We start from the raw sequence: 57,671 nt of genomic DNA on the forward strand, positions 1-57,671 counted from the left end.
AGGGCTGCGGCGGTGCTGTTGCCGAGATTGTCGGTCTTGGTCGTGACCGTGCTGAGGCCGGTGGACAGCGAGCTGATACCCGTCGACGTGGAGGTCGACAGCGAAGCGACCGAGCTGTTGGTCGAGCTGAGGCCAGTCGACAACGAGTTGATACCCGTCGAGGTCGAAGTGGACAGCGAGCTGATCGAGCTGTTCGCCGACGACAGACCGGTCGACGTGGACGACGACAGCGAAGCCACCGAGCTGTTGGTCGAGCTGAGGCCGGTCGACAGCGAGTTGATGCCCGTCGAGGTCGAGGTGGACAGCGAGCTGATGCCGGTCGAGGTCGACGTCGAGAGCGACGAAATCGAGCTGTTCGCCGACGACAGACCCGTCGACGTGGAAGTCGACAGCGAAGCGACCGAGCTATTGGTCGAGCTGAGGCCGGTCGACAGCGAGTTGATACCGGTCGAAGTCGAGGTGGACAGCGAGCTGATCGAGCTATTCGCCGACGAGAGACCGGTCGACGTGGAAGTCGAGAGCGAGGCGACCGAGCTGTTGGTCGAGCTGAGCCCCGTCGACAGCGAGTTGATGCCCGTCGAAGTCGAGGTCGAGAGCGAGCTGATCGAGCTGTTCGCCGACGACAGACCGGTCGACGTGGAAGTCGAGAGCGAGGCGACCGAGCTATTGGTCGAGCTGAGGCCGGTGGACAGCGAATTGATGCCGGTCGAGGTCGAGGTGGACAGCGAAGCCACCGAACTATTGGTCGAGCTGAGGCCCGTGGACAGCGAGTTGATGCCCGTCGAGGTCGACGTGGACAGCGAGCTGATCGAGCTATTCGCCGACGACAGACCCGTCGACGTGGAGGTCGACAGCGAAGTCACCGAGCTGTTGGTCGAGCTCAGGCCGGTCGACAACGAGTTGATGCCGGTCGAGGTCGAGGTGGACAGCGAAGCCACCGAGCTGTTGGTCGAGCTGAGGCCCGTGGACAGCGAGTTGATACCCGTCGAGGTCGAGGTCGAGAGCGACGAGATCGAGCTATTCGCCGACGACAGACCCGTCGACGTCGAAGTCGACAGCGAAGCCACCGAACTATTGGTCGAGCTGAGGCCGGTCGACAGCGAGCTGATCCCCGTCGAAGCCGACGTGGACAGGCTGACAATGCTCGACGTCGTCGTACTGGCGACCGCATAAAGCTGGCTGCCGTTGATCGCGTCCGTGCTGGTCGCGCTGACCAGGCCTGCGGCGACGTTCTGGATGCGCCGCTCCGCCCCGGCCGCTCCGACGCTGATCACGCCGGCGGCGGAACTCGCACCGGCGTAGGTGCCGAACGTCTGACTGCCGATCGTCGTGCTGGTGACCGAACCCGTACCGCCGGTCGCCGTGTTCGCGGCGCCAATCGTGACGGCGCCCGAACCGAGTGCGACCGAGCCCGCCACGCTCGCGTTCGCGCCGGTGCCGAATGCCTGGGCATTGGCGGCGCTGGAGACCGCGGTATCGCCGAGCGCGGTGCCGCCGGCCGTAGTGGCCGTGCTGCTGTTGCCCAATGCGAGCGAGCCCTGGCCGGTTGCCGAATTGGCATTGCCGATCGCAACCGCGCCTTGTCCATTCGACGAATCATTCGCACCGAGCGCAACCGCGCCCGTGCCGATCGCCGAGTTCGGGTCGCCGATCGCGACCGCGCCGTTGCCCGTCGCCGTCTGGCCACGGCCGATTGCGACAGCGCCACCTGCGGCCGTGCTGCTGTTGGCCGTCGTGCCGCTCGAGCCGATCGCGACGTTCTGGCCCGTCGCACCCGAGATGACGCCATCACCTTGCGCGATGCCGAATGCGCCGCTCGCGGTCGCACCACGGCCAATCGCTATGCCGGAAGTGGCTGCCGCAACGACGGACGACTGGCCTCCGATGGCGATACCGTCGGAGGCAGCCGACACGGCGCCCATCGTCACGTTGCTGCCAATGGCGATAGCACCCGCTCCACTACCGGTGGCGTTACCACCAATCGCATTCGCTAACTCACCCGACGCCGTGGCGCCAGTACCCAGCGTATTGCCATAGTCGCCCGACGCAACCGACTTACTGCCGATTGCAACCGACTGTACACCCGACGCCGTGCTGTATGTACCCAGCGCATTAGCATAGCCACCCGATGCAAGCGCTCGATCACCAAGCGCGACGGCCTGTTGATTGGACGCAGTGGCGCCAGACCCAACCGCAACGGCATAATTGCCGGACGCAGTCGCCAGATTGCCCAGTGCAGTGGCGGACGTGGCAGTCGCGGTACTGTAATCACCGACTGCAACCGAGTCTCCACCGGTCGCGGCTGCATGGCTGCCGATTGCGGTATCGCGAATGATCGACGACGCCGAAATACCCGCGATCGCATTCGTACCGATAGCAATATCCTCGGTGTTGTACGACACCGCCGCGCCGGCTCCCCCGTTTTGGTTGACTCCGCCGATTGCAATCGAAGTAGTTCCAACGGCATTCGCACCGTAGCCGAACGCGCTGGCACCCGTGCCGCTGGCCGTTGCATCCAGCCCGACAGCCGTTCCCCATTTGGCGGAATACGCACTCATACCCAGTGCAACCGCACCGCTTCCAACGGCCGTCGTATACGAGCCGTAGAGGGTTACGCCCAAATAGGCGGTGGCACCTCCCCCGTTTGCATTACAACCTGCAACCGTGGAATACGTACCGTTTCCATCAATCGGTCCGGTGCCGGCAGCCAGCGCACGTGAACCATCCGGACTCGTTCCAGCACCAGTACTGCAATTGAAACCAGTGATTATGTTGGCGTAGCTCCCTTGCCCGGCAGCAAGGAGCAATGCGCTGACCATCAGTTTGACTACCGCCGAGCGTTTGCTTTTGCCGCGTGCGGTGTCCAGTTCAGATGCAGCGACCCACGTCCCCAGGGTCTCGTTCCAGACAGTGCGATATGTATGATTCATGATATGACGATGCTCGCTAGACACTAACAAGAAGGCTTGCCGGCCGTTCTTTCCGGTCAGGTCTTCACAATTTTTAAAGTAGTGCGAAATATTATTTTTTTATTCCGAAATCTTTCTATGTACCCTCGTGCCATGGAACTTCGGTATTCGTGCTCTACGATCTCGCAGTTTCAGCGGCGCGCCACACATTCACGGAACGACACCTCATTCCTGCGTCGAAGCCGATGAAGACCAACTTCTCTAGCAGCGCCCCGTCTTCCAGGCAGCCCAAGCCACGCACGCCCTCAAGCTTGTGTTTCAGACCTCGCGCGATGGCCGATCCAGACCCGTAGAACCCGGCAGCCATACCTGCGTCGCAAGCTGCCTTCACGATCTCCCTATCGCACTCAGGTACACAGCAGTCGGCAATCGCATGCAGACACGATCGCATGTCCATCATCAAACGCTCACGCCGTACTTCGCAGCACCGTGATTCCAGATCGTCGTCTCCATTGCCATCGGATTTCGGATCTCCCGAATCTCCAAGGCACCCGTCAATATCAGCGCCCACTGCCCTGCCCTCGTCCACGTTGCGCATTCCCTTCGCAGGTCAATCGACGTCGGACGCGGCCGCAGCTCAGTATTGGCAACATTCGCCTGTTCAATCGCCCTGCATCCATTTCGCCCCGACGTCACAAACCAGCGCCATATCGACCGCGCCTTGCGCACCAAGCACCACGACGTCACGTGCCATACTTGTGCCGAGCCGCACGAGATGCCGAAGCCTGTCCCGCGCCGACTCGCTCCATCGGGCCGCCGCGATGAATGCCGGCGCAATCTTCACGATGTCCGGCTCGGGGATTACCATACCCACGTCGACGCCATAGGCAAGCCCGTAGTCATCGATCGCGATACGGCAGCCGAATACCCTGAGTCGATCGAGAAAAGCACGCGCGCTTCCACCCGCAACTCGTGCCCCCTCGCTCACTTCCACGACCAGCCGCTCGGCAAGTTCCGGTGCGCAGGAGAGCCGCTCGAGCAGGCTTTCCCACTGCAATCCCGATACGAGGCTTTCTTCCGACAGATTCACGCCGATGCTCAGCTGCGGCGAACTCTCCAGCAAGTCCAGCACACGTGCTACCACATATCGATCGAAGCAACCCGTCAGTCCTGCCCGGACGACGCTCGACAAATACGCATCCGGTGACGACTCACCGTCTTCAAATGCGCAACACCACGGCACGCACTTGAAATAAAGCACCTTGCGATCGTCGTCGGGTGCGTGCACCGCCGACATCACCAGCGAAATCGCGTCGCCCTTCATCGCACGCAAGACGGTGTCGACCATCGCCAAATCCGCTCGCGTCTCCATTCCCGCACTCGATTTGACGCCCCGCGCTTCGACCGCCGGTGCGACATCATCGCCACCCCGCGTCGCGTTCAAGTCGGCGAGCCTGGCTTCTTGCGAGTGCGACGCTGTTCGTCCACTCAATCGAAGCAGCCCGCTTTCCGTCGACAGGCCCGCCGTCGAACGATCCGCGTCGGGGTCCGGCAACGCCATCCCAAAAATCGACCGATACTCGTCGCGAGCCGTTCGCGCCCGTGTAACTCCGCCATGCAGTTTTCGCGCGCGCTCACTGAGCTCAACGTTGATGGCCTCTATAAACGTACGCCCGAATCGACTAACCAACATAGGTCGATTGACGACCCTTTTGAACAGTGCGCCACCCATCTCCATATCTCCCCGGCAATACCGAACCTTTCGTAGGCCCTCGCTTGCTATCCGATTCATGCGCTGCCTCACCGCACTCGCCCTTGACTGAAAGCCATGAAAGACACAAACGGACGTTTGCATCAGAGTTACAAAAAAAACTACCGATTCATGAAAACGCCCGTCAATGCTGGGTTGCTTTCCTGTAAGCCTTGTCGGACAAAAACGTCCCTTTCCGTCCAGTAATATCTACGCGGTGACACGGAAATTCACCATCCTTTGCAATTTGACTATCGGCACGTCATGCCGACGGTGGCTGAATGCGCCTTTCACGGAAGCAAGCCCCGCGGAGGAACACAGGAATCCCAGTTGTGAGCAACCACGTTTGCCGTTTCTTCGCGCCTCAGCGGGAAGCTCGATACGCCGTCCGCACGGCATCTTCGACGAGCGCGTCTTGATGGATACGACACATCAGCCGGACCGTGCGCGCCGGCGCCCAGTAGATAAGGCGATAGGAGTCGGGCTATGAATATCGGGTATGCCCGTGTCTCCACGGACGAGCAGAGTCTCGGACTTCAGATCGACGCGCTCACACGCGCGGGATGTGAAGTCGTTTTTTCCGATCAGGGTATCTCCGGAGCAGACTTCCATCGTCCGGGTCTCGACGCAGCGCTCGAGAAGGTCACGAAAGGCGACACGCTCGTCGTCTGGCGGCTCGACCGGCTTGGTCGCTCGCTGAGCAAGCTGATCGACCTGATCAACTTTCTGGCCCGCCGGGGGGTGGACTTCATTTCGCTAACCGAATCGATCAATACGGCTTCGTCCGGTGGACGACTGGTCTTCCACATGATGGGCGCGCTGGCGGAGTTCGAACGCAGCCTCATCAGCGAGCGCACCCGCGCAGGATTGGCGGCCGCACGTGCGCGTGGCAAGCAGCTGGGGCGGAAGCCACACATGACGTCGGATCAATGCGCCCACGCTCGCCTTCTACTTGAAACACAGTCGGTGGCGGAAGTCGCCGCACATTTCAATGTGCATCCGCGAACGATCAAGCGCGCCCTCGTCGCACAGTCCAGCAATGGTGTCACGTGCGAAACGAGTGATGCTTGATCAGAAGCGTCGCCGATCGAACATTCGGACAATTGTCCGTGTCATCTCGTTCAGTACGGTTCTGCGGCTTGAACCATTTGGCTGCTCATACTGAGTGTTCAAGATGCGTGGAGGCAACGACGCAATTCTTATCGGAATTTCGTCTGACGACCTGACGCAGTTGGCCGGGTGAGCCGAACCTGTCCGAATTCTTGTGGGCGAGGCGATTGAACAACGCGTTATCCACGCGCCCGGGTGAATCGTTCACCGAACGGGATAGCAAACCGGTTCCCTGCTGATTTCCAGTCGAACGCAGCCCGCATTATCTCGGGCAGCACGTCGCGCAGCGGCAGCCAGAGCAGCTTGATGATCGCGTCGTCGTTCGGGAAGCGGCCACGTGTGCGGATGATCTTGCGCAACTGTAATTTCAAACTTTCGTTGGCATTCTGGTGTACACGACCCGTCGGATCTCCGGCGAGAGCACGTAAAGCGACACGAGCGCAATTCCGCCACTTTCAGTTCCGCCGGGAGTACCGGGTACGCAGTTTCATGAGTTCGGATCGTCGATGCGCCCTTGGTGCTTACACTCCCTGGAGTGCTCGCCGATCAGTGTTTCGGAAAATTGGGGGGTCCCGACAGCACCGGTGCGCCGACGTCGGCGCGTACAGTCAGGTGCGCGCCGGCCTGGTGCGACATCGGACGTGTCCGCTCAGAACGCGGTGCGCAGGCCGAGCCCGGCCGAATCGCCATTCCCGTAGCCGCTCACGCGGTCGCGCATGTACGCGACGTAGACGTCGGTCCGTTTCGACAGCCGGTAGTCGTAGCCGAGCGCCCCGGTCGTTCTCGACGGGCTGTCGCGGCCGTGGCTTTTCGCGGCCATGAACGACGCGAGCAGCGTGCCGAAACCGAGCGGAACCGAAGCGCCAATCTGCCCGCTATGCGTGCCGAGCACGCCGCCGTCGATCGCGTCATGCACGTACTGGTAGAACGCGGTGACCTTCACGAACTTCAGTTCGTAGCCGACGCCGGCCAGCACGGCGTCCTGCCGCGTGAAGCCGGCGATGGACGCGTTCAGGTCGCCCGGTGTCCGGTCGTAGCGTGCCTGCTGGAACGCAAGCGTCGCGCTGAATGCGTGTTGCCGGTCGTAGGTGACGCTGCCGCCCCACTGGTTCGCGCCGGTGTGACCGGGTGCGTTGCCCGTCGCGTAGATCAGGCTTGCCTGTAGCGCACGGTCGGTGGGCGTCGAATACAGCACCGAATTGCTCCAGCCGTTGTCGCCGACGAGGCCTTGCCCCGATACGCCCTTGTACATCTGATTCAGCGCTGGCGAAAAACTGAACGACGTCGAGAACGGGTTGAAGCGCACGGCCGCGATGTAATACGGTGTCGTGTTGCGCCCCGCGCGCAGCACGCCGTACGGCGTCGCAACGCCGACATACGCGTTGCGCCCGAAGAACGTGTCGCCGCTGAAGCGGCCGGCCCCGCCGTTCGACGGCCGCATGAATGCTTCGAGCGCGAACTGCAGCGCGTAGCCGCCGCCGAGATCCTCGCGGCCGCCGATCCCCCAGAAGCTCGTCGTGAAGCCGCCCGAATTCATGGTATACGCGCGCGGCTTGCCGAGGCTCTTTTGCGCGCCGACATACACGTCTGCCAGCCCGTACAGCGAGACGGACGACTGGGCCGTGGCGTCGTCGGCGATCGTGCAGGCGATCAGCGATGCGCCGACGGCCGACAGCAGCCGGCGGCGGCGGCCGGCATTCCGGGTCGAATGAATAGGCATCCTGATTGAATTGCGCAAAGGACGAAAGAGGACGGGTGCGCGACGGCACCCGTCGCGCGGAGCGTCAGAACACGTGACGGATCCCTGCGCGCCCGACGGCCTGCTTCTGGTTGCTCGACGGATTGAAGCCCGCGATCTGCGCGACCGGCGCGTCGCCGGCCGCCTTCTGGAACGCACCCATCACGTAGACGCTCGTGCGCTTGGACAGCGCATATTCGACGCTCAGGTTGAACTGGTGATACTTCGGCTCCGCGTTCGTCGCGTGGTCGCGGCCCGTCGTGTACGTGTAGCCGGCGCCGACCGTCACGGCCGGCGTCGGCGTGACGAGCGTCGACAGCTCGTAGTTCTGGAACGTCGCGTCGTGCCCCGCGCTGCCCTGCTGGAAGTTCGTGTTCGTGAAGTCGGCAAGCATCTTGAGCCACTGCACGACCCGGTACGACGCACCCACGCCGAACACCTTCTGCGCACGCGCCGCGTCGAGGTAGTTGCCGTAGATCGCGTTCGTGAAGCCCGGATAGTTCTGGTACCCCTGTGTCGACACGCCCGGGTTGTTGATCCGCAAATAGCCGATGCCGAAGCCGACCGGGCCTGCCGCGTAGCTCGCGCCGACGCTGAAGGTCGCGTTGTCGGAGAAGCGGCCGGGCTGCCCGCCGAACGCATAGAGGCCACCGAACGTGATGCCTCCGATCGTCGGGCTGCGGTACTTGACCGCATTCGAGATCGGGAAGCCGTTGTCGGTGTTGTCCATGTCGTTCGGGTGCGCGAAGTAGTAGCCGCCGATGTTGCCGTTCAGCGTGAACGGCTCGACGTAGTCGACGATCGAATCCCACTGGCGGCCGAGCGTGAGGGTTCCCAGCTTCGTGTCGTTCAGGCCGACGTATGCGTTGCGCGAGAACGCGAGCCCGCTGCCGAGGCGGCCGGAGTTGATGTCGAAGCCGCTTTCGAGCCGGAAGATCGCGCTGAGGCCGCCGCCGAGATCCTCGGTGCCGCGCACGCCCCAGCGGCTGCCGGCCGTCACGCCCGACGCGAGCTGCACGAGATGCTTGCCCTGCACGTTCGACACATAGTCGACGCCGTCTTCGACGATGCCGTACAGCGTGACGCTGCTTTGCGCGTGAGCGGTAGCGGCCGCGGCGAGCGGCAGCGCGAACAGGATTCTTTTCATGATGATGTTCCGGTGCGGGATGGTTGAAAGACGGCGAGCGGTGATGCGATACGAACGGATTTTCGGGTTCCGCGCCGCAATCGAACGTCGATCGCGTCGCGGGCGGGACAACTGGCGGGGGAAACGATGGACGGTCCGCCCCGCTCAATCGCGATACGCGCGCAGCAGCGCATCGGCGGCCCGGAAGTCGGGCGTGAGCGGGCGATCGTGCTGGAGGAACGCGACCTTGGTACGCAGTGCGCGGTACAGCGGCTGCGTGGCCGGCGCGAGCGTGAACGACGGCTGCTTGCGCTGGCGCAGGTCGATTGCCTGCGATGCCTCGATCAGTTCGAGGCCGAGCAGCGTGAAGCTCGCGTCGATCTGCTTCTGCACGCGCTGCACGACATCGGGCGCGTTCGTCGCGACGTCCTCGATGCCGCCGGCAACCGGCAGGTAGTCGAGCGACACCGGCATCGCGAGCGACTTCGCCGACATCGCGAGCGCGGTCGGCGGCTTTTCCATCGCGCCGAACGCATGCACGGTGTCCTCGGTGCCGAGGAAACGCGAGAGGCCGGTGAGGTGCGGGTCGTTCAGCTTGACGATGCGTTGCGCGGACGCAAGCGCGTTGTGGCCGAGCGCGAGTCCGAGCTGTTCGAACGCGAGCACCCACGGCAGCGGCTCGAAGTTCGCGCTCGGCAGCACGGCGCCGCCGCCGTCGACATAGCCTGCCGCATCTTGTGCACGGCTCGACTTCGGCGTGACGCCGACCGCGACGCCCGGGTTGTCGTCGCTCGAATTGAGCTGCACTTGCAGCAGCGCGCGGGCCTCGTCATGGGTGCGGTCCTGTTCGCCGAGCAGGTAGACGCCGGAGCGGAAGCTGAGCGGATCCTGCAGCGGCCGTTCCGGGTCCTTGTTCCACAGACTGCTGCCCGCGAGCAGCGTGCGCAGCGCGGCGCCCGAGCGCAGCGTGGCCGGGAACGGTCGCAGCGCGAGCGTGTCCTCGCGGAACGGCGACACGTTGCCGTTCAGCCCCTGCAGGCTCAGCGCGAACACGACCTTCGACACCTGCGCGAGCCGCGCCATGTCGGTGAGCGCCAGCGCGCCCATGCCGGCCGAATACGCATTGGAGCTGAGGATCGCGAGCGCATCCTTGCCGTACGGGCGGATCGCCGCAATGCCGGCCGACTTCAGCGCGTCGGCAGCCGCAATCTTGCGGCCCTGGTAGTACGCATCGCCTTCGCCGAGCATCGCGAGGCCGACGTGGCTGAGGATCGTGATGTCGGCTTCGCCGATCGAGCCGTCCGCCGGCATCGCGGGCGTGACGCCGCGATTGAGGAACTGCGCGTATGCGTCGACGATCGCCGGCTGCACGCCGGCGCCACCGTCGAGCATCGCGTTCAGGCGGGCGGCCATCGCGGCGCGCGCCACGCGTACGCTCATGTCGGGGCCGACGCTGCCCGAGTGCGCGTGGATCAGCCCGATGTTGAAGCGCGTCGACGCGTCGATGACTTCCTGCGACAGCTTGCCGTGCACGTCGACCATCTCGCGGTCCTTGTTGAGGCCAACGCCGACCGTCAGCCCGTAGATCTGCTGGCCGGCCGCAGCGGCCTTCAGCAGCACGTCGTGTGCGGCGACCACGCGCTGGCGGGCGGCCGGCGCGATCGACACGGCTTCGCCGTCGGCGATGCGGGCGATCGATTCGGGCGTAGCGGACCGTCCGTCGAGGATGACGTCCGCGAAGGCCGGGACGGCGGCGAAAAGCGCGAGCGCGACCGCGCTCCGCATGAGGAAGCGTTGCATGAAGCAGTTCTCCGATTTCAGGCGTGACGTGATGTGGAAGACAGCGCGGCGATCGACGCGAGCGCGATGACGCTCGCGACCATCACATACCAGGCAGGTGCGAACGGGTTGCCCGATCGTTGCGTGAGCCATGCGAGGATCGCCGGTGCGAAGCCGCCGAAGATCGTCGTGGCGATGTTGTAGGACAGCGACATGCCGGTCGCGCGCACGCGGGTCGGGAACAGCTCCGACAGCGCGGCGGGCGCGACACCCGTGAAGATCGCGACCATCACGCAGAACGCGCTTTGCACCGTGATCAGCGCGGCGAGCGTGTGTACGTCGGCGAGCCAGTGCAGCAGCGGATACACCGACACGAGCATCAGCACTGCACCGGCCGTCAGCACCGTGCGCCGCCCGAAGCGATCCGACCAGCTTCCGGCGCACACGCAAGTGACGGCCATCAGGCAGTTGCCGACCAGCGACGCGATGAACGCATCGCGCCCGTCGAAATGCAGCGCGCGCTGCACGTGCGTCGGCATGTAGATCACCAGCGCATACACGCACACGGCCCACAGCACCGAGAACCCGGTGCCGACCACGAGCGCGCGCGGATAGTCGCGCACGACCTGCAGCAGCGGCGTCTTGCGCTCGGCCGGCGCGTGCGCGGCGCGTGCCATTTCCGCGCGGAAATGCGGCGTTTCGTCGAGCGTCTTGCGCAGCCACAGGCCGACCGGTGCGATCGCGAGACCGAGGATGAACGGAATCCGCCAGCCCCAGTCGCCGATCTGTTCGCGCGACAGCGTGAGCGTCACGGCGGTGGCGACCAGCGCGCCGAGGATGTTCGACGCGGCCATGCTCGCCTGCAGCCACGATGCGTAGCGGCCCTTCCTGTCCGCCGGCGCGTGCTCGATCAGGAACGCCGCGGCGCCCCCCACTTCGCCGCCGGCCGAGAAACCCTGCAGCAGACGGCCGCACAGGATCAGCAGCGGCGCGCCGATGCCGATCGCGGTGAACGGCGGCGCGAACGCGATGATGCCGGTGCCGGCCGCCATCACGAGGATGGTCAGCGTCAGCGCGGCCTTGCGGCCCGCGCGATCGCCGTACACGCCGATCGCGAGTGCGCCGAGCGGCCGCGCGATGAAGCCGATCCCGAACGCCATGAACGCCTCGACCAGCTCGGTGCCGGTGTTGCCGCGATGGAAGAAGTTTTGCGCGATGTACACGGCAAAGAACGCGTAAACGGAAAAGTCGTACCACTCCAGCGCGTTGCCGATCGACGCCGCGGCGATCGCGCGCCCGGCACTCGAGGTACGGGGCGACACGGCGTCGGCCGTGTCGAGGGGAACCGCGGTTTGCTTCACTTCGATCTCCTGTCCTGTCGTCGTGCGAGCCGGCCGTTACAGCCGGATATGCGGAATCTGCTTGCGGTGCGCTTCGTCGAGCGCTTCCTCGTAGCCGGCGTCCGCGTAGCGGATCACGCCGAGCGCGGTGTCGTTGTTCATCGACAGTGTCAGCCGCTCTTTCGCGGCCGCGCTGCCGTCGGCGACGACGGTGATGCCCGCGCTCGTCATGTAGCCGCTGTAGCCGCCGCCGCCCGAATGGATCGCGACGAGATCGGCCATCGACGAACAGCTCATCATCGCGTTCAGCAGCGGCCAGTCGGCCACCGCGTCGGAGCCGTCGCGCAGGTTCTCGGTCATGATGTTGGGGTGCGCCATCGCGCCGGCGTCGAGGTGGTCGCGCGTGAACGCGACCGGCCCGGCCAGCACACCGTCGCGCACCATCGCGTTGACCGCGAGCGCGAGCCGCGTGCGCTCGCCGTGGCCGAGCCACGCGATGCGTGCCGGCAGGCCTTCGAACGGCACGCATTCGCGCGCCTTGCGGATCCAGTTCGTGACGATCCGGTTGTCCGGGAAGTGTTCGAGCAGGTAGTCGTCGATCACGCGGATGTCGTTCGGGTCGTTCGACAGCGCAATCCAGCGGAACGGGCCGATCGCGCGGCAGAACAGCGGGCGCAGGAACGCTTCGGTGAACACCGGGATCTCGAACGCGCGGGCGACGCCACCGTCCTTCGCATGCGTACGGATCAGGTTGCCGTTGTCGAACACGATCGCGCCGCGATCCTTGAAGCCGAGCATCGCTTCGACGTGTCGCACGATCGACGCGCGGCTCGCGTCCATCAGCTTCGTGCGGTCGCGCTCGCGCAGCGCGCGCACTGCGTCGAGCGTGTAGCCGGACGGCACGTAGCCGTACACGAGATCGTGCGCGGCCGTCTGGTCGGTGACGATGTCGGGTACGACGCCGCGCGCGAGGATCGCCGGGAACACGTCGGCCGCATTGCCGAGCAGGCCGACCGAGACCGGTTCGCGCCGGGCCTGCGCGTCGCGGATCAGCGCGAGCGCCTCGTCGAGATCGCGCGCCTGACGTTCGAGGAAGCCGATCTGCAGCCGCTTGTCGATGCGCGTCTGGTCGATCTCGACGACGAGTGTCGCCGCGTTCGCCATCCGGCCCGCGAGCGGCTGTGCGCCGCCCATCCCGCCGAGGCCGGCCGTCAGGATGAAACGCCCGCGCAGGTCGTTGTCGAAATGGCGTTCGGCGATTCGCGAGAAGATTTCATAGGTGCCCTGGATCACGCCCTGTGAGCCGATGTACTGCCAGTCACCGGCCGTGAGCCCGCCCCAGCAGATCAGGTTGCGCCGTTCCAGTTCGTAGAAGTTCTCTGCTCTCGCCCACTGGCCGATCAGGTTGCAGTTAGCCATCACGACGAGCGGCGCGCTCGCATGCGTGCGCAGCAGCGCGACGGGCTTGCCGGACTGGACGACGAGCGTGTGGTCCTCGTCCATCGTCTTCAGCGTGCTTACGATCGCGTCGTGCGACGGCCAGTCGCGCGCCGCGCGGCCGAGCGCCGCGTAGACGATCAATTGTTCGGGATCCTCTCCGACGGCGAGCACGTTCTCGAGCAGGCGCAGCAGCGCTTCCTGGCGCCAGCCCTTGCAGCGCAGCGTGTTGCCGGACGTGACTTCGAAGGTGCGGGTCATGGTGTCGCCCTCCGTTCAGCGCGCGAGCGCATAGTCCGCGATCGAGATGCCGAGCGCGGCTTCGACCGGCGGGTAGACCGCGGGATCGAACACAGACGACGACAGCGGAATGTGCGCCTTCGCGACCCGCAGCACGTGGATCTCCATCCCTTCCTTCAACTGCCCGGCGCTGACGGGGCGACCTTCGCCGTCGAGCGTCGTGATCACGTCCGGGTACGTCGCGATGCGTTCGCCGTGCGCGTCGTCCACCGCCATGTGCTCGTTCATCACATGAATGACCGCGCGCTGCGCGCCGCTGCCGAGATAGACGAGACCGACGTCGAATGCTTCGCGCGTGTATTCGAGCGTATTGCGCTCGACCTTGCCGCTCGCGATGATCTCGCCGTGCGTGGCCGCGCAGATCGCGTCGATCACCGCGCTGCCGCCGCGCCGTTCGGCGTCGATGATCGCCTCGCCGAGCGCGAGCGCGCGGCTGATGCCGCCGAGCGCCGCATGCTGGCGCACGTACGACGCCCGAATCGGATTGCGGCAACTCGCGATGAAGCCGCCGGCCATGTCGGCCGCCTTGCGCAGCACCGGCGACACTTTCGCTGTCGCGCCGCGCACGACCACTTCTATATACGCGTGCTGCGCGCGGTTGCCGCCGGCCGCCGCCTGGATCATCGGCGCCGTGCTCGATGCGAGGCCGAGCGAGCCCATGTCGCCGGTCGGATGCGCGCGAATGTCGCTCACCGCGTCGACCACCTTGGTGCCGAGCAGTGCGGACGGCAGCCACGCATTCAGCGTGCTCGACATCCCGTTCTGCCCGATGATGAGCCCCGCGAGCGGCGCGCCGAGCGCTTCCTGCACGAGTTGCGCGGCCTTCACGTAGTCGGCGCCGAGCATTTGCCAGTCGGTGAGGCCGCCCGGCGCGCCGATCGCGGCGGCCGTGGCGATCCACGCGTCGTCCGGCAGTTCGTCGATGGCAACCAGTTCGGGGCGGCCGATCGTGACCGCGAGCGTGCCGAGTTCACGGCCGTGGTCGGCCCAGCCGCCGCCGCCGCATGCGAAAACCGAACCGCCCTTGACGGCGGCTTCGACGTCCTTCGAAGACAGGATGCGTCCCATGTGTCGTTTGTCCTGAGAGGGAAAAAGGGCTGTACGCGCCGGCCGGAAAGCCTTGTGTGGCGGTACCGTCCAAACGATTCTAGGGACGCCGAATATTGAGCGTTATTGCTATTTTATGGAGACTTCATAACGCGATGTTAAGCGTAGGGTATTCCCGGTGACGTCCGAACGACGGGCTGTCGGCACGGCGATCGGACGCCGCCGGCGCGACGGCGAAACGCAGGCTGGACAATGATTTCAGCCTGTTTCGGCGCTGGAATTCATGCGCCGGCGGAGAGCGTATGGAGTGTGTCGATGAACTCGTGCGCGAGGCGCGACAGCGGCGCGAGCATGGGGTGCAGCACGCTGACCGGTGCGGCGGTGGTCGGCACGATCGGCTTCACGACGATCTGCGGCCACACGGGCCCCGCGACCGTCAGCTCGTCGATCAACGCGATGCCGGTGCCGGCCTGCGCGAGCGCGCATGCGACGTGCGCCTGCTGCACTTCGATCTTGACCTGCGGCACCAGGCCTTCGTCGCTGAACAGCCGCCGCACCAGTTGCCCGAGTGGAATGTCGCTGCCATAACCAATCAGCGGCTGGTTCGCGAGATCGCGCACGGCCAGCGTCTTGCGCCGTGCGAACGGGTGCGATGCGGGCACGGCCGCGACCATTCGGTTTTCATAGAGGAGCTGGCTTTCGACGTTCGGGTGCGTGTCCTGCAGGAACGCGATGCCGAGTTCGACCTGCTGCGTGAGCACCGCCTGCAGCAGCACGCTCGGGATCATCGTGTGCAGGATGATGCGTACGTCGGGAAAGCGCTCGTAGAACGCCGCGATCGCGCGCGGCAGCAGCGATTGGCCGAGATTGGGGCTGCACGCGATGCGCAGGTGGCCCATCCGGTTCTCGATCAGGTCTTCCGCGATTTCGTTGACGCGCTGCACGCCCTGGTACACCGCGTTCACTTCGACGAACAGCCGCTGTGCTTCCGGGGTCGGGTAGAGCCGCCCCTTGATGCGCTCGAACAGCGCGAGGCCGAGCCGTTGTTCGGCGTACGAAATGAGCCGCGAGACGGCCGGCTGCGATACGTGCAGCAGCTTCGCGGCGCCGCTGATCGAGCCGGTCAGCATGATGGCGCGAAACACCTCGATCTGGCGCAGGTTCAGACGCACAGCCTTAACTCCATGTTATGTGGGGACGATAAATCGGCATGAGACATTCTGGCAGAGCGCTGCCTAAACTGCTCGTGATCAAAAATGCAGGAGGTGGAGATGAGCGAATTCGAGCAGGTGGTGCGCGGCCGGCTGGTCGACGCGCACGAGGTGGTCGACGACGGCTGGCTCGCGATCCGCGGCGGACGGATTGCCGCGCGCGGCGCGGGCGTGCCGCCGGCGGCACGCGACACGATCGATGCGCGCGGGAAGTGGGTACTGCCGGGCGTCGTCGACGGGCAGGTGCATGCGGCCAGCCAGGCCAACCAGGAGGGGCTCGGTCACGCGTCACGTGCGGCCGCCGCGGGTGGCGTGACGGTGATGGTCGACATGCCGTACGACGATCCGGAGCCGGTCGCGTCGCGCGCGCAGCTCGACCGCAAGATCGCGGAAGCCGAGCGCGATTGCCACGTCGACGTCGCGCTGTACGGCACGCTCAACGCGAAGCATGGCCTCGAAGCGGCGGCCGGGCTGATCGACGGCGGCGTATGCGCGTTCAAGTTCTCGACGTTCGAAGCGACGCCCGGCCGGTTTCCGCGGGTCGAGGAGGACGTGCTGTACGACGCGTTTCGGCTGATCGCGCCGTCGGGCCTCGCCTGCGGCGTGCACAACCAGATGCAGGAGATGACGCGCAAGAACGTCGCGCGCATGATCGAGGCCGGCGACACGGGCTGGGACGCGTTCCTGCGCGCGCATCCGCCGCTGATCGAGAATCTCGCGACCGCGTTGATCTATGAGATCGGCGCGGAGACGGGCGCCCGCGCGCACGCGGTGCACGTGTCGACGTCGCGCGGCTTCGCGCTGTGCAACATGTTCCGGCAGGCCGGCCATCGCGCGAGCATCGAGACGTGCGTGCAGTACCTGATGCTCGACCACGAAACGCATACGAAGCGCCTCGGCGCGAAAACCAAGCACTACCCACCGATCCGGCCGCGCGCCGAGCAGGATCTGCTGTGGACGCATATCGCGCGTGGCGAATGCACGTTCGTGTCGTCGGATCACGTGAGCTGGGGACTCGAACGCAAGGGCGACGCCAACGTGTTCCGCAATGCATCGGGCGGCCCCGGGCTCGAAACGTTACTGCCCGCGTTCTGGACCGGCTGCGAACAGCATGGCATCGCGCCGACGCGCGTGGCCGAACTCCTCGCGACGAACCCCGCGCGGCACTTCCTGCTCGACGACCGCAAGGGATCGCTCGACGTCGGCGCCGATGCGGATTTCGTGATCCTCACGCCGGAACGCTACGCGTTCGATCCGTCGCGCAGCCTGTCGGCCGTGCAGTGGAGCGCGTTCGAAGGGATGGAATTCACGGTGCGGGTTGCCGCCACCTATTGTCGCGGCGCGCTCGTGTACGACGGCGAGCGCATCGTCAACGCAGCAGGCTCGGGCCGGTTCCTGAAACCGCACGGCAGCCGGTCGATCGCCTCACAACAGGAGCAAGCATGAATCCGACGGCTTTCCCACCGCTGAACGCCGAGCGCCTGAACGCGCGCGTCGAGCAACTGGCGCGCTTCACGCGGCCCGACGTCCCGTGGACGCGCCGCGCATTCTCGTCGCTCTTCACACAGGCGCGTGCATGGCTCGCCGCGCAATTCGCCGAAGCGGGGCTCGCGGTATCGATGGACGCGGGCGGCAACCTGATCGGCCGCCGCGAAGGCAGCGGCCGCTGCACGAAGCCGCTCGTCACGGGGTCGCATTGCGACACGGTGGTCGGCGGCGGCCGCTTCGACGGCATCATCGGCGTGCTCGCGGGCATCGAGGTCGCGCATACGCTGCATGAGCAGGGGATCGTGCTCGACCATCCGTTCGAGGTGATCGACTTCCTGTCCGAGGAGCCGAGCGACTACGGGATCTCGTGCGTCGGCAGCCGCGCGTTGTCGGGCGTGCTCGACGCGGGCATGCTGCGCGCGACGAACGCCGAAGGCGAAACGCTCGCCGAAGCATTGCGCCGCATCGGCGGCAACCCGGACGCGCTGCACGAACCGCTGCGCGCGCCGGGCAGCACGGCCGCGTTCGTCGAGCTGCATATCGAACAGGGCCCCGTGCTCGAAACGCGCGGCTTGCCGATCGGCGTCGTGACCAACATCGTCGGCATCCGGCGCGTGCTGATCACCGTGACGGGTCAGCCCGACCATGCGGGCACGACGCCGATGGATATCCGCCGCGATGCGCTCGTCGGCGCCGCGCACCTGATCGAGGCGGCGCATGCGCGCGCGTCGGCGCTGTCGGGCCGCCCACACTACGTGGTGGCGACGATCGGGCGGATCGCGATGACGCCGAACGTGCCGAACGCGGTGCCGGGGCAGGTCGAGCTGATGCTGGAAGTGCGCAGCGACAGCGACGCGGTGCTCGACGCTTTCCCCGAGGCGCTGCTGGCCGGTGCGGCCGCACGCCTCGATACGTTGCGCTTGAGTGCCAGCGCCGCGCACGTGAGCCGTGCGCGGCCGACCGACTGCCAGCCGCTCGTGATGGACGCGGTCGAGCAGGCGGCCACGCAGCTCGGTTATCCGAGCATGCGGCTGCCGAGCGGCGCGGGGCACGACGCCGTGTACGTCGCGCCGACGGGGCCGATCGGGATGATCTTCATTCCGTGCCTGGGCGGCCGCAGCCATTGCCCGGAGGAATGGATCGAGCCTCAGCAGCTGCTCGATGGCACGCGCGTGCTGTACCAGACGCTCGTCGCACTCGATCGCTCGCTGGCCGTGCAGGGAAGCGGCCGCTGATCTGCGGAGATTGTCGGCATGAACTCGATACGGTGCCTCGCTTCAGCCCATGTCAGTCGGCGGAGCCGGTCTCGACGACGAGACCGGCCGCCTTCCATTCGGGAAAGCCATCCTCGAGGCGTACGGCCTTGAAGCCTCTGGCACGCAGGGCGGCCACGGCCTCGAACGCCAGTACGCAATACGGGCCGCGGCAATACGCGACGATTTCGGTATCGGCCGGAAGCTCGCTCAGACGGCCCTCCAGCGCGGCCAGCGGGATATTGAGCGCGCCCGGCAGATGTCCTTGCGCAAACTCGTCTTGCGGCCGCACGTCCAGCAACGTGACGAGGCCGTCCGCAAGACGCGCGGCCAACTCGTCGCGCGACACGGGTTCCATCGAATCCCGCGCGTGGAAATAGTCGCCGAGCACCCGATTGACCTCGGCGATATTGCGCTCGCCCAGTCGACCGAGTGCCCTCATCAGCCCCACCACCTCGCTGTCGCCGGCAAGGCGGTACACCACGTTCTTGCCCCGACGCTCCGTGTCGACGAGGCGCGCCCGCCGAAGAATCTGCAAGTGACGCGACGTGTTCGCAAAGCTCATCCCGGACAGGGCCGTCAGTTCTTCGACGGACCGTTCGCGCTGCGCCAGGTGCTCCAGCAGCTCAAGCCGGTTCGGATGGCCGACGGCTAGAGCCACCTCGGCAAGGCTCTCGTAAATCTCCTGCTTGGGTCCCGCGCTTGACACGTACGCCTCCTTGATCAATCATTCATCAAAATGATTGAATGTTAACACCCCTACATAATAGGAGCAATTCGAATGATCCTGCGGCAATTCCTCCATTCCGACCCAGTGGGCATTTCCTACCTGCTGGGGTGCGTCGGCAAGGCGACGGGCGTCGTCGTCGATCCGGTGGCCCAGCCTCGCACCTATCTGGAAACCGCCGCCGCCGCCGGCATCAAAATCGACTACGTGATCGATACCCATGTGCACGCCGATCATCTGTCCACTGGCCAGGCGCTCGCCGACGCGGCTGGCGCCGACTACGTGCTGTCCGCAAACGCTGACGTCGTGCTGCCATTCAAGGGCGTCCGGGACGGCGATGAGATCCGGGTCGGCAACGTCGTCATCAAGGTGCTCGCTACGCCCGGTCACACGCCGGAGCACATCAGCCTGCTGGTGACGGATCGCACGCGCGCCGACGAGCCGTGGCTTGCGCTGACCGGCCATACGCTGATGATCGGTGACCTCGGCCGCACTGAGCTGGTCGAAAGTGCCGAAGCGGGCGCACGAACCCTGTTCCGCAGTATACAGACGCTCAAATCGCTCCCCGATTATGTTCAGCTCCTTCCCGGGGCCTTCGCGGGCTCGGTGTGCGGACGCGGCCTCAGCGCCAATCCGCTGTCGACTATCGGCTTCGAAAAGCGCCACAACGCGGCGTTCGGCATCAACGACGAAGCGGCATTCGTTCGTTTCATGCTAAGCGACGTGCCACCTGCCCCGCCCGAAGCGGCGCGTCTGCGCGCGATCAACTCCGGCCGCAATCCTGAGGAGGTCTAACTTCATGGGCGGATCCATCGTGCCGGCCGGCGGCGCCGCGATTCGGCTCGGCCTCAAGGAAAACTGGCGCCAGTTCGCGCTGCTCGTGCTGATCAATGCGTTCGTGGGCGGCATGGTCGGGATCGAGCGGACCGTCGTACCATTGATCGGCTCCGAAACGTTTCATATCCAGTCCACGACCGTCATCACCTCCTTCATCGTCAGCTTCGGGCTCGTGAAAGCGGTGGCGAACCTGATTTCCGGCCAGCTGGCGGACACCTGGGGCCGCAAGCGCGTGCTCGTGATCGGCTGGCTGCTGGGGTTGCCGGTGCCGATCATGATCCTCGCCGCGCCAAGCTGGGAATGGGTGGTCGCGGCCAATGTGTTGCTGGGTCTGAGCCAAGGCTTTGCGTGGTCAATGACCGTGATCATGAAGGTGGACCTCGTGGGGCCGAAAGGGCGAGGTCTCGCGGTCGGGCTCAACGAGTTCGCGGGCTATTTCGCGGTGGGCCTGACCGCGTTTCTCACCGGCTATCTGGCGAGCCGCTACGGCCTGCGGCCAATGCCGATCTATCTTGGGATCTTTTATGCGATCGCCGGGCTGACGCTATCCGTGCTCGTCGTCCGCGATACGCGCGACCACGTTCACCTGGAGATCGGCAAGCTGAAGGAAACATCGTCGCTATCGTTTCGCGACGTGTTCCTGCTCACATCGCTGAAGGACCGCAACCTGTTCGCGGCGTCGCAGGCCGGACTGATCAACAACCTGAACGACGGGATGAGCTGGGGCATCTTTCCGCTGTTTTTCACGGGACTCGGGCTCGGCATTGAACGGATCGGCATTCTCAAGGCCGTCTACCCGATCGTGTGGGGCGTGTGCCAGGTCGTCACAGGGCCGTTGAGCGACCGCTGGGGCCGCAAGGGCTTGATCGTCGCCGGGATGTGGGTGCAGGCGGCAGGGCTGCTGCTGACCGCGCTGACGGGACAGTTCCGGTGGTGGCTGGTTGCGAGCGTGCTGCTCGGCCTCGGCACCGCGATGGTCTACCCGAGCCTGATCGCGGCCGTCTCCGATGCGTCGGACCCGCACTGGCGTGCCCGGTCGCTGAGCGTGTACCGGTTCTGGCGCGACCTAGGCTACGCGATCGGCGCGCTGTCGGCGGGCCTCATCGCGGACCGCTTCGGCTTCGCCGACGCGATCCTGTCGATCGCAGCCCTCACGTTCCTGTCAGGCGTCGTGGTGGCGGTCGTCATGCGCGCGCGCCCTTGACATATTCCGACGCACGAAGCGAACACTCCATTCTGGCGAAATTTCACGAATCGCGGCTGACCCTCGAATTCCAGTGTCATCGCCACCGCAGTGTGCGTGACACTCCATGACAGTCGCACGACGTCAGCGGCAGTACTCTTCCCTGTGCAACGGCCCCCATGGCCGTTGCGTATTCTCCCAGCTTTGCGCCGCCCGATCTCCCCGAATCCGGCGGCGTCTTTTTCTCATTTCCCGGTTCGCTTGTTCAGAAATTGAGCGTGACAATTCATGACAATCCTGTTTGATACTTAGGAGTACAGTTGTTCTTGCAATGATTTCCCCCAATTGTTGCATGTCCGGAGTTGGATATGGTGTGGTACCACCGGGCCTCCCCCCCAGGTCCGGTGGTAGCTTTTTCCGGAAGACGATCGTCTTCACTCGCGGATCTGGCCAGAAATCATGTCGTGACAATCCATGCAGTCACCGACGGATTTCCTGGCTACGATGGAGCCGCCAGATCCCCCGGTCAGCCGGTATTTTTTCGTACGCTTTTCTTCTCCTGCTAGGCTAGACATTCGCGGTCACTAACCCGCACCTTGGCGGCTTCGCCGAGGGCCTCCGCTTCATCCGCAGTGCACACAATCAGAAACTGGCGACAGCCATTGATAGCTCCACGCGTTTTCGATTATCTGCTCGATGTTCTCATCGCTCCCCGCCGCTCTATTCCTCTTGCAGTCATTCCATGTACGAACTTGGCGTCCTTACGCCTCGCGCCGCGCTCATGATCTTCAGCTCTGCTGCAACACGAGATCTTTCTTGCGGCAAACCTCCGCGACAGGCGTGCCCAGCTCGGCCTGCTTCAATGCGTATGCGATCTGCTCGTCGGTGAGCTTGCTCTTCTTCACGGCATGACCTCCTGGTCTCGATGACAACGTCACGCCGGTTGCTCTGCACACGCCTATTCCACACAATCGCGAGCCGACCACCCTGCTCAAACGCGATTCCCATGGTGCAATCGGGTCGTCGCTAGAACCGACGTACGCGCAAAAGCTCGCGTCTATGCCTGCTTCAGCAGCGCGGCGACGGTTTCCGCCGATGGCAATTCATAAGTGCGCCATATCAGTTGCCCGCGTCGGTCGATCACGTGAACCTGGGTTCCGTGATTGTCCAGCCCCGTCACGCCGCCTCCGAACAATGCCTGGACGGCATCGACGTTCTGCAACGCCGGAGCCGCGGCAGTCCACCCCGGCCGGGCATCGAATTGCCGGAGCCACGCACGCATTCGTTCCGGGGTATCGGACAACGGATCGACGCTGAGCGACAGCAACTGAACGTCCGAGTGCGCGCCGAGCAACGTTTGCACACGCTGAAAGACGGCGCCCTGGATCGGGCAAACGGTAGAGCAACCCGTAAAGAACAGCTGCAGCGCAGTCATGCGACCGGCCAGCAACCCGCGCAGGCGCGTTTCGCGACCCTGCGCCGTGAGAATCGGCCAGTCGGGGACAAGCACCGGAGGCTTGATGCTTCCGCCGTGATACGCGATCGGCGTATTTTGTCCGCGTACAAGCGTCGACGTGCACAATGCGGACAACGCAACGGCCGGAAGCGCGGCAATACGTATCGCGCGTCGGCGCGCACGAAAATCAGGCGGGGCCATTGCGCGCACCGGTCAGAAAGTGCCAAAGCGCGGCGCAATCGCCATCGCTGATGCGATAGCGCGGCATCTCGACATTGAGCAGCACATAGGCGGGATCGACTCCGTCGCGCAGCATCGTACAGAACCCCTCCTGATCGTACCGGCTCGGAGGGCCACCCCGCCGGCTTTGCAGATCAACGAGCCAGTTGCGGGTAAGGCGTGGTGCAATCGAATTTCGCACGGCGGGACCGGTCTCCGGAGCATGGCAATTTGCACACCGAATGACATTCGCGGGAAGATCGCCGGGGTGGGTCAACATCCGGCCCGTTAGCGGAGCCGCACCGGTGAAAAGTGCGTGCCCCGCTTCGCGGTCGTCGCTCGCCATCGCACACGAGCCACCTGCGCCGAGTAACGCGACGCACAACAACCGTGCGACGTACCGGTGGCTGGATCGGGATGACAAGTATTTCCTCACAGAATCCGGACCGCCTTCGAGACGCTGGGGACGCCGCTCGCATCGAGCGCGAACAGCATGTAGTAGCCCGGCAGTGCAACACCTGAATCGGCCGGAATCGACAATTGGTATGAGGTACCGCTTGTCGACAGGATCGGCAACGGAATGCGGCGCTGGTCGTTGTTCGTCGAATGCGTCACCGACGACATCCGCATCAACACGAAGGACGCAACTGCGCCACCGGTCGAAACCGTGATCGTCGAACCGTGCATCGCGCTGGCCGGAGCGGACACGATCGACGGGCGCGAGGCAAGCGTATTGTCGGCATTGAGCAAATACGGCGGCGTCAGGATTTCGGCGTTCAGGTGATTGTTCACGCAGCCGACACCGCATTGCCCGCCGCCACCGACGAACACGCGCCCGTCCGACAAAAGAACCGCGGTGCTGTGATAAGTGCGCGGCGTCCGCATCGGCTGAAGAAGATTGAAGCGTTGCGTCACGGGGTCCCATATCTCGGGCACCAGGATCGCGGTCGTGTCGGTAAAGGGCATCGGCAAGCTCTGACCGCCAACGATCACGACATTGCCGTTCGGCAGAATGACGCTGTTCGCGAATGCGCGCTGATAGGTCATGCCGTTCAGCCGCTGCACCGAAACAGGCTGCCCCGGACCACGCGTGATGTCGATCAGGTACGCCGAATTCGACGCATACGTCGACGTATTGCCGTTCTGCTGATACGACTTCGCGCCACCCGCCTTCAGAATCAGGCCCGTATCGAACAGCGATGCCGTACCGTTGATCGCGTATGGGTCGACACCGCGATTTCCCGCCGAGGTGATCGAGCCGGTTCCACTCGTCGAGATCCAGTTCATCCGCGCGCTCGGGCCGGCATGGAACACGCTGCCATTCGACTGCGCGAACAGCCACAGATGGTTGTCGCCACGATAGATGCCCTGCGGATCCGGGCCGATGACGTTCGTCTCCGGCACGCCCGACAGCACGGTCCATCGGCCGCCGTCCCACAGCTCGGCCGTCTTGCCCCCCACCCCGCCGCTCCACGAACCGCCAAGCGTAATCACCGTACCATTCGACAGCAATGTGTCGCCCTGGTAACCGCGCGGAATATTCATCGTCGCGGCCGCGCTCCAGGTATTCGCCGTCGGATCATAGAGCGTCGTCTTGGGACTGCTGTCGCCGCCATTGACCAGCAGCCGCCCGTCGGACAGCATCGCGGTGCCCGGGCAGAACATGTCGGAACCCGCGGAAGTCTCGATGTACTGGGTCACCGCGTTCGTCGCGGGATCGAAGAGTGCGGTCTGCGTCTGCGTGGTCGCGAATCCGACGTCGTTCTGGATCGTATAGGGCTGGTTCGACGACCACATCACGAGCTTGCCGTTGGGCGTATTCGCGATGCCGATCGGATTGACCGGCAACGTGATGACCGGGCTCCATGCGGACGGCAGTGTGACCGGGAAGGCCTGCGGCAACGTCAACGCGAACTGGCCACTCGCCGCCGCATTCTGACACGGAGACAGGCTCAACTTCGCACCGGACGCGAGCGATCCCCCGCTGACGCTCGCGCACATTCCGCTCGAGACCGAAATCAATTGATATTTTCCGCCAACCGGCGCGACGGTCCACTGATCGTTGGTCAACGAGCTGTCCTGACACGTGTAGGGAATCAGCGGCGTGCCGCTCGTGCGCTGGCCCTGATAGACGTTCAGGCATTGCCCCGTGGACTGGGCAATCACGTGGTATCCGCTACCGACCGGCTGGAAGAGCCAGCCGGTGGCACCCTGGTTGCTGCACGCGCCTTGCACGATCGCGCCACCGCCGATCGTCATGCACAGGCCGCTGCTCGCAACGACGACGTTGGTCGACGCGTTGACGGGCAAGTACAGATTGAACTGGTCGCTGGTTTGAGTGGCGCCCTGGCAACCCGACTGGATCAGGCTCGCGCCGCTGGCGGTTGACCCGCCGCTTACATTCGCGCACAAGCCGTTCAGTGCAGAGACGATCCGGTAGCTCGATCCAACCGCGACGATCGTCCACTGATCGTTCAACAGGTTGCTGCCTTGGCAACCGTACTGAATCAACTGCGTCCCGCTCGCGCTTGAACTGCCCGGTACGTTGAGGCACAGACCGCTGCCCTGCAGCACGATGTGATACCGGTTTCCGGCTACCGGTACGAACGACCAGGTCGTATTGCCTTGACCTGAACACGAGGTCTGCACGATGCTGGCACCCGATGCCGAAGAATTCCCCGCGCTTGTCAGACAGAGCCCGCTGTTCGCGGAAACGATATCTGTGTATGACGGACTGCCAATCGCGAAAGCGCTGTTGAACGCAAGCGTGCTCGCCAGGACCAACATCCAGATGACAACTTTCCCCCAGAGATCGCGCATACGGCCCTCATCGATATCGTTGATGACAGGAAAGATGTATATCTCCGCTCGGCTTCTGCAACCGTACGTTTCCGCACCATCCGAATTATTCGAGCCGCTTGGCAACTTCACTCCATCCGCATTGCGAGTTATTCGTCTTTTCTGAAATCAGATGACACGCAAGCGATGCGCGACGGATTGGATCGTGACGGGGCCGGGCATGCGGTGGCGGATCGGGTTCGGCAGCCTCGGAATCCGTGCGGACGCATCGCCGATGGAAGAAGGCGGATGGATGCGGCAACGCTTGACGGCCAACGCGGATGCGCACGGCGTCGCACTCTAGCGTCACTGCGCGGGACCGAAGGCCGCGGTCGGCTTCTACACGATGCGCGTGTTCGCGCCGGACGGGCTTGCGACACACGGCTGCGGCTTCGTGCCACCGCTGCGCTTGCCGGCCCGCGCTGGCGGACGGCACGCGACGCAGACGCGATTGCGACGCAGGCCGTGGCGATGCGTGACGAATGCGGCGTCGCATCGGACACAGCGCGCCGTCGACAGCACGCCGCTGTCGAGGAGACGAATCAGCAGCCACGCACGCGTCAGGTCGAGCAGCGGCTCGCAGTGTGCCGCGTCGCATCGCCTCGCATACCATTCATAGGCCTTCACGAGCGCATCGAGTCGCGCACACTTCACGTTGCTCCGCAGAAAGTGGCAGGCGTTGAGGAACAGCGACGCGTGGATGTTGGCCTGCCACGTCATGTACCAGTCGCTGGAGAACGGCAGCCGGCCTTTCGGCGGCGCGACGCCACGCACCTCGCGATACAGCCGGACCAGGCGCTCATGCGGCAGCGACAGTTCGATTTCGAGCATCTGCGGGCGCGCACCGAGCCGAATCAGCGTCACGGCCGCCAACACGTGCTTCGCGTCATCGGTAAGACTCGAGGCATGCGCCGTCCGGGGGCCGCCGCTCACGGCGCGTCCTGGTCGAAAGCCCCAAGACTGGACAGCGCCATCGCGGTATGAAGCCGCACGGCGTCGCCCGGCGATTCGGGCCGCGCGAGCGCCGCGACCGTTTCGTATCGGCTCAGGCGCAGTACGCAAAGCAGCTGCCCCGACGACGACAGGCTCATCATCGATCGCATCGTCAAGCTTTCCAGCGTGCCGGCCATTTCCGGCGTGGCGCCGAGGCGAAACATGCCGGTCGCGCGATCCGTCTGCAACAACCGCTGCGCCAGCCACAGATACGACAGGTTCAGGTCGCGAATTGACTCTTCTTCATTGATAGTTCCCATATTGCACCTTGATTGATATCGATTCAGGCCGATGGAGACGTCTCGAAAATTCGAGCAAAGTAATATGCCCTGTTTCACGATGCAAATCACCTGCTTAAACATCAATTGCCGATTTTCAGAAAGCAATCGATTGAAATAAAACAGCGCGCCCCGTATTGGCACGTTCGGCTCTTTTCATCGTATAGTCTGCACCCGGGCTCGATCGCACCCCGAAAAATCTCGGCGTCCGTAACTCGCCCGGCCCCTGCTGTCGCGATCTTCGTTATGCTCGTTGTGCGCGTCACCGCACGGAAGGCCGCGATGATCCAGTATCAACCATGACTTTCCGGATGTAAATCCGACGTTAGCCCGAGGCGAAACAGAATCGAATACGACCAAAGTATTAAGACTTTTCGAAGAACCGGGTTCTCCAAAATCAGAAGAGGTCCGCCTCCAGACTTAATTCTTATTTACATGAAAATACTCATCGTCGATGATCATCCGATTCTGCGAGATGGCGTGGCGAAGTTGTTGCGCCAGGATCATGACGGGATGGTCGACATTCAGGCAAGCAACGCCGACGATGCAATGCGGCTGCTCGAACAGCACACCGATCTCGACGTCATCGTGCTGGATCTGAAAATGAACGGCATGGACGGTTTCGCCGCGATTGCGGCGATCACGCAGGTCCGGCCCGAGTTGCCGATCATCGTGCTGTCCACATCCGAGGATCCGCACGACGTGCGCGCCGCCTTCACGCACGGCGCGCTCGGCTACATTCCCAAATCCTCGACCGTGCACACGTTGCTGTCGGCCATCAAGATGATCATGAACGGCGAGCGTTACGTGCCGCCGCTGCTGCTCGATACGCAGTCGGCGCATCGCAACCCGCCGCCCGCGCACGAACCCGACGTCCCGCGCCTGACGCTGCGCCAGCTCGACGTGCTGCGCCTGATCGCCGAAGGCGTGCCGAACAAGCTCATCGCCGATCGGCTCGGCCTGTCGGAGAAGACCGTCAAGGCGCACATCACCGCGATCTTCAAGGCGCTTCACGTGCGCAATCGCACCCAAGCCGCCGCGACAGGCCAGCGCCTGGGGCTCCTCTGAACTGCCTCGCCTCGCCGCGACGCATGCGATGCATGTACGGTCGAAGGCACGGCGACACGAACCGGACGGCGTTCATGCGTCGTGCCCGGCGCGCGCCGGCCGCGCCGGCGACGCCGTTCCATCAATGTGCACGCGATGTCATCGCGCCACGCCGGCTGCCGGCGCAGCGCCGCCCGTCGATTGCATCAAGCCGGTTCGCACCCGCGGCATCGCCGCCGTCACCGCGCCGGCGGCCGGAATCGTTCCGGACGACGATGCGCCGACCGGCGGAACCAGCGCGACGCCGTCCATCGTATTGCCGCTGACGACGATCTGGCTGGCCGTGCAGCCGCGCGACAGCAGCGACACCGGCGTGCCGGCGACCGACGCGAACGTGTTGTCGGAGACCTGGAATTCGCACACGTTGCCGATTGCCCGGAACCCCGCGGAGCCCGATCCCGATACGCGATTGCGCGTCACCTTGACGTACGACACCGAGCCCGACCACGTGTCCAGTTCGAGCGCGCCCTGCTGCGTCGGCTGCAGCCCGTTGTTCACATTCGAATTCTGGATGTTGGTCACCGAATTGTTGTCGATCACCAAGTTCGACACGCCGAAGGTGCGCCAGCTGTCCTCCTGTGCGACGAGAATGCCGGCCGCCTTCTGCACGCCGTCGACCGTGTTGTTCGAGATCGTCACGGCCTGGCCGCCGACAACGGCAATGCCGCGCCCCCAGTAATTCGCCGACACGGTGTTGTGGTCGATCAGCACGTTGCTGCTGAGACGGCCGTCGCCCAGATAGCTGACGACGGCGATCAGGTCGTCACCCGTGCCCGTCACAGTATTGTTCTGCACGAGCACGTTGGTCGAACCGTAGGTGGTGTGGATGCCGTCGGCCAGCGTGGCCCGCACGGTATTGCCCACGATCGCGACGTTGCTGCCGCCGAACACGAAAATCCCGGCACTGGCGCCGCCCTGGATCGTCACGCCGAGCACCTGGACGTCCGTGCCCGTCACCTCGACCTTGGTCGATTCGGGCGTGGTGAGCCGCGTCGCACCGGTACCGATCAGCGTAACGCCGACCAATGTCGAACCGGCGCCGCTCATCACGAGCGTCTGGTCGGACGGATTGGTCGCGAGGAGCGTCGCGCCGTAGCCCGACACCACGACACCCGGCACCGCCACCGACAACGAGCGGCTGACGGTATAGCGTCCCGGCGCGAGTATCAGCGTTTGTCCGGCCTGCAGTGCGTTGAGCGCCGCCTGCAATGCATCGGTCTGGTCGCTGCCGTCGCTTGCCGGCCTGACGGTCACGGCCGGCGGCACGGCAGTCGTTGCCGGTCGCGATCGCGCATGCGCGATACGCCACGGCGCGGCGTAGCCCGTAAGCGTCACCGCGCAAACATGAACCGGGAAGCTGGCGACACAACACGCGCATGCAACCACTCCGGCACTGACAATACGAAATGACCTGGTCATGATGACCCCCTCGATAGGCATCCGCCCGACGCAGCGCGATGCGGCGGCATCCGGCCGCAACGCGTCGACGGTCGGCCGGCGAGCCGGCTCGACACGTGTCGAACATCGGAGCAGAACGATTTCGTGCGAAACCACTTGGACAGCCGGCCTTGCTTCAGGCCAATGCCCGTTCGTCTGCCGATACAGGCGAGCCGCTCCCCCAAGAGCGGCTCGACGTCGACGGAGCCGGCAGCGTGCGGCCGTCGAGCGACATGCCGAAGCCCTTGCACGAGCGACGCGGGTCGGCCGGCTTCGTCTCCGGACCCATACGATCATTTCGCTCGATTGGAAGTCTATTTCGCCGTTGGCGCGTGCAAATCGGACAGAAGCCCCGCGACGTCGTAGGACGGGTCGTGTGCCCCTGTCGCATCCGCGATATGGACCGGCTTACGACTCGTCGTGCCGGCTCGGGACGTCGCGCGCCAGACGTGAATGTGTTCTCGAGACGAGCCGCGTGTCAGTATTTAGCTTTACTGATCAATTCCGATGTATGAAAGCGCGACGACCTCAAACCGTGCGTCACAACAACGTCGTGCTGCCGCAGGATGCGCTGCGCATGCACGAGCAACCGCTCGCCGGGATGCGTCAGCACCACGTCGCGTCTCGCCCCGTCGTCGATGTCGCGACGCGCCTCGCCAACATCACGCCACCCGGGCTCGATCGCGCGCTGCTGCTGAGCACCGGCGCGGAATCGAACGGGCTCGGCGGCGTCCGCCGCGTACGGCGCCGGCCGCAAGGGTGTCGGTCCGGCCGCCGTCGGTTCGTTCGCGATTCCGGCGCCGTTCACGTACCGGCCGCGCTTCGAGCGCGACGGCGCCTACGATCCTCTCGCCGAACCCGACTCCGCATTCGACCTGATCGATCGCCAGGCGAGCGGCAACTCGCCGCGTCCGTCGCGGAGCCGATCCTCAGTTCGGGCGGCATCATCGAACTGCCGGAAGGCTACATGGCGGCGCTCAAGCAGTGTGAGGCGCGCAGGACGCTGCTGATCCTCGACGAAGCGCAAACCGGTGTCGGGCGCGCCGGCACACAGCCCCCTCCTCCCGGCGCCGCGGGCGCGCGCCCGGAAAGCCGTCAGCGATAATCCATCAGCACCTCGACGACGCCCGTCACGGCGCCCACGCCGATTGTCTCGGCTGTCTGGATATATCGTGCAACCAGCGGAACCGTGTACGACCCGCCCGTCGCCGTGTCATACGAGGTGAGGTTCATCGGCGTGTTGAACTGAACCGGCGTGCCGCCCGGGTCCGTCAACTGGATCGCGACACCGGAAGCCGTCGTCCCGGGGCCGTTCGGCAGCACGCCATTGGCGGAAGCCGGAGCCCCACCGGCCGGCGCCAGCGTGTAGCCAACATGGTTGTAACCGGCCGGGCACGCTTCCATCTGCAAGTCGAACGGCACTTCGACATTCGTTGTCGTACCAACGCCACCAAATTGATACACGACCGTTTGCGGCAAATTCACTGTCTTGTCCGGAACATTGCACGTTCCGACGATCGGTGTAACCGGCGCCTGACCGGCATTCACGCTGAACGATGAGCCGCCGCCAACGCCGAACACCGTCATGCCGGTCGTCGTCAGGTATGAGAGGCCAGTCGTGTACACGGCACTCGATGTCCTGATCGCGATCAACTCCACACGCGACGGTTTGACGCCGACCGAGCTCGACGTAACCGGCTGACCATCGAACAGCACCTGCATTTTCAAACCCGGGTTTCGCGAACTGATGTCAGGGCCGGCGATCGGAGGGTTGGTGGCAAGACCCTTGTCGTAAAGCGTGACGCTGGTGATCTCGCATGATGGTTGACCGCATAAGGCCATCCAGTCGACCGGTATGAGCGCGCGCAGCACGACGGTCCCTGGCGGCGCGGTGGTCGGAATGGAAAGAGGGGAACCCCACGGGGAATACCACAGCTTGACTGGCGTGACCGTTTGTCCGACACCTGACGGCGAATAGACGAACGCGCCCAACGCGAAAAGCCAGACACAGGCGACCACGCCTCGAATTGTCCTCATACGTTTCCTCACGAGGGTTGAGCCGAATCGCCCGTCGAGAGATTCGGCCGGTAATCCGCGTGTTCCACCGATACACACGGCAACTCGACGCGCTGCGGCAGTCCGCCGGCGCCCCGACCCTGCCTGGCGCGCCGTTCAGGCAGCGCATACGAGACTTTGCAGAGCGACTTTTCGCCACTGCCATTCCACTCCACGAACAGATCGCCGCGCTCCGACAATCCGCGTGCGAAGAGCTTGCCGCCCTGCCCCACCACACCGATATCCGCGCCATCCTGATCGACGACCGACGCGCCGAACGGCACCGGCGCGCCATCCGGCCGATGCATGCGGATCACCGCCGAGCGACCGAACGTCGTCCTGAACTCGAGCAGCGGCACGGCGCCCGCGAGCGGCGCGACGCGCTGGCTCGTTTCCTGCAATTCGACATCCGTCGACAACCCCTTCGGATCGAGCGTGATCTCGTTCATCCTGAACGGCGACAGAAACGGCACGACCGCATAGCCGTTGCGTCCGACGCGCACGCCCGACATGTTCGTGACGCGCGCCCCTTCCGCATGGGGCGCCTTGACGATCGCGAATGTCTCCGACAACGGCTGAGACAACGTGACGCCGCCCGGATGCGCGACCATCGCGCCGCGCAAGCCCAGCGAGAATTGCTGAAAATCCGTGCTGACACCGAAACTGCCGCTGACGTCCGCAATCGAGCCGCGATACATCGCGTTCGCGCCGCCGGCGGTTTGTGATCGACCACGACTTGCATCGTGATCGACGTTCACGCCATACGAGAAATTGCCTTCGCGCCCAAGCGCGCCGGACAGACTCGTTTGCGCCCGCGTCGACCCTTGCGTGTCGCGATTGAAGTTGAGCGACAGCATCGCAGGCCGCTTCGATCCGAGCGGAATGGTCAGGCCTGCGTACAGTAACGTGCTCGATCGCCCCCACGCGTCGCGCTGGCGGGTCGCCGACAGGTTGTACGACACATCGCGGAAGCTGTTGTTGTAGCCGATCGTATAGTCGACGTCCGACCCGCTGCGATTCCAGTACGTCATCGCGGATGCGGTCACGTTGAGGCTGCCGCCCTTGCTGCCGAGCTGTTGACTCATCGTGAACGACATGCGATTGCGCTGCCGGTATATTCCCGCCGAGCCCATGAAAACCTTGGCCTGGTCGCGCGCGGACATCGCATCGTTCAGACCGAAAAAACCATCCGTCGAATAGCGGTAAGCCGCAATGGCGATGTTCGTGCCGGTCGCATCGATCTGTTTCGCGTAGTTGATGCGGACGCTTTGTCCCGAATAGCGCCGCTCGCGCGGAATCGACGTCACGGCATGGGTGACGTCCACGCCGAATGCGCCCCAGGACGTGTTGAGCACGCCGCCGAGCATCGCGGCGGCGTAGCCCTCCGCGACCGTCGCGCCGCCATAGCCCGTCAGCATGTTGGTGAAGCCGTGCTGCCAGGTTGCCTGCGTGAAGAAAGGCGTCGTCTCGGGAAGGTTGCGCACGAAACCGGCCGTGAAGCTGTAGCGGTTTTGCCCGGGACGCAACGACAACGGAACCGCGGCATACGGCACCGTAAACGAATGCACCGAGCCGTCGGCCTCCATCACGGAGACGTGCAGATCGCCGCCGTAACCGGTCGGATAAAGATCGTCGATGATGAACGCGCCCGGCGCAACGGTCGTTTCGTACAGCTTCACGCCGTTCTGCATGACGGTCACCTTCGCGTTGGTGTTGGCGACACCCCGCACGACAGGTGCATAACCGCGCTGCGACTCCGGCAGCATTCGGTCGTCCGTGTAGACGCGCACGCCGCGAAACGACGTCGAATCGAACAGATCGCCCGACGTGTATGATTCGCCGATCACCAGTTGCGACATCCAGGACGTCAGGTCGCGCTGCGCATAGGTCGAGACCGCTTCGTAACGCGTCCGACCGCGGTTGTCCACGTTCATCGAGCCGCTGTGACGAAAATGCCAGCGCTGGAAATTGAAGCCGCCGTCAAGACCCACGTAGCCCTGCGTGTTGCTTGCTGCGCCCTTGACGTGCGAATTGTAGACGTTGACGTTATAACCCAGCATCGCGACCGGCGCGCCGGCGCTCCACTGGTCCGGATTCACCGCGTCACGCGCGTGCCGCCGCAGCGACGCTTGCGGGATACTCAGATCGACGCGCTGGTTGCCGAAGTCGAATTCAACCGATGCCTCCGGAAGCGCTTCGCCGACGCGCATGCATGCGCCGGGCCGGCCGAGCGTCGTCCGGACCTCCTCGGACAGTTGCTCGACGTCGATGCCGATCGTCTCGAGCATCGACTGATCGAAGCACGGTTGCGCATCGGCGACGCCGGGCGCCGACTTGAACGTCAATTCGAACCGCCCGATCCAACGGCCGTCGACATACATGTCCGGAATGTACTTTCCGGCACGCACGACGTTGCCGCGCGCGTAGCGCGATACATCGATCCCGCCGCTCGCGTTGTTCAGGAATCCCCCCTGAAACTCAACCTGGGCAAATTCCGTTTGCGCGAGTTGTTGCGTCGTCGCATATGCAGACTCTGCCTGCCATCCCGCCATCGCGATCAGGCACGCCGCGCAAATCGATTTCAGCTTGGGCCGATTCTCTTGCGGCAAACTGGTACGCCGACGCACTATGATTTCCCTCTCTGAAGAGCATCGCTTTTCTTTTTTCACGCCGACATCGTCGGTGGGGCGACTGCGGTCCTTCTTCTCCCGACATCAGTGCGCGACAGCCGCCTCATGCGCACGACCGCTTCCCCAGTCGTCGACACTGCTGTACGTCACGGTCGCATCGCCAACGTCACGGGCGCCGAGCCCCTTGACCGGGAACGTTGCCGCCTCGCCCGGAAGGATGTGGCCGATTCCTGCCGTGAACGGCTTGCCGCGCACATTCAGCGTGACGCTGCCCAGATTGACGACGTAGGACGTCGGGTTTTCCGCCTTCAGAACGATCTGTTGCTTGTCGTCGCGGACGAGGCTCCATCTGAGCGCCTTCGGCGCCTCGGAAGAATCCCCGGACAGACCGGCCGGCCGGTACATCAGCTTGATGCGCGACCGAAAAGCGACCTGCAATACGTTCCGGTCTTCAGTAGCCGCCGCCTTCGGCGGCACGTCGAGCACGTTCAGCCAGAACAACGACTCCTTGTCGGCCGGCAAGGGTTCGCCGCTGTAAATGATCCGCAGCGCCTGGCCCTTCCCGGGCTCCACGCGGAACACGGTCGGTGTCACCACAAACGGAACGTCGATTTCATCGACCGACGCACGCATGTCGCCATCGTCGATCCATGCCTGCACGAGCGACGGCTGTTTCCCTTCGTTCACCAGTTGAATCGTGGCTTCCTTGTCCTTGGCCTCGAAGACGATCCGCGTAGCGGAGAGCACCACGCTGGCGGACGCTTCGGTCAACGGCAACATCAGCGTCAGAATCGCCAGCGTGCCGAATACCATCATCGAAAACGCTTTTTTGTATGGATTCCTCAATTTCATTCTGCCTATCCTCTGGGAATTGTTCCGATGCGCGGCCAATCTGACAGCCTGTCGATCCGAACCTCGGCTGGCCACTGCGGAGGATGGCCAGCCGCCAATTCAGCTCATTTCCGAATCAGGGGTACACGAGCGAATACGTGACATAGGTGCTCGCGTCACCGGCCGTCGCCACGCCAGTCGCCACGTACTCCGCTGCGTATTGCAGCGTCGCGCCGCCGTCGACGATCTTCACTACCTGCGAGCTCTGATCCTCGAAAGCCGCACCGACCTTGATCGGCTGATACGTGTCGTTCAGCAGCCCGATTTCGACATTGGCCGCCGGATTCGCCGTACCGGTCGGCTTCAGCCGGCCCGTTGCCAGGTTCACGGCAGGACCGGGCTCGAACGCAACCGCGACTTGCGTCGGCGCATAAGCCGCCGTGCTGCACCCCGTCAATTGGAAGCTGAACGGTGTGCGGCCTGCGCTCTTGCCCGCTGCGGAAAGCTGCGCGGTGCCGACATTGGGCAGCATGACCGTGACATTGCCGTTGGCTGAGACGTTGCTGATCTTGCACGTCGAGGCAATGACCGCGCCCTGGAAAAGGACCGAGCCGTCCGATGCGTGTGCGACATTCGCGCCGAACGCGGCTGCCAGGCCGACAGCGGACATCAACATGGTGATTTTTTTCATTTGAGATTCCCTCAGGTTACACAAACAAACGAATAAAAAAATCCAGACTTACCTCCCACAGCGCCGATAAAGTCCAATCGATTTATTTATCCGGATAAGCGCCCACATTTACAAAGATCTTTTTTATCAATGGAGCGCGACGCCTATGCCACTACACAATCCTGGCCGGCCGGCCATTCCAGAGCGAATCGCGCCGATATACATCTTTCGGGTTTCGTTACAAGTCAATAACTAAGTCAACGACTTACCGATACACCCGCAAGACAACAGCATCCGCCCCAAACCCGCGTCGATCTCGGCGCCTGCAGGAAAGCGCCCCGGGCCCACCGCCCGGAAAACCGGCAAAAGATGTGTTGAGCCGATGCCCGAACTGCGCGCTTGATCAGTTCGAGATCGCGCTTCACGCCGGTTTTTATCGGCCCGGCCTTCTGCGCATTGCACGCTTGCCTTTGCTCGGATACCCGGCGGCCTCTGTTGACAGACGAGCCGAACGGGTGTGGAAGCGCAACCGCGTTCTCTCTCGACGCTCATCCCAGCCGGCATCTGCCCTTATTATTTTTCTTGACGGCCGCGCTGCCGGCAGCGGCTTGACCGTGGGCGACAGGTATTCGCCATTGCAATACGCGGATTGCATTGCGATGACGATCTGGTTATCGGCGCTTGGCACACCTCGCGTAAATTCGATCAAACGCCGGCGAATTCAGAATTACCCCATCGCAAACAACCGACCAAGGCAACCCTTCATACTTCCATTTTCTTGCAGTGCGCAGCAGTAAAATTTCCCGTCGGCAACTAAACTATTTAAATGATACTTTTCTGGAATCCGCGCACGATATAAGAATCATCCTAATTTCATCTCATAAAATTTGGGATAAGCGCGGTTTGACAATGATTAACGGTTGGGGAGAGCGGATCGCTCCCAGAGCTGGCGGGGATGTTGAGCACGCATAATCCGAAGGGGGAAACGCGCTCACTGATATGAACGGCCCGGCGGCACGCGATCGGGCCGCAAATGACCGGCCGGGCGATGGATTGCGACTGTTCCTGACGTCGGTGTCGCGCGGACAGTACCGAGTGCCGCCGGCCCGTTGCAGGCCGGCGGCATCCAGCATCAACCGCCGAGATACGCCTGCTTGATCCGGTCGTTCGCGAGCAGGTTCGCGCCCGTATCGGCGAGCACCACGCGCCCCGTTTCGAGCACGTAGCCGCGATCGGCCACGCCGAGCGCCTTGTTCGCGTTCTGCTCGACGAGAAACACCGTGACGCCCTCGTCGCGAATCGTCCGGATGATGTCGAAGATCTGCGCGATCACGAGCGGCGCGAGACCGAGCGTCGGCTCATCGAGCAGCAGCAGGCGCGGCTTGCTCATCAGCGCACGGCCGATCGCCAGCATCTGCTGCTCGCCGCCCGACATCGTGCCGGCCCGCTGCGCCGCGCGCTCCTTCAGGCGCGGAAACAGCTTGAAGACGTGCTCGATGCCGTCGTCGATCTCGTGACGGCTCGCGAAAAACCCGCCCATCTTCAGGTTTTCGAGCACCGTCAGGCTCGGGAACACGCGCCGTCCTTCCGGCGAGATCGCCATCCCCTGTCGCATGATCTGGTGCGTCGACATCGCGGTGATGTCGTTGCCCTCGAACAGCACGCGGCCCGACGATGCGCGCGGCGTGCCGCACACGGTCATCATCAGCGTCGTCTTGCCGGCGCCGTTGCTGCCGATCAGCGTGACGATCTCGCCCTTGTTCACCTCGATCGACACGCCCGCGAGCGCCTCGACCGCGCCGTAGTGCGTATGGACCTGTTCCAGCTTCAGCATCACTCTTCCCCCAGATACGCCTTGATCACGCGCGGGTCGTTGCGAACCGCTTCCGGCGTGCCGATCACGATCGGCCGGCCGTGCTCCATCACGAGGATGCGGTCCGACACGCCCATCACGAGGCTCATGTCGTGTTCGATCAGCAGCACCGATACGCCGAACTCGCGGCGCAGCTTGTCGATCAGGTGCTGCAGTTCGATCTTCTCCTGCGGGTTGAGACCGGCCGCCGGCTCGTCCAGCATCAACAGGCGCGGCTCGGTGATCATGCAGCGCGCGATCTCCAGGCGACGCTGGTGCCCGTACGACAGCGTGCCGGCCTGGCGGTTGGCGACCGCCGTCAGCCCCATCCGGTCGAGCCATACGGCCGCGCGCTCGAGTGCTTCCTTCTCCGCGCGCCGATACGCGGGCGTCGCGAACAGGCCGTGCAGCATCCCCGACTTCACCTTGCGATGCTGCGCGACGAGCAGGTTCTCGACGACCGTCAGCGACTTGAACAGGCGGATGTTCTGGAACGTGCGCACGAGACCCTTCAGCGCGATCTTGTGGCTCGGCAGCCCGGCGATCGCGTGGCCGTCGAGCACGACGTCGCCGCCGGTCGGCTTGTAGAAGCCGCCGACGCAGTTGAACACCGTGGTCTTGCCCGCGCCGTTCGGCCCGATGATCGCGAACACCTCGTTGCAGCGCACGTCGAAATCGATGCCGTCCACCGCGAGCAACCCGCCGAAGCGCATCTGCAGCCCGGCGACCTTCAACAGTTCCGTATTCGCGCTCATTGCGGCAGCTCCACGTGGGGACGGCTCGCGGGCAGCAGGCCCTGCGGACGCCACATCATCATCAACACCATCACCAGACCGAAGATCAGCATCCGGTACTCGGCGAAGCCGCGCGCGACTTCCGGCAGCACGGTCAGCAGGATCGCCGCGAGAATCACGCCGAGCTGCGAACCCATCCCGCCGAGCACGACGATCGCGAGGATCAGCGCCGATTCGATGAAGGTGAACGATTCAGGATTCACGAGGCCCTGACGCGCGGCGAAGAACGCGCCGCCGATGCCCGCGAACGCCGCGCCGAGCGTGAACGCCGACAGCTTGATGCGCGTCGGGTTGAGACCCAGCGAGCGGCAGGCGATCTCGTCGTCGCGCAGCGCTTCCCACGCACGCCCCATCGGCATGCGGATCAGGCGGCTCGTCACGAACAGCGTGAAGCCGACCAGCACCAGCGCGATCAGGTACAGGAAGATCACCATGTGCTCGCCGCTGTATTCCAGCCCGATCAGCTCATGGAAGGTCTTCGCGCCCTCGACGCTCGCCGAGCGCGCCATCTCGAAGCCGAACACCGTCGGCTTCGGAATGCTCGAGATGCCGTCCGGGCCACCCGTGAGGCTCGTCAGGTTGTTGGCGAGCAGGCGGATGATTTCGCCGAAGCCGAGCGTGACGATCGCGAGATAGTCGCCGCGCAGACGCAACACCGGGAAGCCGAGCAGGAAGCCGAACGTCGCCGAGGCGATCGCCGCGATCGGCAGGCACTCCCAGAACGACAGCCCGAAATACTGGTTCAGCATCGCGTACGTATAGCCGCCGACCGCGTAGAACCCGACATAGCCGAGATCGAGCAGCCCCGCGAAACCGACCACGATGTTCAGCCCGAGGCCGAGGATCACGTAGATCAGCGCGAGCGTCGCGACGTCCACGGCGCCGCGCGAACCGAAGAACGGCCACACGAGGCCGACCGCGAGCAGCACCCAGATGATCGCGCGCTGCTGCTGCGCGCCCATCGCGGGCATCGCCGGCAGCTTCACTGCGGATTTCGCGCGCACGAGCCACGGCTTGAACAACTGGAACAGGAACACGGCCGCGACCGCGATCCACACCGGACGCCAGTGCGGCGTCAGCACGACCTGATAGCCGTCGAGCTTCAACTGCAGGCCGAGCACCGGAATCGTGAGGATCGCCGTCAGCAGCGCGGCGGCCGCGGCATTCTTCAGCGCCTGGCCGACCGAAGCGTCGGCGGCCGGGCGGCGAACGGAAATGACTTGACTCATCTGCGTCTCCCTCAAACCTTTTCGATGTCCGACTTGCCGAGCAGGCCGGTCGGGCGGAAGAGCAGGATCAGCACGAGCAGGCCGAACGCGACGACGTCCTTGTACTCGGCCGGCATGTAGCCTGCGGCGAAGGTTTCGGCGAGGCCCAGCAGCACGCCGCCGAGCATCGCGCCCGGGATGCTGCCGATCCCGCCCAGCACCGCGGCGGTGAACGCCTTGATGCCCGCGACGAAGCCGATGTACGGATTCAGCTTGCCGATCGTCAGCCCGATCAGCACGCCGCCGACGGCCGCCAGCATCGCGCCGAGCACGAACGTGAACGAGATCACGCGGTCCGTGTCGATGCCGAGCAGGTTCGCCATCTTCATGTCTTCAGCGCATGCGCGGCAGGCACGGCCCATCCGCGAATGCGAGATGAACAGCGTCAGCGCGATCATCAGCACGATCGTCACGCAGACGATCAACAGACGCGCATACGGAATCGTCACGTCGTAGTCGCCGCCGAGGTGGATGTCGAACGCGCCGGAGATCAGCACCGGCACGGACACGTCGCGCGCGCCCTGGCCAATCTGCACGTAGTTCTGCAGGAAGATCGACATGCCGATCGCGGAGATCAGCGGCACGAGGCGCGGGCCGCCGCGCAGCGGCCGATACGCGACGCGCTCGACCGCGAAGCCGTACAGGCCGGTGACGATCACCGACACGATCAGCGCGGCGCCGAGCACGAGCGGCAGCGGATAGCCGGCGGAGATGCCGATGGCGGTGAGGGTCACGAGGCCCACGTACGCGCCGATCATGTAGATCTCGCCGTGGGCGAAGTTGATCATGCCGATGATGCCGTAGACCATCGAATAGCCGATGGCGATCAGCGCATAGATCGCACCCAGCGTCAGGCCGTTGACCAGCTGCTGGGCGAATTGAGGAAAGAAGTCAGTCATGTGCGGGAAGCTCCCGTTGGCGCTGGGTCGCATGCCGTCGCCGGATCACGGCGTTCGGCCGCGCGCAACGCACGGTGTCGTCTCGGGCCGCCCGTCGGCCGCGGAACGGCCAAATGCGCACGCGCTCCGCTCGGGTTACGGGCAGAGCGAGCGCGCGGGCGGATACTCCGTTGTTACTTGGCGGCGGTCTTCGTCGCGTCCTTGTGCCACGTGTAGACGACGAACTTGAACGCCTTCAGGTCGCCCTGGGCGTCATACGCGACCTTGCCGATCGGCGTGTCGAACGTCGTCTTGTGCATGTACGCGGCGACCTTCGTCGGGTCAGTCGTCTTCGCGCCGGCGATCGCGTCGGCGATGATCTTCACCGCTGCGTACGACGGCATCTGGAACGGGCCGTTCGGGTCGCGCTTCTTGTCGGCGAACGCCTTCACGAGCGCCGCGTTGGCCGGGTCGGCCGAGAAGTCGGCCGGCAGCGTGACCAGCATGCCTTCCGAAGCCGGGCCGGCGATTGCCGTCACGTCCTTGTTGCCCACGCCTTCAGGCCCCATGAACGTGGCCTTCACGCCCTGCTCGCGCGCCTGGCGCATCAGCAGGCCCATTTCCGGGTGGTAGCCGCCGAAGTAGACGAAATCGACGCCTTGCGACTTCAGCTTCGTGATGATCGCCGAGTAGTCCGAATCGCCGGCGTTGATGCCTTCGAACAGCACGACCGGGATCTTCGCGGCTTCGAGGTCCTTCTTCACCGACGACGCGATGCCCTGGCCGTACGACTGCTTGTCGTGCAGGACCGCGACCTTCTTCGGCTTCACGTTGTTGATGATGTAGTGCGCGGCGGCCGGGCCTTGCTGGTCGTCGCGGCCGATCGTGCGGAAGATGAAGTGGCGCTTCTTGCCTTCCGTCAGCTGCGGCGCGGTGGCCGACGGCGTGACCATCACGATGCCTTCGTTTTCGTAGATGTCGGATGCGGGGATCGTCGAACCCGAGCACACGTGACCGATCACGTACTTGATCTTCTGGCTGACGATCTTGTTGGCGACGGCGACGGCCTGCTTCGGTTCGCATGCGTCGTCCATCTGCACGACTTCGAACTTGTTGCCGCCCGCACCGCCGGCCGCGTTGATCTGTTCGATCGCGGTCAGCGCGCCGGCCTTCACCATGTCGCCGTATTGGGCGACCGAGCCGCTCATCGGACCAGCGATGGCGATCTTCACGGTTTCCGCTTGCGCGGCGGCGGCGCCGGCGGCGAACAGCACGGCGGCGGCGGAAATGGACGTAAGACGGGACAGCGTCATCTGGGAGCTCCTCGATGTTGTTTAGTCATACGGGCAAAGGCGGCATGACTTGCGCAATCGAACAGCACCCGGGGCGAGGACATGGGACACGCCCGAGACACATGAAGACGGACCTGCGGATGGATGTTGCGTAGCGGGGCCCGGCTCTTGCAGTCCCCCAAGGGGGACGTCTGGTTCGGAAAGACATCGTGATGCGTCTTGCATTGCGCAAGCGTTTCGCCTGCCCCGCTTGCCAACTGCTCGTTCGGAGGGATGGTCCGACAGCCGTTGGCAAGGCAGTCGAAATTATATGGGGGTTTTCAAATCGTCTGTCAAAAATGCCGCTTCTATGAGGGAAAACACGGAGAAACTTGACTCGCGCAAGGTGGCGATGTGGGAGCAACTGAGGTGGGCGGCGAACGTTTGCGACGGGTGCAATTGGGTTGCGATTTTGGGTGGGCTCGTCGATGGATTCCTTGCCGGGTTTAGGTTTCGGCGATTTGTCGTCGTGCGTCGTGTGCATTTTTTGATACTCAGGGTCCCATCGCCGATGATCAATCAACTGATGATTGTGTCGGCGTGCACCGTGTCGGGGCGATGCGACTGCGCCGCCAATCTTTCTGTTTACCGACATTTACACTTCACGCGAAAGCTGTTTGTGATTTTTATGAAATAATGCGGCCTCGCTTCTGCAATCCAGCCAGCCTTCCTGTGAGTCGCCCCTTCCGCGATTCGCAGTCGCTTCAGGGCCGCTTCGACGCCCATACGTCGCCGAGCCGCCAGCCAGTGATCTGCCGTTTTTTCTCATTGCACATCACCTGGTTCGGATCCCGATGAATCATCCTCTCCGTTTTTCTTCCGCCGCCGCGCTCGCTTGTGCGCTTTCTGTTTCGACCGCCGACGCCTCGGGCCGCGATTCGCTGATTGCCGGTTCCGGCGGGGCCAATATGTTTCGCTCGGAACGCCGGGCTGTCGCCAGGGATGACGCGCGTGCCGCGCTAACGACGCGGCGCGCGAAGTACGCGGCGCGGGCTGAACGTAGTCCGTTCGATACGCCGGATACGCGGCCGTTGCGGGTTTCGGGCGATACGCTCGAGCCGCAGCCTTCGGTTGAACACAGGGCCGGCGATTCTGCATGGCCTTCGAATCGCGTTGCGCTCGGCGCGGGCGGAAGCGATAGCTTCGGTCGCGCGTTACCCCAATACGAACAGCGCGCGCAGAACTGGACTGATTATCTGAGGGCCAACGGGTCGCAAGCGCCTGGCGGCAGGAATTCGTATCCGCCCACGCGGCCTTTCGATGCCGCGCGCGGTCCGCACGGTGCGCCGAATCCGTACAACCCATCGATGCCGCAGCCGGTGACGCGGACGTTCTACGACAACGGCGCGGGTTCGCATTGCACGGCTACGGGTGGTGCGGGAGCGTCGCGATCGTCTTGCAATATCGCTTGGTGATGTTTGGTGGCGGGTCGTGACTGCTGACGTCGCTGATCATCCGGACGTGACGCCCCTCACCTCGGCGAAACCACGATCGCCGCCCGCCGATTCTGCATTCTCCCGGCCGGTGTCCGGTTATCGCCCACCGGATCGCTCTTCCCCTTCGGGACAACCGCAATCCGCTTCCCGTCGAGCCCCACGTCCACCAGCTCGATCGCCACCACCTCCGCCCGCCGCCGCGACAACTCGAGATCGTAAGCAGCCTCCCCTTCCTCGTCGGAGTATCCATAAACCCGCACGCCGTTGATCCCCGCCGACCTCAACGTCCTGCCGATCCGCTCGACGATCCGCCTGACATCCGGCTTGAGGTTGTACCGATCGAAATCGAACAGAATCGGCCCCGTCGACCCGAACTCGAACCCCTGCTCGGTCTCCTGGAAGCCGGCCGACTTCAGCGCCGTGACCTGCGTCTGCGTGAGCCCCCGATGAAGCGGCGGCGTCTTGCATCCGCCGAGCAGCAGGCACAGAAGCACCGCACTCGCGACGCACACCCTCCCAATGCTCACAGGCAACGAGTCATCCATGATCGACCCCTTCGTACGCGCCCGCTTCGCGCGCGCTTATTATCCCGCCGCCGCGGCCTCGCCCGCGGCGCGAAACGATAGACATCAAACCCGCCCCGCCATGCCCTCCGCCAGTTGCCACGACCCCGGCCGCGCACGCTTGGCGCGGTACATCGCGGCATCCGACGCGCGCAGCAAGCCGCTCGCGTCGGACGCATGATCGGGATACAGCGCAATACCGGCACTCATCATGGTGGCCACCATGCGTCCGTCGGGCAGTTCGATCGACGGCACCATGCCGGACAAGATCTCATCGGCGATCCGGCACACGCTGTCCGTATCGCGCACAGCCGTCAGCATCACCGCGAATTCATCGCCGCCCAGCCGGGCGACGAGATCGGTCTCGCGCACCTGCGCGCGCAACCGCGCCGCCACGCCGATCAGCACCGCGTCGCCGGCATCGTGGCCGAGGCCGTCGTTGATTTCCTTGAAGCGGTCGCAGTCGAGATACAGGATGGCGACCCGCTGCCCCGTCACGACGGCGTCGCAGAGTGCAAGCGACAGACGCGACTCGAACTGCACGCGGTTGGGCAGCCCCGTGAGCGCATCGTGCGTGGCCTTGTGTTCGAGCGACGCGTTTTCGTCGCGCAGCGTGTTCTGCCAGTCTTCGAATTCGTCGAGCAACGCGTTGAAGTCTTCGCCGAGCTGGTTCAGTTCGGCGATCGCCACCGGCTCGACGCGACGCGCGAACGCACGCTCGCGCCGCACGGCGTGCGCGACGCCGGCCAGCGCGCGCAGCGGCGCGACGATGTTGCGCAGCAAACGCTTCGAGCTGACATACGCGCCGAGCACGCTGACGGCCAGGCCGCCGAGAATGCCGCCGATACCGCCGAGCAGGAATCCGAAGAACTGATGCCCGCGACCGCGCACGATGACCTGGCCGACGACGATGCCGTCGTGCGTCACCGGGGCGCTCACGGGCCCGGGCAGCGCCAGCGCGGCGACGCCACGCTCGAGCCGGGCGATCCGCCCTTCGGCGGGAAGCTTCCATGTTGCGAACAACTGGCCTTTGCCATCGGTGACCACCACCTGCGCGACGTCCTCGTCGGTGGCGATCATCGCGATCGCCTCGTTCGCCGCGACGCGGTCGCCGAACACGAGCGCCGCCTCGACCGTGTAACCGAGCGAGCGCGCCAGCAGGTTCAGGTTGTTGCCGGCGTACGCGCGCAGCGCGATCACGGCGACGACGATCAGCGACACGGCGGCCATCGCGACCGCGACGAACGCGAGGCGCAAATGCGCGCGGCGCAACACGCTTTGCAGCGTCGGGCGCGACACACGCGAAGGCGAAATGGAGGGGGCGGAACGTGTCATGGCGTCAGCGTCCGCCGCGCGAGATTGAGCACGTTCGGATGCACGCGCACGCCACTGCGCGCGACGGCGTCGAGATTGATGTCGAACGTGACGTGTTCGCCTTCGACCGCGAGACAGAACATGCTGCCCGCGGTGCATGACGGATCGTGTTCGGCGATGGTCAGCACCGGACGGCCGACCAGCGCGGTTCGCACCCGCTTTCGCTCGTCGCTTCCGAGCGCGCCGAGATACACGACGTCGCATGCGACGCCGAGCGCGGGATCGTCGAAGCGGACCCGCTGCACGTCGAGCACGGTCGAGCCGGCCTGCATCGAGTCGGTAAGGTCGCCCGCGTAGTCGGGCCTGCCCGTCACGCACAGATGCAGGCGAACGGGCGTCGTCGGCCAGCGCGTGAAACTGACGATGCCGAGCACGACCTGGCGCACGGCGGAGTCGTGTGACGAAAAGGCGGGACTCGTGGGATTGACGGGTGTCGTGGTGCCGACGAGCCGCACCGTGTCGTTCGGCTCGTCGGCATCGCCAGGCGCCCCGGCAAGAACGGCCGGGGCAACGCTCAGAACGCAAACGATTGCGATGAACGCGTGGCGCAATCCGGCGACTCGGCCCGACCGGCCGGACGCCGTCCGCGCGGCGATTGCCGCCGCGCCCGCTGGCGTCGATGCGGCCGCATGACTCGCGGCCGTCGCGCACACACTCGCATCCATGATGGAAACATCTGCTGCAGTCGTTCCCGGCCCTGCCTCCTGCCTGCCGTGCGCGCGCAGGCACCGTGTCGCGCGCACGAGTGCTTCCATCTTAGGTAAAAATCTGCATCCCGAACCAGTGGGAAACACCCGACAGTAACGTCATAAGGTACGCGGAAACGATGCCGTGCGCGACGATGCGCGTGGACCTGCATGCGGCAATCTCGTGCTCCGCGCGTGTCGGATCACCGCTTGTCGGCTTCCTCGACGAATATCTCGAACCACGCATTCATGACGGCCCAGAAATCCACCGGCTCGAGCTCGGTCGGATTCTCGTGCCACCAGAGCCGTCCTGCCGCGCTGCCGTCGCCGGCACTGTCGCGCAGATCCAGGCACAGATAGTCGCCGCTGCCGTTCTGAAATATCGTCCACACGAGATCGGGATTCACGCCGAGCTTGCGCGTCTCGTCGGGTGTCAGGTCGAGCTTGGCCGTCAGCGCGGTCTGGTCGCCGATCGGCATCGGTCCCATCGAGTTGGCGGGAAAGAAGGTCCAGCCGTTGTGCGTGAACTGATAGAAGCTGCGCAGATCGTCAGGCAGCGCACGCCACAGCGACATGTCGTCCGACACGAGATCGCCGAGCGGCGGATGGCCGATGAAGAAGTTCAGGTCGTCGCCTTCGACCGTGTAGGGATAGAGCAGGCACAGGTCGCCGTTTTCCTTCTGGAACACGGCAGGTCGCCGCAGCTTCTCGGCGAAGAACGTCTCGACCGCGGGCAGGCGGCCGATGACACCTGCCCACATCTTCGCGAGCCAGTTGCCGAGCGCGGCGTCGGACGTATCGAGCAGCGCGCGCCACGCGGTCGGCACCTGGACGTCGGCGGGAATCTCGTTCGACGCGAGCCAGACGTGCCCTCGCAACCGGAAGCGTTGCAGTTCGGCGGTGTAAGTCTTCGCGGATAGCTCAATCATTGCCAGTCACCATTGAATTCGTCATCGGGAATTCTACTTCGGCTGATCGCCGAGCAACTCGTTGATCTGCTGCTGCAGCAGCGTCCGGTTGTCGGCTTCGCGCTGCATCATCTTCTGTCGGAACCCTTCGTCCACCTTGATGCCGCCCTTCTTGTATTCAGTCCACTCGGCATAGGACTTCGATCCCTTCGACGTATTGGCGGTCTCGCTGAGACCCACGAAATTGTCCGGGTTGTTGAGCACCTTGACCTGGTTATCGAAGGACAGATCCTTGAACCCGGGCATCTCGGTGATCTCCTTCATCGACACGATGTGATCCGCATGCAACGGCTTGTCGATCGTGAGGCCCGGCAGCGCGGGATCGTCCATGCCCGGCTCGAAATTCTCGTTGACCATCTTCTGGATCTTCGAACTCGGCGTCTTGGACCGCAACTGCTCGTAGAGCGTTCGCGGCACGCCCTTGGTCGTGACCCGAATGTTGCCGCCGTTCGAGCCGAGCGTGTTCGGCTCGATTTCCACCTTGGTCCGGTTCAACACGTCGACGGCGTTCTTCGCGGCTTCGGTGTCGGCACCCTTCGCCCCCAGCCCGAGCAACGCGAATCCCGCCACGCCGACCATGATGTCGCCGTAGCCGGGACCCAGCGATTCGCCCCACGAATGCAGCGCATTCAGGCCGACGTTGGCGCCGATCACGGTCCCCGCGAACAGCGCGGTGGCACCGGCGCCTGCCGCGAGTGCGCCCAGGCCGGCCGCGCCAAGCGCAACGAAGCCGAGCACCTCGAGGGCCGTCTCGACCATCGCCTCGGTATCGTGGATAGCCACGACGGTGACGGTCTCTCCGCCGACCGTCACGTTGTCGCTCGCGGTCTTGATGACGGCACCGCACTCCATCTTCATCGACAGACGTGCCATCGGCTTGCCGTTGACGGTCACGGTCCGCGAGCCCTGCGCCACGAGCAGTTTCGGCTTGGGGAAGTGATTGAACGGCAGGCCGTTGCATTCGTCGGCAAAATCGACGCCGGCACGCAGCGCGGTACGACTGTTGACCGTGACGTTCGACGATCCCGGATGAAGCATGCCGGTGGTTGGACCGGATATGTTGGCCGCCTTCTGTATGCCGCGCACGAGCGCGCCGCCGGCGAGGCCGCCGCCCGCCACGCAGCCCCCGACGATCGCGACGAGCGCGAGACCGCCCGTGGCCGCGGTCGCCGTCACGATGGCGGCGGCGACGACCGCGCCGACCACGGCGCCGGCGATCATCCCGAGCAGGCCGAAGCCATGCGCGATCTCGTCGCCCATGCGGGCGGCGCGCAGGGCCGCCTCGGCACCGCTCATGACGACGCGCCGTCCGCGCGCTGCAGCCGCAGATGCGCTTCGATGTCCTGCATCGTGAGCAGCGGCGGCACGCCTTCCACGACAGTCACCGCGTTGAGACGGCGCCGCAATTCGAGCCCCGAATAGCCGGGATCGGGACGCAGCTCGTAGCGCCCTTCCGCCTTGAACAGCCCGTGACGGCTACGCTGCACGATCGTCGGCGCAAGCGGCGAACCATCGCTCGCGAAAAACACCCAGTCGTGACTTTCGACTTCGCGCGCGCTGATGCGCTCGCATGCCGCGCGAAGATCCGGATAGACGCGCAGCACGCGCGTCTTCGCCGACAGCGCGAACACGTGCGGCAGGACTTCGCGCGGCGCGGCCTGCGCATCGCCGTCGTCCGGCGCGGGCGGCATAACGACGAACGACGACAGGATCGCCGTCCATGCGGGAATGTGCCGCTCGAAATCCTCGACACGCGCATTGAGCGTGAACACCAGCATCGCATCGTCGAGCCTGACCATTGCCTGCCGCTGCCGCAGCATCGTCTTGTCGCTGCGCCATTGATAGTCGAGCATGAGGCCAGGACGCCCGTCGATCGCGACGGTCTCGCGCGCGAGCGGCTTGTATGCGGGAAACTGACGCTTGAATGCCGTCTGCTGGGCATCCGCGTATGCGCCCACGTCGTCGAGCGGCGTGTCGTAGTCGCGCGTGACCACGAACGCCACGTCCTTGCGGCCGGACGCGTCGGGCAAGTGGAACACGTTCATGGTCTGGTCTCGCCAGCCATCGGGCAAGACCATGCACCCCTCGTGCAATCGATAAACCGCCATTCCGTTCTTCCTTTCGTTGATCCGGACGCATGCGTCCCGGCGGCGCGTTACTTCGTCTTCTCGCCGAAGCCGACGCTCGACAGGCAATCGGGGTTGCGCTCCGCGAACCCGAACACGAGTTCGCCCCATGCGGTCTCCGAGCGGAATGTCGTTTCCTCGTTCGGCGAGCGCCCCGACGGCGCACCGGCGATGCGCATCCCGGCAAAACGCCCCTTCACGTCGTCGCGACGGATGCAACGGCCGGACAGCGTCAACGTGAGCGCCCCGCGCGCGTCGCCTTCGTTGCTCGTCCGCAGCACGATTCGCTCGATCCGCGTGCCGTCGTCGAGCGCGATCGGGACCCCGTCGCCGTTGCTCCAGAACGTGAAGTATTCGTTGCTCGATTCGGTACGGGCGAGCGTCGTGTGAAGCAGGTGCTCGACGGGCTCACGCCGGATCGGCTGATGGGCACCGAGCTGGTCGATCAATTGCCAGAGACTGAGTTGAACGGTTGTGTGCATCTTCTTCGATCCCTCCGAACAGGCCGGCGTCACGCCCAGCGACAGTGCGAGCAACAGCGGTGCGACGATCGCAGCGCCACGGCCGCGCTTAGTGGGACGGGTAGTTACGGTCATACCAGCTTCCGTAGTAGGTTTGATAATTGACATACTGGCCATTGACCGGCACGGACGCATATTCTCCGGTGCCGTAGACATGGCCGATCGCGGCGCGCGCCGCGCTTGCGTCGCCGTCATGCAGGAACCGGTTGTACGCTGCGTTGTAGGCCGGCGCATTGTCCGGATTGCCGGCGATACTGATGTTCGGGCCGCCGTGCGCAAGAATTTCGCGCTGCACCTTGATGTTGTTCATCGTGGCCGCGCCTTCATCCGCCAGTTCGCTATTGACGTAGCTGGTTCTGGATGAATAGTCCGGCGTGCCCTGATACAGCGCATGGCCGGTCTCATGCGCGAGCCCCTGGACCACGGCCTTCGGATTCTCGCGGTCGGCGCCGTCGATCACGATCGTCGGCGGATGGCCGCTCTTGTTCGTGGACGAGCCCTGATTCGCGGGGCCATACTCGATGTGCCAGCCGTCCTTCTGCAGTTTCGCGATGTCATGTTCGAGCGTAGGCGATTTCGCGGCGAGCTGGTCGACACCGGGGCCCAGCCCGGTCGTCACGGCCTTCTTCCCCGCGGCCTTTCCGTGCTTCTTCCCATGACGGGGCGCAGCCGCCGCGGCGCCACCACCGCCGCCTCCTCCTCCGGCCACCGGCGCCGCGAGATCGGGCGCCGGCGCGCTCGGGTCGGTGACGGGCACGAGCGGCGGCGATGCCGGCCCGGTCGCCCCGTCGGGATTCAGGTCGACGCTTTGCGAACCGAGCACGACGACGCGCGTGCCGTCGATCACGATCTGTCCGTCTGCCGACAGCGTGATCTTCGCCTTTCCGCATTCGAGGATGATCGATTGCGAGCCCTTCACATGCACGTGCTCGGTATCGGATTCGATCTGCACGGGGCCCTTCGCCTTGAGCGCCATGTGCTGTTCCTGCGCATGCAGGATCACGGCCGTCTTTGCGGTGTGCTGAATGTGCTCGTCCTGCGACTGCACGGAAATCGCCTTGCGCACGATGTTCGCGTGCTGGCCCTGCGAGACGATATTCGTCTGGTTCGGGCCGTTTACGACCGTCACGTGATTGTTCTGGACGGTCGTGGCCATATCCTTCTGACTATGGATATTGACCAGTTCGTCGCCCTTCCTGTCGTGGATCACGATCTCACAGAACCCGCCCCCGCCCGGCGTGGAATTGCTGTGGAAACCCATCTGGTGCGCACCGTCGGGTAACGCATACGGCGGCGTCTGCTCGGCGTTGAACATGCGGCCGACGATGATCGGCCGATCCGGGTCGCCGTTCAGGAAGTCGACGATGACTTCCTGGTTCACGCGCGGAATCGCGACGGTTCCCCAGCCGCGTCCCGCCCACGGCTGCGACACGCGGATCCAGCAGGAACTCTCGTGGTCGTTCTTGCCGTAGCGGTCCCACGGAAACTGGACCTTGATGCGGCCCATCCCGTCGGTATGGATTTCCTGCCCCTTCGGGCCGACCACGATCGCGCTCTGCGGTCCGGGCATGATCGGCTTCTCATGCTGCCGCACCGGACGATACGGAATCTTGCTGCGGATCAGCGTGAGCGTGCTGCGGAAACTGCCCGGTTGCGTCGACGCATCGTCGAAATTGTTCTTGGCGTCGATCTCGATGCCGACGACGAGGAATTCGTTGTCGTCCTGCTTGGCCGGATCGAACCAGAAGTGCCCGTCGATCCTGAACTTGCGGCCGACGGTGAGCCCGCGGCATCCCGATTCGCCCCGGAACACCTTGGCCTGCCACTCGTATACCTCGAGCCGGCGCTTGGCTTCCGCCTCGCCCTCGCTGGCGTCCTTGTACGCGAATGCAGAATTCCCGTCGTATACCTCGAGCTTCGGCGCGTTGCCTTGGTCGGCCAGCGTCGGCAACTCGACGTATGGCCGACTCTTCGGGTGCTTGTAGTCGAAGGTATGCAGCGCGACCACGCCCGGCTGGGTTTCCCGGCTGGCCGACAGCGCGGTCAACCGGTCGGCCTGCTGCACGCCGCTCGCCGCGTTGTAGGTGACGACGGGATCGTGCGCCTGATCGGGGCACGACGTCGAGTCGTCGGCGATCACGAGCGTGTGACCGTCCTGCCGATATTCGAAGTAGTAGAACAGCCCGTGCCGCTCGAGCAGCCGGCTGACGAAATTCAGGTCGCTCTCCTGGAACTGGACGACGTAATCCTCGGACTTCAGTTCCTGCTTGATGTGCGTCTGGTAATCGACCAGCGCGCCGTAATCGGCGAAAACCTTGCGCAACACGTCGAGCACCGTGACCTGCTGATAGATGCGACTGTTGACCCGCTTGCCGAGATACCACAGCCACGGCACCAGCTCGCCGCGGTAATGCGCGATGCCGCCGTCGTTGCGTTCGAACCCGAAGCGCACCAGATAGCCGTGAATCTGCCGCTCCGATCCGTCCCGCAGCATGATATTGACGGCGACCGCCCGATTCAGCACGTCCTTCAGATCGATCGACGGATTTTGCGTGATCAGGTCCAGCGTGTAGCTCGGCATCTGCGACAGCGCTTCGCCCCCCTTGATCGCCGCGATCGAGAGCGCGCGGGAGCCGGTCAGCGACGACTGGAATCGAAGCAGACGGGTCGTCTCGCTGAACGGCAACGCCGATGCCGCGGCGGCGGACGGGCCGGGCGCCTGGCCCGGCATGAAGAATTGCGGCTCGGACGCGAGGTCGGAAAGCGGTTGCCCGGACAGCGGGTGATCGTCGGGCGGCGCGGCGGCGGCCATCGGCGACGGCGAGGCAAGCGCCGCCCCCATGCCGGACATCACGCCGGAAGCGAGTTGCCCGGCGAACGGATTCAGCATGCCTGCCGCCGGGGCGGCCATCGACGCCGCAATCTGGGCCGGATTGCCGCCGGCGGCCAGCGCCTGCATGACGGCCGACGCGGTCGGCGCAATCTTGCCGACCACGGGATTCGCCGCCGACGCCATTTGCATCGCGCCGGATGTCAGCGCGCCCGCAAGCGGAGACGATCCCGCGGATTCGGCTACCCCGACGCTTCCTGGCATCTCTTTCATGGGCCCTCTCGCTTTCTTATTTCTGGTTACCGCGACGCATGCGGCGCGGCTCTACTGCATGTCGATCCGAAATAATCATTTCGAAACGGACGTTCGCCGGGATATGCTTCTTCGATTTTTTCCGCGATCTCCGAAACAGCATTCGCCAATACAACGGCATCGGAGCAAACCGATATTTCCCGCTCGATATATGTCTCTTTTATGGCGGAGATTATCTATCTCTCCAGACAAGCGGCGCCATCATAACGGCACGACTCACACCCGTCCATACTTTCAATTAAGCTTCCCACTCGAATATTTCCGTGTTTTCTCGACGCGTAATTTTGACGTTTCCGCAATGCAGCACGGCACAATTTTCCGAACACTGTGATGATCGCGCGCCAGCGATTCAGAAAACTCGCGACCCGCGAGAATCGCGCCAGCGCATCCGGGATTTCCGAAATCACGAGAAATCCAAAATCGCGGCGCATGGCATCGACTGCATGCGCCGGCGATGAATTCGTCTCTCTGTAAACGCACGGTCCGATTTTCGCCGCCGAATATGTCGGGTAATCCAGCGATGCCCGGAAATTCAATTCGCCCGCACCGACGGCCATCATGCTCCGCGCCAGCGCGCACCACACGGGTCGTGTGCGACTGACGATCGTTGCGTCGCCCGCGCTCGGCGGAGGTATCCTTGGGTTCCGAACCGCATTCGCGTCAAAACGAAACGCGGCCCCCTTCGCCCAACCATTGCATCTCGGCATCCTCCATGGACTTCGACGTCATCGTTCTAGGCGCGGGCATCATCGGCGTCTCCGCCGCGCTGCACCTGCAGGATCGCGGCCGCAAGGTCGCTCTCGTCGACCGCGGCGCGCCCGGCGAAGGCACGAGCTTCGGCAACGCGGGGCTGATCGAGCGCTCGTCGATCGAACCGTATCCGTTCCCGCGCAGCCCGTTCACGCTGATGCGCTATGCGCTCAACCGCTCCACCGATCTCTATTGGCACAGCGCGTCGCTGCCCGCGTTCGCGCCGTGGCTCGCGCGCTTCTGGTGGGAATCGGCGCCGCTGCGTCACGCGGCAGCCTCGCGCGACATGCTGCCGCTGATCGAGCGCTGCATCGTCGAGCACGACGCGCTGATCGCGCGCGCCGGCGCCGGCGAACTGGTGCGCGCCAGCGGCTGGATGGAAGCGTTCCGCACGCCGGCCGCGTTCGAGCGCGCGGTCGCCGATGCGGGACTCACCGCGCGCCGCCACGGGCTCGGCATCACACCGCTCGATGCCGCGGCGCTTCGCGCACAAGAACCGAGCCTCGCCGCGGGCTTCTGCGGCGCGCTGCACTGGCTCGATCCGAAAAGCGTCGTCGATCCATCCGCGCTCGTCAAAACCTACGCGCAACTCTTCGTGCAAGGCGGCGGCACGCTGCTCACCGGCGATGCCGCGAGCCTCGACGCACTATCGCCCGGCTGGCAGATCGCGACGGACGACGGCAGGATCGCCGCGCCGGCCGTCGTCGTCGCGCTCGGCCCGTGGTCCGACACGGTGTTCGGCAAGTTCGGCTACAAGATTCCGCTGCGCGAGAAGCGCGGCTATCACATGCACTACGCGCCGTCCGAACGCGGCGCGCCGTCGGCGCCGATCGTCGATCGCGAATACGGCTACGTGATCGCGCCGATGCGGCGCGGATTGCGGTTGACCACCGGCGTCGAGATCGCCCGGCGCGGCCTGCCGCCGACGGGCGTGCAGCTCGATCGCGCGGAACGCGTCGCGCGCCCGGTGTTCGGCTTCGGCGAGCGGCTCGACCCGCACCCGTGGCTCGGCTTCCGGCCGTGCACGCCCGACATGCGGCCGGTGATCGGCCCCGCGCCCGCGCATCGCGGGTTGTGGTTCTCGTTCGGGCACAACCATCACGGGTTGACGCTCGGCCCCGTCTCCGGCCGCCTGCTGGCCGAGATGATGACCGGCGAGACGCCGTTCACCGATCCGACACCCTACCGCGCCGACCGCTTCTGATGCCGATCGCCCGCGCTCAGTCGAGCGCGCGGCCGAAGATCCGGATCACTTCGTCGAGATGCTCGGCCATCGCGCGGCGCGCGGCCTCCGGGTCGCGCGCGCGGATCGCGTCGAGGATCGCGCGGTGTTCGAGCTCCGACCGATGCGGCATGTCGTTCGGCATGTACAGCGACTGCAGCCGCTGGAACATCAGGTCGTACTTGTGCGCGAGCAGCTGCTTGATCATCAGCGCATACGCGGGGTTGTCGCTCGCTTCCGCGATACGGATATGGAACAGCCGGTCGCCCGGATGCGTGAGCGAGCCGCTGCGGTTGTCTTCCTGGTTGCGCAGGAACGCCTCGTGAATCCCCTCGATCTGCGCGTCCGAGCCATGTTTCGCGGCGAGCGACGCGGCTTCCGGCTCGATCAGCCGGCGCGCCTGCAGCAGCGCGAACGGCGGGATTTCGGTATCGAGGTCGATCGCGATGCCGAGCTCCGGATCGATTTCGACGATCGAGAACGGCGCGACCGTCGTGTCGATCTGCGGTTGCGGTGCGGTGGCCGCCTCGGGCTGGCGCACCTTCACGCCGTCGCCGACACGCACGCTGACGAGACCGTTCACCTCGAGCGCGATCAGCGCCTCGCGCACCGACGTGCGCGACACGCCGAACTGCTCGGCCAGTTCGCGCTCGGGCGGCAGGTAGCTGCCCGGCGGGAAGTCGCCTGACTCGATCATCGCGCTGAGCTTGTCGGCGATCTGCTGGTAGAGGCGGCGGTTCTGAATCGGCTGGATGGACATACGTTGATACAGGTAAGCGGTTGCGTGGCGGACGGTCTGACGAATGCGGGAGCGTCAGGCCGTTCGCGCCTATTCTATATGCCGGGCTTCGTATCGCCCGGCACCGCATAGCACCGCGCGGCCGTACCGCCCCACAACGCGTCGCGCTCGGCCGCCGACAACCGCGCTTCGGCCCAGCGTTCGACCAGCGACGCCACTTCGTCGTACGACGCCGCGAGCAGGCACACGGGCCAGTCCGAACCGAACATCAGCCGCTGCGGGCCGAACGCGTCGAGCGCCGCGTCGAGGCATTGCTCGATGTGGCGGATGTCCTGCCCGCGCAGGCCGCGCCGCCAGTCCGCTTCGGTCACAAGCCCCGACAGCTTGCACACGACGTGCGGCAGCGCGCCCAGCTCGCGCAGCCCGGCGCGCCAGCGGGCGAGCGCGGTGTCGTCGCGGTCGAACTCGGCGAGCGCGGGCTTGCCCGCGTGATCGAGCACGAGCCAGTGCGCATCGTGCCGCGCGCAGAACGCGCGCACGTCGCGCAACTGACGTTCGAACACGAGCACGTCGTACACGTAGCCATTCGCCTGCAGCCACGCGACGCCGCGATTGAACGCGGGATCCGCGACGAATGCGCCGACGTCGGCTTCGTCCTGCAGCAGGTGACGAAAGCCGCGCAGCTTCGGGCTGCGCCATTCAGCGATACGGTCGGCGAGCGCCGGCGCACCGAGGTCCTCCCAGCCGACCACGGCCGCGATGCGCGCTTCGTCGCGGGCGAGATCGAGCAGGAACGCCGTCTCATCGCGTCCGACACGTGCCTGCACCGCGATCGACGCGCCGAGCGCCTGCGCATGCATCTGCGGCCACAGCGCGTCGGGCATGTAATCGCGGGCGAGCACGCCCATGCCGGCGCCGATCCACGGAAAGTCGGCCGCGCGATAGCGCCAGAAGTGCTGATGAGAATCGATGCGCACTGCGCCCATGGTGTCCTCGCGTTTCGCCGTCGTTCGCCGTGTCACGTCACGTTCAGTCGTACAACACCGCCGTGATTTTCGGGTCGTCGATGTTGGTCTTGTCGTACCAGTAGAAACCGGTATCGATGACCTTCGGCAGCTTCTCGCCCTTGATCGCCTTCACGGCCGCCTCGACGGTCTTGTAGCCGATCCCGACCGGATTCTGCGTGATCGCGCCGGCCATCATCCCGCTGCGGATCGCGTCCTTCTGCTGCTTGCCGGAATCGTAACCGATGATCACGACCTTGCGCTTCATCTCGCGCACGCCGTTCACCACGCCGATCGCCGAGCCTTCGTTGGTGCCGAACAAGCCCTTGAGTTTCGGGTATGCCTGCAGGATCGACTTCGTCACTTCGGTCGATTTCAGCTGGTCGCCTTCGCCGTACTGCACGGTCACGATCCGCACCTTCGGGTGCGCCGATTTCATCCGTTCGAGAAAGCCGTCGCGGCGATCGATGCCGGTGCGGCTCGTCTGGTCGTGCGCGACCACGGCCACCTCGCCCTCGTCGCCGATCAGCGCGGCGAGCTTGTCGGCGGCAAGCGCGGCGGCGGCCTTGTTGTTGGTCGCGGCGGTCGTCACCGGGATGTCGCTGTCGACGCCCGAGTCGAACGCGATGACCGGGATCTTCTCGGCCTGCGCCTTCTTCAGGAGCGGCAGCGCGGCCTTGCTGTCGAGCGCCGCGAAGCCCAGCGCCGCCGGTTTCTTCGCGATCGCGGCGGACAGCATGTCGATCTGCTTGTCGACCATCGCCTCGGTTTCGGGGCCTTCGAACGTCACCTTCACCTTGTAGTCCTTCGCGGCCTGCATCGCGCCCGCCTTCACGGCCTGCCAGAACTGATGCTGGAAGCCCTTCGAAATCAGCGGGATGTAGGTTTCCTGCGCCTGCGCGCCGGCCGTCACGCCCACGGCGAACGTCAGTCCGACGATCGCGTTCAACACCTTGCTCCTGATCACTTCGCGTCTCCTTGGTTGGTATCGACTGAAATGCCGGACGGGCCGGCGGTGAAGCACATGGGTGTTCGTGCGTGCGTCAGCGGCGGCGCCGGCGCAGGATGTCCACGTAGACGGCGAGGATGATGATCACGCCCGTGACGACCGTCTGCCATTCCTGCGCGACCGACATGATGCGCAGGCCGTTGGTCAGCACGCTCATGATGAACGCGCCGATGATGGTGCCGACGATGCTGCCCGCGCCGCCCGACAGCGACGTGCCGCCGATCACGACGGCCGCGATCGCATCGAGCTCGTAGCCCTG

46 protein-coding genes and 4 pseudogenes (1 of these 50 running past the window's edge) are annotated in these 57,671 nt (G+C 64.7%); 9 read left to right on the plus strand and 41 right to left on the minus strand.

All coding sequences use genetic code 11. From position 1 onward, the window contains the following. The 3 genes and pseudogenes from WS45_RS34040 to WS45_RS25290 form a co-directional block, all read right to left on the minus strand. A partial coding sequence (locus WS45_RS34040; protein WP_373559442.1) for a beta strand repeat-containing protein occupies positions 1-2,558 on the minus strand: 2,558 nt, incomplete at its 3' end. 249 nt (positions 2,559-2,807) lie between these two features. Further along, a pseudogene (locus WS45_RS36575) lies at positions 2,808-2,930 on the minus strand (ESPR domain-containing protein); the annotation flags it as partial. A 640-nt stretch (positions 2,931-3,570) separates the two neighbouring features. Next, positions 3,571-4,641 carry an EAL domain-containing protein gene (locus tag WS45_RS25290; RefSeq protein WP_179950393.1) on the minus strand — a complete coding sequence of 357 codons (1,071 nt, stop codon included), beginning with the start codon at positions 4,639-4,641 and terminating at the stop codon, positions 3,571-3,573. Between the two features lie 504 nt (positions 4,642-5,145). Here WS45_RS25290 and WS45_RS25295 point away from each other — a divergent pair. Next, a complete protein-coding gene (locus WS45_RS25295) occupies positions 5,146-5,730 on the plus strand; it encodes a recombinase family protein (RefSeq protein WP_059534331.1) in 585 nt (194 codons plus the stop codon). A gap of 218 nt (positions 5,731-5,948) precedes the next feature. Here the strand turns inward: WS45_RS25295 and WS45_RS25300 are convergent. From WS45_RS25300 to WS45_RS25335, 8 genes and pseudogenes are all read right to left on the minus strand, one after another. After that, positions 5,949-6,208 (minus strand): annotated as a pseudogene (locus WS45_RS25300) (transposase); the annotation flags it as partial. 210 nt (positions 6,209-6,418) lie between these two features. Further along, the gene (locus WS45_RS25305) at positions 6,419-7,489 is read right to left on the minus strand and encodes a porin (protein WP_059702257.1); all 1,071 of its coding nucleotides are present in this window, start codon (positions 7,487-7,489) and stop codon (positions 6,419-6,421) included. 64 nt (positions 7,490-7,553) lie between these two features. Then, on the minus strand, positions 7,554-8,654 hold the full coding sequence (locus tag WS45_RS25310) for a porin (protein WP_059702259.1): 1,101 nt from the start codon (positions 8,652-8,654) through the stop codon (positions 7,554-7,556). Positions 8,655-8,798: 144 nt separating this feature from the next. After that, a complete protein-coding gene (locus WS45_RS25315; RefSeq protein WP_059702262.1) occupies positions 8,799-10,433 on the minus strand; it encodes an HAL/PAL/TAL family ammonia-lyase in 1,635 nt (544 codons plus the stop codon). Positions 10,434-10,450: 17 nt separating this feature from the next. Beyond that, positions 10,451-11,773, minus strand: a complete 1,323-nt coding sequence (locus tag WS45_RS25320) for an MFS transporter (RefSeq protein WP_059702264.1) — start codon at positions 11,771-11,773, stop codon at positions 10,451-10,453. Positions 11,774-11,809: 36 nt separating this feature from the next. Next, positions 11,810-13,450, minus strand: a complete 1,641-nt coding sequence (locus tag WS45_RS25325; protein WP_059702266.1) for a urocanate hydratase — start codon at positions 13,448-13,450, stop codon at positions 11,810-11,812. A 15-nt stretch (positions 13,451-13,465) separates the two neighbouring features. Then, positions 13,466-14,557 carry a DUF917 domain-containing protein gene (locus tag WS45_RS25330; protein WP_059702268.1) on the minus strand — a complete coding sequence of 364 codons (1,092 nt, stop codon included), beginning with the start codon at positions 14,555-14,557 and terminating at the stop codon, positions 13,466-13,468. 260 nt (positions 14,558-14,817) lie between these two features. Then, positions 14,818-15,708, minus strand: a complete 891-nt coding sequence (locus WS45_RS25335) for a LysR family transcriptional regulator (RefSeq protein WP_059534321.1) — start codon at positions 15,706-15,708, stop codon at positions 14,818-14,820. A gap of 99 nt (positions 15,709-15,807) precedes the next feature. Here WS45_RS25335 and WS45_RS25340 point away from each other — a divergent pair, with 99 nt between their 5' ends. Both WS45_RS25340 and WS45_RS25345 read left to right on the plus strand, forming a co-directional pair. Continuing rightward, positions 15,808-17,193 (plus strand): dihydroorotase, encoded by a 1,386-nt coding sequence (locus tag WS45_RS25340; protein WP_059702441.1) that lies wholly within the window; start codon positions 15,808-15,810, stop codon positions 17,191-17,193. After that, positions 17,190-18,470: a Zn-dependent hydrolase gene (locus WS45_RS25345; protein WP_059534319.1), complete on the plus strand. Its 1,281-nt coding sequence runs from the start codon at positions 17,190-17,192 to the stop codon at positions 18,468-18,470. The genes WS45_RS25340 and WS45_RS25345 overlap by 4 nt, the downstream gene beginning before the upstream one ends. Before the next feature lie 52 nt (positions 18,471-18,522). Here the strand turns inward: WS45_RS25345 and WS45_RS25350 are convergent, their stop codons facing one another. Then, positions 18,523-19,197 carry an ArsR/SmtB family transcription factor gene (locus WS45_RS25350; protein WP_059702443.1) on the minus strand — a complete coding sequence of 225 codons (675 nt, stop codon included), beginning with the start codon at positions 19,195-19,197 and terminating at the stop codon, positions 18,523-18,525. Positions 19,198-19,269: 72 nt separating this feature from the next. Between WS45_RS25350 and WS45_RS25355 the strand changes: the two genes are divergently transcribed. Continuing rightward, positions 19,270-20,010, plus strand: coding sequence for an MBL fold metallo-hydrolase (locus WS45_RS25355; RefSeq protein WP_059702270.1), 741 nt, complete (start codon positions 19,270-19,272; stop codon positions 20,008-20,010). Positions 20,011-20,014: 4 nt separating this feature from the next. Further along, positions 20,015-21,256, plus strand: coding sequence for an MFS transporter (locus WS45_RS25360; protein ID WP_059702271.1), 1,242 nt, complete (start codon positions 20,015-20,017; stop codon positions 21,254-21,256). A gap of 767 nt (positions 21,257-22,023) precedes the next feature. On the opposite strand, the gene WS45_RS36250 is transcribed toward WS45_RS25360, so the two are convergent. The 6 genes and pseudogenes from WS45_RS36250 to WS45_RS25385 form a co-directional block, all read right to left on the minus strand. Next, positions 22,024-22,140 carry a transposase gene (locus tag WS45_RS36250; RefSeq protein ID WP_059534313.1) on the minus strand — a complete coding sequence of 39 codons (117 nt, stop codon included), beginning with the start codon at positions 22,138-22,140 and terminating at the stop codon, positions 22,024-22,026. 152 nt (positions 22,141-22,292) lie between these two features. Then, the gene (locus tag WS45_RS25370) at positions 22,293-22,892 is read right to left on the minus strand and encodes an SCO family protein (RefSeq protein WP_059702273.1); all 600 of its coding nucleotides are present in this window, start codon (positions 22,890-22,892) and stop codon (positions 22,293-22,295) included. After that, positions 22,879-23,268: pseudogene (locus WS45_RS35250) on the minus strand (hypothetical protein); the annotation flags it as partial. The gene WS45_RS25370 and the pseudogene WS45_RS35250, both read right to left, overlap by 14 nt. A 74-nt stretch (positions 23,269-23,342) precedes the next feature. Next, the gene (locus tag WS45_RS25375; RefSeq protein WP_059702275.1) at positions 23,343-25,730 is read right to left on the minus strand and encodes an RICIN domain-containing protein; all 2,388 of its coding nucleotides are present in this window, start codon (positions 25,728-25,730) and stop codon (positions 23,343-23,345) included. Between the two features lie 357 nt (positions 25,731-26,087). After that, positions 26,088-26,681, minus strand: coding sequence for a FlhC family transcriptional regulator (locus WS45_RS25380; RefSeq protein WP_059702277.1), 594 nt, complete (start codon positions 26,679-26,681; stop codon positions 26,088-26,090). After that, on the minus strand, positions 26,678-27,163 hold the full coding sequence (locus tag WS45_RS25385) for a flagellar transcriptional regulator FlhD (RefSeq protein WP_156437272.1): 486 nt from the start codon (positions 27,161-27,163) through the stop codon (positions 26,678-26,680). The genes WS45_RS25380 and WS45_RS25385 overlap by 4 nt, the downstream gene beginning before the upstream one ends. Positions 27,164-27,454: 291 nt before the next feature. Here WS45_RS25385 and WS45_RS25390 point away from each other — a divergent pair, with 291 nt between their 5' ends. Next, entirely contained in the window at positions 27,455-28,087 is a 633-nt protein-coding gene (locus WS45_RS25390) for a response regulator (protein WP_059702279.1), read from the plus strand. A gap of 138 nt (positions 28,088-28,225) precedes the next feature. Here the strand turns inward: WS45_RS25390 and WS45_RS25395 are convergent, their stop codons facing one another. After that, positions 28,226-29,380, minus strand: a complete 1,155-nt coding sequence (locus WS45_RS25395) for a right-handed parallel beta-helix repeat-containing protein (RefSeq protein ID WP_306459420.1) — start codon at positions 29,378-29,380, stop codon at positions 28,226-28,228. 805 nt (positions 29,381-30,185) lie between these two features. On the opposite strand from WS45_RS25395, the pseudogene WS45_RS34045 reads away from it, so the two are divergent. Then, positions 30,186-30,614: pseudogene (locus WS45_RS34045) on the plus strand (aminotransferase class III-fold pyridoxal phosphate-dependent enzyme); the annotation flags it as partial. 44 nt (positions 30,615-30,658) lie between these two features. On the opposite strand, the gene WS45_RS25405 reads toward WS45_RS34045, so the two are convergent. The 9 genes from WS45_RS25405 to WS45_RS25445 all read right to left on the minus strand — a co-directional run bounded on the left by WS45_RS25405 (position 30,659) and on the right by WS45_RS25445 (position 41,854). Then, positions 30,659-31,600: a fimbrial protein gene (locus WS45_RS25405; protein WP_082722022.1), complete on the minus strand. Its 942-nt coding sequence runs from the start codon at positions 31,598-31,600 to the stop codon at positions 30,659-30,661. Between the two features lie 8 nt (positions 31,601-31,608). Beyond that, positions 31,609-34,170 carry a fimbria/pilus outer membrane usher protein gene (locus WS45_RS25410; protein WP_082722028.1) on the minus strand — a complete coding sequence of 854 codons (2,562 nt, stop codon included), beginning with the start codon at positions 34,168-34,170 and terminating at the stop codon, positions 31,609-31,611. Between the two features lie 162 nt (positions 34,171-34,332). After that, entirely contained in the window at positions 34,333-35,100 is a 768-nt protein-coding gene (locus WS45_RS25415; RefSeq protein WP_156437273.1) for a fimbrial biogenesis chaperone, read from the minus strand. Between the two features lie 115 nt (positions 35,101-35,215). Beyond that, a complete protein-coding gene (locus WS45_RS25420; protein ID WP_059692065.1) occupies positions 35,216-35,770 on the minus strand; it encodes a fimbrial protein in 555 nt (184 codons plus the stop codon). 1,111 nt (positions 35,771-36,881) lie between these two features. Next, positions 36,882-37,583, minus strand: coding sequence for an ABC transporter ATP-binding protein (locus WS45_RS25425; protein ID WP_006484776.1), 702 nt, complete (start codon positions 37,581-37,583; stop codon positions 36,882-36,884). Continuing rightward, on the minus strand, positions 37,583-38,356 hold the full coding sequence (gene livG, locus WS45_RS25430; RefSeq protein ID WP_059692064.1) for a high-affinity branched-chain amino acid ABC transporter ATP-binding protein LivG: 774 nt from the start codon (positions 38,354-38,356) through the stop codon (positions 37,583-37,585). The genes WS45_RS25425 and livG overlap by 1 nt, the downstream gene beginning before the upstream one ends. Further along, entirely contained in the window at positions 38,353-39,624 is a 1,272-nt protein-coding gene (locus tag WS45_RS25435) for a high-affinity branched-chain amino acid ABC transporter permease LivM (protein ID WP_059534289.1), read from the minus strand. Before WS45_RS25435 ends, livG begins: the two co-directional genes overlap by 4 nt. An 11-nt stretch (positions 39,625-39,635) precedes the next feature. Next, on the minus strand, positions 39,636-40,562 hold the full coding sequence (gene livH, locus WS45_RS25440) for a high-affinity branched-chain amino acid ABC transporter permease LivH (RefSeq protein WP_059702289.1): 927 nt from the start codon (positions 40,560-40,562) through the stop codon (positions 39,636-39,638). A 173-nt stretch (positions 40,563-40,735) separates the two neighbouring features. Beyond that, positions 40,736-41,854: a branched-chain amino acid ABC transporter substrate-binding protein gene (locus tag WS45_RS25445; protein ID WP_059534285.1), complete on the minus strand. Its 1,119-nt coding sequence runs from the start codon at positions 41,852-41,854 to the stop codon at positions 40,736-40,738. A gap of 812 nt (positions 41,855-42,666) precedes the next feature. Here WS45_RS25445 and WS45_RS34050 point away from each other — a divergent pair. Continuing rightward, a complete protein-coding gene (locus WS45_RS34050) occupies positions 42,667-43,287 on the plus strand; it encodes a hypothetical protein (protein WP_082722023.1) in 621 nt (206 codons plus the stop codon). A gap of 56 nt (positions 43,288-43,343) precedes the next feature. Here WS45_RS34050 and WS45_RS25455 read toward each other — a convergent pair whose 3' ends face one another. From WS45_RS25455 to WS45_RS35255, 9 genes are all read right to left on the minus strand, one after another. After that, the gene (locus tag WS45_RS25455; protein ID WP_059702293.1) at positions 43,344-43,853 is read right to left on the minus strand and encodes an OmpA family protein; all 510 of its coding nucleotides are present in this window, start codon (positions 43,851-43,853) and stop codon (positions 43,344-43,346) included. 84 nt (positions 43,854-43,937) lie between these two features. Next, positions 43,938-45,206 (minus strand): diguanylate cyclase domain-containing protein, encoded by a 1,269-nt coding sequence (locus WS45_RS25460; RefSeq protein WP_059702295.1) that lies wholly within the window; start codon positions 45,204-45,206, stop codon positions 43,938-43,940. Then, complete coding sequence (locus WS45_RS25465) at positions 45,203-45,910, minus strand: YfiR family protein (RefSeq protein ID WP_059702297.1); 708 nt, start codon at positions 45,908-45,910, stop codon at positions 45,203-45,205. Before WS45_RS25465 ends, WS45_RS25460 begins: the two co-directional genes overlap by 4 nt. Positions 45,911-46,134: 224 nt before the next feature. After that, the gene (locus tag WS45_RS25470) at positions 46,135-46,860 is read right to left on the minus strand and encodes an SMI1/KNR4 family protein (protein WP_059534273.1); all 726 of its coding nucleotides are present in this window, start codon (positions 46,858-46,860) and stop codon (positions 46,135-46,137) included. 33 nt (positions 46,861-46,893) lie between these two features. Beyond that, positions 46,894-48,195 carry a PAAR domain-containing protein gene (locus WS45_RS25475; protein ID WP_059534271.1) on the minus strand — a complete coding sequence of 434 codons (1,302 nt, stop codon included), beginning with the start codon at positions 48,193-48,195 and terminating at the stop codon, positions 46,894-46,896. Continuing rightward, on the minus strand, positions 48,192-48,977 hold the full coding sequence (locus WS45_RS25480; RefSeq protein WP_059702299.1) for a DUF1795 domain-containing protein: 786 nt from the start codon (positions 48,975-48,977) through the stop codon (positions 48,192-48,194). Before WS45_RS25480 ends, WS45_RS25475 begins: the two co-directional genes overlap by 4 nt. A 77-nt stretch (positions 48,978-49,054) precedes the next feature. Beyond that, positions 49,055-49,621: a hypothetical protein gene (locus WS45_RS25485; RefSeq protein WP_156437274.1), complete on the minus strand. Its 567-nt coding sequence runs from the start codon at positions 49,619-49,621 to the stop codon at positions 49,055-49,057. Next, entirely contained in the window at positions 49,596-52,541 is a 2,946-nt protein-coding gene (locus tag WS45_RS36440) for a type VI secretion system Vgr family protein (RefSeq protein ID WP_156437275.1), read from the minus strand. Before WS45_RS36440 ends, WS45_RS25485 begins: the two co-directional genes overlap by 26 nt. A gap of 323 nt (positions 52,542-52,864) precedes the next feature. After that, positions 52,865-53,248 carry a hypothetical protein gene (locus tag WS45_RS35255; protein ID WP_156437276.1) on the minus strand — a complete coding sequence of 128 codons (384 nt, stop codon included), beginning with the start codon at positions 53,246-53,248 and terminating at the stop codon, positions 52,865-52,867. 152 nt (positions 53,249-53,400) lie between these two features. Here WS45_RS35255 and WS45_RS25495 point away from each other — a divergent pair, with 152 nt between their 5' ends. After that, complete coding sequence (locus tag WS45_RS25495) at positions 53,401-54,642, plus strand: NAD(P)/FAD-dependent oxidoreductase (RefSeq protein WP_059702305.1); 1,242 nt, start codon at positions 53,401-53,403, stop codon at positions 54,640-54,642. A gap of 16 nt (positions 54,643-54,658) precedes the next feature. On the opposite strand, the gene WS45_RS25500 is transcribed toward WS45_RS25495, so the two are convergent. From WS45_RS25500 to WS45_RS25515, 4 genes are all read right to left on the minus strand, one after another. Next, positions 54,659-55,420 carry a FadR/GntR family transcriptional regulator gene (locus WS45_RS25500; RefSeq protein WP_059534261.1) on the minus strand — a complete coding sequence of 254 codons (762 nt, stop codon included), beginning with the start codon at positions 55,418-55,420 and terminating at the stop codon, positions 54,659-54,661. A gap of 74 nt (positions 55,421-55,494) precedes the next feature. Beyond that, complete coding sequence (locus WS45_RS25505) at positions 55,495-56,385, minus strand: amidohydrolase family protein (RefSeq protein WP_059702307.1); 891 nt, start codon at positions 56,383-56,385, stop codon at positions 55,495-55,497. Positions 56,386-56,428: 43 nt separating this feature from the next. Next, positions 56,429-57,370 carry an ABC transporter substrate-binding protein gene (locus WS45_RS25510; protein WP_059534259.1) on the minus strand — a complete coding sequence of 314 codons (942 nt, stop codon included), beginning with the start codon at positions 57,368-57,370 and terminating at the stop codon, positions 56,429-56,431. A gap of 76 nt (positions 57,371-57,446) precedes the next feature. Continuing rightward, positions 57,447-57,671, minus strand: partial view of an ABC transporter permease gene (locus tag WS45_RS25515; RefSeq protein WP_059702309.1) — the final stretch only. It continues 813 nt past the right edge of the window; the window shows 225 of its 1,038 coding nt (coding positions 814-1,038); its start codon lies beyond the right edge, outside the window; its stop codon occupies positions 57,447-57,449.

It is taken from the genome of Burkholderia sp. RF2-non_BP3 (assembly GCF_001522185.1).
Lineage (GTDB): Bacteria > Pseudomonadota > Gammaproteobacteria > Burkholderiales > Burkholderiaceae > Burkholderia > Burkholderia diffusa.

Excerpts from the sequence above, each read along its gene's own strand:
- WS45_RS25290 (WP_179950393.1), bottom strand. The coding sequence starts at position 4,641 with ATGGGTGGCGCACTGTTCAAAAGGGTCGTCAATCGACCTATGTTGGTT.
- WS45_RS25295 (WP_059534331.1), top strand. The coding sequence starts at position 5,146 with ATGAATATCGGGTATGCCCGTGTCTCCACGGACGAGCAGAGTCTCGGA.
- WS45_RS25305 (WP_059702257.1), bottom strand. The coding sequence starts at position 7,489 with ATGCCTATTCATTCGACCCGGAATGCCGGCCGCCGCCGCCGGCTGCTG.
- WS45_RS25310 (WP_059702259.1), bottom strand. The coding sequence starts at position 8,654 with ATGAAAAGAATCCTGTTCGCGCTGCCGCTCGCCGCGGCCGCTACCGCT.
- WS45_RS25315 (WP_059702262.1), bottom strand. The coding sequence starts at position 10,433 with ATGCAACGCTTCCTCATGCGGAGCGCGGTCGCGCTCGCGCTTTTCGCC.
- WS45_RS25325 (WP_059702266.1), bottom strand. The coding sequence starts at position 13,450 with ATGACCCGCACCTTCGAAGTCACGTCCGGCAACACGCTGCGCTGCAAG.
- WS45_RS25330 (WP_059702268.1), bottom strand. The coding sequence starts at position 14,557 with ATGGGACGCATCCTGTCTTCGAAGGACGTCGAAGCCGCCGTCAAGGGC.
- WS45_RS25340 (WP_059702441.1), top strand. The coding sequence starts at position 15,808 with ATGAGCGAATTCGAGCAGGTGGTGCGCGGCCGGCTGGTCGACGCGCAC.
- WS45_RS25345 (WP_059534319.1), top strand. The coding sequence starts at position 17,190 with ATGAATCCGACGGCTTTCCCACCGCTGAACGCCGAGCGCCTGAACGCG.
- WS45_RS25355 (WP_059702270.1), top strand. The coding sequence starts at position 19,270 with ATGATCCTGCGGCAATTCCTCCATTCCGACCCAGTGGGCATTTCCTAC.
- WS45_RS25360 (WP_059702271.1), top strand. The coding sequence starts at position 20,015 with ATGGGCGGATCCATCGTGCCGGCCGGCGGCGCCGCGATTCGGCTCGGC.
- WS45_RS25370 (WP_059702273.1), bottom strand. The coding sequence starts at position 22,892 with ATGGCCCCGCCTGATTTTCGTGCGCGCCGACGCGCGATACGTATTGCC.
- WS45_RS25375 (WP_059702275.1), bottom strand. The coding sequence starts at position 25,730 with ATGCGCGATCTCTGGGGGAAAGTTGTCATCTGGATGTTGGTCCTGGCG.
- WS45_RS25390 (WP_059702279.1), top strand. The coding sequence starts at position 27,455 with ATGAAAATACTCATCGTCGATGATCATCCGATTCTGCGAGATGGCGTG.
- WS45_RS25405 (WP_082722022.1), bottom strand. The coding sequence starts at position 31,600 with ATGAGGACAATTCGAGGCGTGGTCGCCTGTGTCTGGCTTTTCGCGTTG.
- WS45_RS25410 (WP_082722028.1), bottom strand. The coding sequence starts at position 34,170 with ATGGCGGGATGGCAGGCAGAGTCTGCATATGCGACGACGCAACAACTC.
- WS45_RS25415 (WP_156437273.1), bottom strand. The coding sequence starts at position 35,100 with ATGAAATTGAGGAATCCATACAAAAAAGCGTTTTCGATGATGGTATTC.
- WS45_RS25420 (WP_059692065.1), bottom strand. The coding sequence starts at position 35,770 with ATGAAAAAAATCACCATGTTGATGTCCGCTGTCGGCCTGGCAGCCGCG.
- WS45_RS25425 (WP_006484776.1), bottom strand. The coding sequence starts at position 37,583 with ATGCTGAAGCTGGAACAGGTCCATACGCACTACGGCGCGGTCGAGGCG.
- livG (WP_059692064.1), bottom strand. The coding sequence starts at position 38,356 with ATGAGCGCGAATACGGAACTGTTGAAGGTCGCCGGGCTGCAGATGCGC.
- WS45_RS25435 (WP_059534289.1), bottom strand. The coding sequence starts at position 39,624 with ATGAGTCAAGTCATTTCCGTTCGCCGCCCGGCCGCCGACGCTTCGGTC.
- livH (WP_059702289.1), bottom strand. The coding sequence starts at position 40,562 with ATGACTGACTTCTTTCCTCAATTCGCCCAGCAGCTGGTCAACGGCCTG.
- WS45_RS25445 (WP_059534285.1), bottom strand. The coding sequence starts at position 41,854 with ATGACGCTGTCCCGTCTTACGTCCATTTCCGCCGCCGCCGTGCTGTTC.
- WS45_RS34050 (WP_082722023.1), top strand. The coding sequence starts at position 42,667 with ATGAATCATCCTCTCCGTTTTTCTTCCGCCGCCGCGCTCGCTTGTGCG.
- WS45_RS25455 (WP_059702293.1), bottom strand. The coding sequence starts at position 43,853 with ATGGATGACTCGTTGCCTGTGAGCATTGGGAGGGTGTGCGTCGCGAGT.
- WS45_RS25460 (WP_059702295.1), bottom strand. The coding sequence starts at position 45,206 with ATGACACGTTCCGCCCCCTCCATTTCGCCTTCGCGTGTGTCGCGCCCG.
- WS45_RS25465 (WP_059702297.1), bottom strand. The coding sequence starts at position 45,910 with ATGGATGCGAGTGTGTGCGCGACGGCCGCGAGTCATGCGGCCGCATCG.
- WS45_RS25470 (WP_059534273.1), bottom strand. The coding sequence starts at position 46,860 with ATGATTGAGCTATCCGCGAAGACTTACACCGCCGAACTGCAACGCTTC.
- WS45_RS25475 (WP_059534271.1), bottom strand. The coding sequence starts at position 48,195 with ATGAGCGGTGCCGAGGCGGCCCTGCGCGCCGCCCGCATGGGCGACGAG.
- WS45_RS25480 (WP_059702299.1), bottom strand. The coding sequence starts at position 48,977 with ATGGTCTTGCCCGATGGCTGGCGAGACCAGACCATGAACGTGTTCCAC.
- WS45_RS25485 (WP_156437274.1), bottom strand. The coding sequence starts at position 49,621 with ATGACCGTAACTACCCGTCCCACTAAGCGCGGCCGTGGCGCTGCGATC.
- WS45_RS35255 (WP_156437276.1), bottom strand. The coding sequence starts at position 53,248 with ATGATGGCCGTCGGTGCGGGCGAATTGAATTTCCGGGCATCGCTGGAT.
- WS45_RS25495 (WP_059702305.1), top strand. The coding sequence starts at position 53,401 with ATGGACTTCGACGTCATCGTTCTAGGCGCGGGCATCATCGGCGTCTCC.
- WS45_RS25500 (WP_059534261.1), bottom strand. The coding sequence starts at position 55,420 with ATGTCCATCCAGCCGATTCAGAACCGCCGCCTCTACCAGCAGATCGCC.
- WS45_RS25505 (WP_059702307.1), bottom strand. The coding sequence starts at position 56,385 with ATGGGCGCAGTGCGCATCGATTCTCATCAGCACTTCTGGCGCTATCGC.